51 protein-coding genes and 1 pseudogene (1 of these 52 running past the window's edge) are annotated in these 57,671 nt (G+C 50.8%); 25 read left to right on the top strand and 27 right to left on the bottom strand.

What is annotated here, in order from left to right; translation table 11 throughout:
- Positions 1-167: 167 nt before the first annotated feature.
- The 3 genes from H6750_15845 to H6750_15855 form a co-directional block, all read right to left on the bottom strand.
- On the bottom strand, positions 168-545 hold the full coding sequence (locus H6750_15845; GenBank protein MCB9775779.1) for a hypothetical protein: 378 nt from the start codon (positions 543-545) through the stop codon (positions 168-170).
- 153 nt (positions 546-698) lie between these two features.
- Positions 699-4,130 carry a hypothetical protein gene (locus H6750_15850; GenBank protein ID MCB9775780.1) on the bottom strand — a complete coding sequence of 1,144 codons (3,432 nt, stop codon included), beginning with the start codon at positions 4,128-4,130 and terminating at the stop codon, positions 699-701.
- A gap of 612 nt (positions 4,131-4,742) precedes the next feature.
- Positions 4,743-5,123, bottom strand: a complete 381-nt coding sequence (locus H6750_15855; GenBank protein MCB9775781.1) for a hypothetical protein — start codon at positions 5,121-5,123, stop codon at positions 4,743-4,745.
- Positions 5,124-5,645: 522 nt separating this feature from the next.
- On the opposite strand from H6750_15855, the gene H6750_15860 reads away from it, so the two are divergent.
- Positions 5,646-7,139 carry a glutamate--cysteine ligase gene (locus tag H6750_15860; protein ID MCB9775782.1) on the top strand — a complete coding sequence of 498 codons (1,494 nt, stop codon included), beginning with the start codon at positions 5,646-5,648 and terminating at the stop codon, positions 7,137-7,139.
- On the top strand, positions 7,136-8,152 hold the full coding sequence (locus H6750_15865; GenBank protein ID MCB9775783.1) for a succinylglutamate desuccinylase/aspartoacylase family protein: 1,017 nt from the start codon (positions 7,136-7,138) through the stop codon (positions 8,150-8,152). The genes H6750_15860 and H6750_15865 overlap by 4 nt, the downstream gene beginning before the upstream one ends.
- A gap of 1,284 nt (positions 8,153-9,436) precedes the next feature.
- Here the strand turns inward: H6750_15865 and H6750_15870 are convergent.
- The gene (locus tag H6750_15870) at positions 9,437-9,862 is read right to left on the bottom strand and encodes a hypothetical protein (protein MCB9775784.1); all 426 of its coding nucleotides are present in this window, start codon (positions 9,860-9,862) and stop codon (positions 9,437-9,439) included.
- Between the two features lie 198 nt (positions 9,863-10,060).
- A complete protein-coding gene (locus tag H6750_15875; GenBank protein ID MCB9775785.1) occupies positions 10,061-10,504 on the bottom strand; it encodes a hypothetical protein in 444 nt (147 codons plus the stop codon).
- A 1,189-nt stretch (positions 10,505-11,693) separates the two neighbouring features.
- Here H6750_15875 and H6750_15880 point away from each other — a divergent pair.
- Complete coding sequence (locus H6750_15880) at positions 11,694-11,921, top strand: hypothetical protein (protein ID MCB9775786.1); 228 nt, start codon at positions 11,694-11,696, stop codon at positions 11,919-11,921.
- Positions 11,922-12,002: 81 nt separating this feature from the next.
- On the opposite strand, the gene H6750_15885 is transcribed toward H6750_15880, so the two are convergent.
- Positions 12,003-13,382 (bottom strand): tryptophanase, encoded by a 1,380-nt coding sequence (locus H6750_15885; protein ID MCB9775787.1) that lies wholly within the window; start codon positions 13,380-13,382, stop codon positions 12,003-12,005.
- 347 nt (positions 13,383-13,729) lie between these two features.
- The gene (locus tag H6750_15890; protein MCB9775788.1) at positions 13,730-15,556 is read right to left on the bottom strand and encodes an ATP-dependent metallopeptidase FtsH/Yme1/Tma family protein; all 1,827 of its coding nucleotides are present in this window, start codon (positions 15,554-15,556) and stop codon (positions 13,730-13,732) included.
- A gap of 254 nt (positions 15,557-15,810) precedes the next feature.
- Here H6750_15890 and rmuC point away from each other — a divergent pair, with 254 nt between their 5' ends.
- From rmuC to H6750_15915, 5 genes are all read left to right on the top strand, one after another.
- A complete protein-coding gene (rmuC, locus tag H6750_15895) occupies positions 15,811-17,235 on the top strand; it encodes a DNA recombination protein RmuC (protein MCB9775789.1) in 1,425 nt (474 codons plus the stop codon).
- A 237-nt stretch (positions 17,236-17,472) separates the two neighbouring features.
- A complete protein-coding gene (locus H6750_15900) occupies positions 17,473-18,033 on the top strand; it encodes a hypothetical protein (protein MCB9775790.1) in 561 nt (186 codons plus the stop codon).
- Positions 18,034-18,376: 343 nt separating this feature from the next.
- Positions 18,377-18,739 (top strand): hypothetical protein, encoded by a 363-nt coding sequence (locus H6750_15905; GenBank protein ID MCB9775791.1) that lies wholly within the window; start codon positions 18,377-18,379, stop codon positions 18,737-18,739.
- Between the two features lie 266 nt (positions 18,740-19,005).
- Entirely contained in the window at positions 19,006-19,728 is a 723-nt protein-coding gene (locus H6750_15910) for a DUF4197 domain-containing protein (GenBank protein MCB9775792.1), read from the top strand.
- Between the two features lie 45 nt (positions 19,729-19,773).
- Positions 19,774-19,989, top strand: coding sequence for a DUF3565 domain-containing protein (locus H6750_15915; protein ID MCB9775793.1), 216 nt, complete (start codon positions 19,774-19,776; stop codon positions 19,987-19,989).
- Between the two features lie 49 nt (positions 19,990-20,038).
- Here H6750_15915 and H6750_15920 read toward each other — a convergent pair whose 3' ends face one another.
- The 7 genes from H6750_15920 to H6750_15950 form a co-directional block, all read right to left on the bottom strand.
- Positions 20,039-20,320 carry a MoaD/ThiS family protein gene (locus H6750_15920; GenBank protein MCB9775794.1) on the bottom strand — a complete coding sequence of 94 codons (282 nt, stop codon included), beginning with the start codon at positions 20,318-20,320 and terminating at the stop codon, positions 20,039-20,041.
- 84 nt (positions 20,321-20,404) lie between these two features.
- Positions 20,405-23,212, bottom strand: coding sequence for an FAD-binding protein (locus H6750_15925; protein ID MCB9775795.1), 2,808 nt, complete (start codon positions 23,210-23,212; stop codon positions 20,405-20,407).
- A 104-nt stretch (positions 23,213-23,316) separates the two neighbouring features.
- Entirely contained in the window at positions 23,317-24,036 is a 720-nt protein-coding gene (scpB, locus tag H6750_15930) for an SMC-Scp complex subunit ScpB (GenBank protein MCB9775796.1), read from the bottom strand.
- A 157-nt stretch (positions 24,037-24,193) separates the two neighbouring features.
- Positions 24,194-25,015: a segregation/condensation protein A gene (locus tag H6750_15935; GenBank protein ID MCB9775797.1), complete on the bottom strand. Its 822-nt coding sequence runs from the start codon at positions 25,013-25,015 to the stop codon at positions 24,194-24,196.
- Between the two features lie 105 nt (positions 25,016-25,120).
- Positions 25,121-26,212: a pentapeptide repeat-containing protein gene (locus H6750_15940; protein ID MCB9775798.1), complete on the bottom strand. Its 1,092-nt coding sequence runs from the start codon at positions 26,210-26,212 to the stop codon at positions 25,121-25,123.
- Between the two features lie 221 nt (positions 26,213-26,433).
- Positions 26,434-27,198, bottom strand: coding sequence for a peroxiredoxin (locus H6750_15945; GenBank protein ID MCB9775799.1), 765 nt, complete (start codon positions 27,196-27,198; stop codon positions 26,434-26,436).
- A gap of 150 nt (positions 27,199-27,348) precedes the next feature.
- Positions 27,349-28,212, bottom strand: a complete 864-nt coding sequence (locus H6750_15950; GenBank protein MCB9775800.1) for a hypothetical protein — start codon at positions 28,210-28,212, stop codon at positions 27,349-27,351.
- Positions 28,213-28,391: 179 nt separating this feature from the next.
- On the opposite strand from H6750_15950, the gene H6750_15955 reads away from it, so the two are divergent.
- The 7 genes from H6750_15955 (at position 28,392) to H6750_15985 (ending at position 38,592) form a co-directional block, all read left to right on the top strand.
- Positions 28,392-31,130, top strand: a complete 2,739-nt coding sequence (locus H6750_15955) for a CBS domain-containing protein (GenBank protein ID MCB9775801.1) — start codon at positions 28,392-28,394, stop codon at positions 31,128-31,130.
- 42 nt (positions 31,131-31,172) lie between these two features.
- Positions 31,173-32,687 (top strand): MFS transporter, encoded by a 1,515-nt coding sequence (locus tag H6750_15960; protein MCB9775802.1) that lies wholly within the window; start codon positions 31,173-31,175, stop codon positions 32,685-32,687.
- Positions 32,688-32,823: 136 nt separating this feature from the next.
- Positions 32,824-34,284, top strand: a complete 1,461-nt coding sequence (locus H6750_15965) for an SUMF1/EgtB/PvdO family nonheme iron enzyme (GenBank protein ID MCB9775803.1) — start codon at positions 32,824-32,826, stop codon at positions 34,282-34,284.
- 438 nt (positions 34,285-34,722) lie between these two features.
- The gene (locus H6750_15970) at positions 34,723-35,436 is read left to right on the top strand and encodes a hypothetical protein (GenBank protein ID MCB9775804.1); all 714 of its coding nucleotides are present in this window, start codon (positions 34,723-34,725) and stop codon (positions 35,434-35,436) included.
- Positions 35,437-35,621: 185 nt separating this feature from the next.
- Positions 35,622-36,476: a transglutaminase family protein gene (locus H6750_15975; protein MCB9775805.1), complete on the top strand. Its 855-nt coding sequence runs from the start codon at positions 35,622-35,624 to the stop codon at positions 36,474-36,476.
- Positions 36,477-36,596: 120 nt separating this feature from the next.
- A complete protein-coding gene (locus H6750_15980) occupies positions 36,597-37,064 on the top strand; it encodes a YaiI/YqxD family protein (protein ID MCB9775806.1) in 468 nt (155 codons plus the stop codon).
- 157 nt (positions 37,065-37,221) lie between these two features.
- On the top strand, positions 37,222-38,592 hold the full coding sequence (locus H6750_15985) for a carbohydrate porin (protein MCB9775807.1): 1,371 nt from the start codon (positions 37,222-37,224) through the stop codon (positions 38,590-38,592).
- 281 nt (positions 38,593-38,873) lie between these two features.
- Here H6750_15985 and H6750_15990 read toward each other — a convergent pair whose 3' ends face one another.
- Entirely contained in the window at positions 38,874-41,057 is a 2,184-nt protein-coding gene (locus H6750_15990; GenBank protein ID MCB9775808.1) for a VCBS repeat-containing protein, read from the bottom strand.
- Positions 41,058-41,486: 429 nt separating this feature from the next.
- Complete coding sequence (locus H6750_15995; protein ID MCB9775809.1) at positions 41,487-42,008, bottom strand: DUF4112 domain-containing protein; 522 nt, start codon at positions 42,006-42,008, stop codon at positions 41,487-41,489.
- A 364-nt stretch (positions 42,009-42,372) separates the two neighbouring features.
- On the opposite strand from H6750_15995, the gene H6750_16000 reads away from it, so the two are divergent.
- Positions 42,373-42,861 (top strand): YchJ family protein, encoded by a 489-nt coding sequence (locus H6750_16000; protein MCB9775810.1) that lies wholly within the window; start codon positions 42,373-42,375, stop codon positions 42,859-42,861.
- 135 nt (positions 42,862-42,996) lie between these two features.
- Here the strand turns inward: H6750_16000 and H6750_16005 are convergent, their stop codons facing one another.
- Complete coding sequence (locus H6750_16005; protein ID MCB9775811.1) at positions 42,997-43,389, bottom strand: hypothetical protein; 393 nt, start codon at positions 43,387-43,389, stop codon at positions 42,997-42,999.
- A gap of 322 nt (positions 43,390-43,711) precedes the next feature.
- Here H6750_16005 and H6750_16010 point away from each other — a divergent pair, with 322 nt between their 5' ends.
- The 9 genes from H6750_16010 (at position 43,712) to H6750_16050 (ending at position 50,139) form a co-directional block, all read left to right on the top strand.
- A complete protein-coding gene (locus tag H6750_16010; GenBank protein MCB9775812.1) occupies positions 43,712-44,065 on the top strand; it encodes an HNH nuclease family protein in 354 nt (117 codons plus the stop codon).
- A gap of 80 nt (positions 44,066-44,145) precedes the next feature.
- Positions 44,146-44,562: a hypothetical protein gene (locus H6750_16015; GenBank protein ID MCB9775813.1), complete on the top strand. Its 417-nt coding sequence runs from the start codon at positions 44,146-44,148 to the stop codon at positions 44,560-44,562.
- Positions 44,563-45,033: 471 nt separating this feature from the next.
- Positions 45,034-45,315, top strand: a complete 282-nt coding sequence (locus H6750_16020; GenBank protein MCB9775814.1) for a peptidylprolyl isomerase — start codon at positions 45,034-45,036, stop codon at positions 45,313-45,315.
- 250 nt (positions 45,316-45,565) lie between these two features.
- Entirely contained in the window at positions 45,566-47,200 is a 1,635-nt protein-coding gene (aepX, locus tag H6750_16025) for a phosphoenolpyruvate mutase (GenBank protein MCB9775815.1), read from the top strand.
- 211 nt (positions 47,201-47,411) lie between these two features.
- On the top strand, positions 47,412-47,615 hold the full coding sequence (locus tag H6750_16030; protein ID MCB9775816.1) for a hypothetical protein: 204 nt from the start codon (positions 47,412-47,414) through the stop codon (positions 47,613-47,615).
- A gap of 6 nt (positions 47,616-47,621) precedes the next feature.
- Positions 47,622-47,909 (top strand): type II toxin-antitoxin system RelE/ParE family toxin, encoded by a 288-nt coding sequence (locus H6750_16035; GenBank protein ID MCB9775817.1) that lies wholly within the window; start codon positions 47,622-47,624, stop codon positions 47,907-47,909.
- The gene (locus H6750_16040) at positions 47,906-48,235 is read left to right on the top strand and encodes a hypothetical protein (protein MCB9775818.1); all 330 of its coding nucleotides are present in this window, start codon (positions 47,906-47,908) and stop codon (positions 48,233-48,235) included. The genes H6750_16035 and H6750_16040 overlap by 4 nt, the downstream gene beginning before the upstream one ends.
- A 173-nt stretch (positions 48,236-48,408) precedes the next feature.
- Positions 48,409-49,248, top strand: a complete 840-nt coding sequence (locus H6750_16045) for a hypothetical protein (protein ID MCB9775819.1) — start codon at positions 48,409-48,411, stop codon at positions 49,246-49,248.
- A 138-nt stretch (positions 49,249-49,386) separates the two neighbouring features.
- Positions 49,387-50,139, top strand: a complete 753-nt coding sequence (locus H6750_16050; GenBank protein MCB9775820.1) for an SDR family oxidoreductase — start codon at positions 49,387-49,389, stop codon at positions 50,137-50,139.
- 94 nt (positions 50,140-50,233) lie between these two features.
- Here the strand turns inward: H6750_16050 and H6750_16055 are convergent, their stop codons facing one another.
- The 10 genes and pseudogenes from H6750_16055 to H6750_16100 form a co-directional block, all read right to left on the bottom strand.
- Complete coding sequence (locus tag H6750_16055; protein ID MCB9775821.1) at positions 50,234-51,385, bottom strand: cupin domain-containing protein; 1,152 nt, start codon at positions 51,383-51,385, stop codon at positions 50,234-50,236.
- Positions 51,382-51,849 (bottom strand): GNAT family N-acetyltransferase, encoded by a 468-nt coding sequence (locus H6750_16060; GenBank protein MCB9775822.1) that lies wholly within the window; start codon positions 51,847-51,849, stop codon positions 51,382-51,384. The genes H6750_16055 and H6750_16060 overlap by 4 nt, the downstream gene beginning before the upstream one ends.
- A 549-nt stretch (positions 51,850-52,398) precedes the next feature.
- Positions 52,399-52,733: pseudogene (locus H6750_16065) on the bottom strand (type II toxin-antitoxin system VapC family toxin).
- Positions 52,730-52,969 carry a type II toxin-antitoxin system Phd/YefM family antitoxin gene (locus tag H6750_16070; protein ID MCB9775823.1) on the bottom strand — a complete coding sequence of 80 codons (240 nt, stop codon included), beginning with the start codon at positions 52,967-52,969 and terminating at the stop codon, positions 52,730-52,732. Before H6750_16070 ends, H6750_16065 begins: the two are co-directional and overlap by 4 nt.
- 78 nt (positions 52,970-53,047) lie before the next feature.
- Positions 53,048-54,292, bottom strand: a complete 1,245-nt coding sequence (locus H6750_16075) for a DUF1015 domain-containing protein (protein ID MCB9775824.1) — start codon at positions 54,290-54,292, stop codon at positions 53,048-53,050.
- A 183-nt stretch (positions 54,293-54,475) separates the two neighbouring features.
- The gene (locus H6750_16080; GenBank protein MCB9775825.1) at positions 54,476-55,231 is read right to left on the bottom strand and encodes a cytochrome c biogenesis protein CcdA; all 756 of its coding nucleotides are present in this window, start codon (positions 55,229-55,231) and stop codon (positions 54,476-54,478) included.
- Positions 55,232-55,274: 43 nt separating this feature from the next.
- Entirely contained in the window at positions 55,275-55,865 is a 591-nt protein-coding gene (locus H6750_16085) for a TlpA family protein disulfide reductase (GenBank protein ID MCB9775826.1), read from the bottom strand.
- Positions 55,866-55,874: 9 nt separating this feature from the next.
- Complete coding sequence (locus H6750_16090) at positions 55,875-56,351, bottom strand: DsrE family protein (protein MCB9775827.1); 477 nt, start codon at positions 56,349-56,351, stop codon at positions 55,875-55,877.
- Between the two features lie 362 nt (positions 56,352-56,713).
- A complete protein-coding gene (locus H6750_16095) occupies positions 56,714-57,373 on the bottom strand; it encodes a response regulator transcription factor (GenBank protein ID MCB9775828.1) in 660 nt (219 codons plus the stop codon).
- On the bottom strand, positions 57,360-57,671 hold the 3' end of the coding sequence (locus H6750_16100; GenBank protein ID MCB9775829.1) for a hypothetical protein. It continues 1,131 nt past the right edge of the window; 312 of the gene's 1,443 nt are visible here — the last part of the coding sequence; its start codon lies beyond the right edge, outside the window; it ends in the stop codon at positions 57,360-57,362. The genes H6750_16095 and H6750_16100 overlap by 14 nt, the downstream gene beginning before the upstream one ends.

Here is a 57,671-nt window from a genome sequence, read left to right on the forward strand (position 1 = left end):
CAGAAAATAGGCTTCCCAAAACTACAATGGCTCTCAAAAGTGAAATTGGTTTTGAAAACATATTTGTAATAACTCGGAGATTCCGTCCAATATTCCATGATTCTTTCCAGAAACTTTGAATTAAATTTATACATGGATGATTATTGCATGATTTGGTGTGATGCATTTCAGTCGTCTCCTTCTCTGTCGGTAGTATTAAAATTATTTTTTAATTTACTCCGTTCAATTTGTTTCTGCCCCTCACGATCAAATCGCTTTAAAACAGGTCCCAATAACCACCCGATAAGTGCATACTGCAAAAACCCTCCAAGTAAATAAATGAGGTAAAAAGAAAACTCATAGTTTCCAGCCAATTTTCTCAAGGGGGTATAAATAAAAAAAGGAAGGGCTATTGGTAAATTTAAAAAAAACATCAAAGATCCAAAACGCTCTCCCCCTTTAGCACCCGTTAAGACCCACCATGCCCCTAAGATAAATAAGTATCCAACTGCCAATCCTGCCGCACCGACAACTCGATATTTATTCTTTAACCAAAACCTATTCATGGGTTGGCCTCCATGCGTCTTTCAATCTGCCATACAAAAAACTAAGAATAACGATTGATCCTTAATGCGATATAATTTCTTGACCCCAAGCAAAGACTTACGCAGTCAACTTAATTTATTAAAAAAATCATTAAACAATCGCTCATATTCAGTCTAAAAATTCCGGATCCGCCATTGGCCATCGGTATCAAGAATGAACTCCACTTCAAGGGGGAATTGGACAGCGCCCAGGGTCAAGGGTGTCGAAGCCTGTGCCACGACCCGCGTTCCTTGCCCATCTGTGAGATGCAGTGGCACAGCAAAGATAGCTGCCAGCTCATCCAAATGATCCTTGAGTACGGTCCAATCATGACGCATAACTTCCCGTTTACTCAGCACGACAAACGACAACGCCTCCTCAATGTGACCCTGGGCGAGCGCCTCCATCATGCCTGACCATTCATGATTGAGCAGGGCTTCAAAAGCCCCAGGATCCAACACCTGGACTACTGCCGTGGCGTCAAATCTGTTTCCCATGGTATCCGTCACACTTACTTTTGGCAGATACAACCCTGGTTGGGTGAAAGTGACAGATTGTTCATGAAGGTCCAGTCCCTGGCCGTCGATGATTCCATCACCCTGAAAATCCCATTGAATGTTGGCCACCGGTTGGTCGATATCAATGGAGACCCGAAGGGTAACCTGGCTAGGCGCCACATTCCGATCAGGCGACACTCGCAACTGCACCTGGTTGGTCAACACGTCGGTAGTATGCACTTGCATGGTGGAAGAGGCCCGCTGGCCGCAAGCATTAGTAGCTGCCACGACGACAGTGGTAGGTCCGAGAGTTCCGGTGCCCTCGCGAACGGGTATTTGATCGACCGCGTAGGTCGACCCGAAGACTTTGGCCGCTTGTTGATTGACGACCACCCCTACCGGGCTTGAACCACTGGTCATGACCGTCCCTTTCACCAACATGGTTGATTGATTCATCGTAGCATTGGCCAGCGGAGCGTCAATGGTCACAGCCAAGCAATTGGCCGTACAGGCGATATAGGCCTGCACTTGTGCGCCAAGCGGGCCCATTACTCGCACCTCAAGAATATTCCGGGCTTGCACCACGATGGGCTGGGAAATCTGACTGTGAGCTACCGTGAAATTTTGGGCACTGATCACTTCAATCCCATTCAGCCGGACGGTCCCCTGAGTCACCCGATTTGCCCCTCCCGAGGTACCATTGATCAGGACTAACTGATAGTGGGCTGCCGGTTCGCAATTCGAAAATTTTGCGCTGAAGATTTCTTCATCGGTGGCGTGTTTAATCCATGCCACTGGCCCCCAGATGGGTGTGAGATTTGTCGGAGTAGCGGAAAGGGTGACACTAAGATTCATACTATTGGTTTGCCCAACTCCATCCACTCCCCTAACAATAAGAGTATTACCACCTTCCTGTAAGACAATGCCATCGGCAAGAAACACTCCACCAGTGACCGTTGCGGAAATTCCATTGACCGTGACGGAAGCATTGGGGTCATTAACCAATCCAGTGACCGTAATAGGACTCACCCCCACCACACTTCCTTCTGCAGGGCTGGTGATCATCAATGCCGGGAATTTGGAAGGCGCGGGGGCAGGGACACTAATGGCCACGGTATCGGGATCGCTCGAAGCCTTTCCATCTGACACCACCACTGTTACGACGTAGATTCCAGGAACATCCGGAATAATGGTGGGCTGAGCGAAGGTAGGATTTAAAAGAGTCGCGGCACTCCCTTGGGGCCGGCTCTCCAAGGACCATTGGAAGCGTAGGGCATCGCCGTCTCCATCATGAGAACCGCTTCCATTGAGCGTGACTAATGAAAAGACCGGCACGTGTTGATCTTGTCCGGCATCGGCTACGGGTGGCGTGTTGCCTGCCGTAATTGTCACAGTAACAGGATCACTATTTTCCATCCCATCATTGACGATTAGCTGAGCCACATATAATCCAACCAGATCTGCACCAAATGTCGGTTGAATAGAAGTTGAGTTTGAAAGTGTTGCAATGCTTCCTGTCGGTTTGGCAATAAGTGCCCATTGGAAGATCAACGAATCGCTATCCACATCATGTGAGCCGGTTCCCGTTAAGGTGACAATACTTACTACCGGAACCGTCTGATCCTGCCCTGCATGAGCTACCGGCTTGGAATTGTGGGTATTGATCAGGACCATGTCCGGTGGGCTATCTTCTTGCCCATCGTTCACAATCAGTTGCACATGATAGGTCCCTGCCAGATCAACAAGGAAATCAGGTGTAGATGAAGTTGGATTCGAGAGGGTAGCCCCGCTTCCACCAGGAATGCTCACAAAGGACCAATGAAAGCTCAGCGCGTCCCCATCTACATCATGGGAATCCCTTCCACTTAAGAGGACCGATTGCGTGACAAACACGGTTTGATCCTGCCCGGCTCCGGCCACAGGTGGGGAATTGATGGTTGTTATCGTCACCGTATCGGGATCACTATCGACTGTTCCATCATTCACAATGAGTTGAAGGGTGTAGACTCCTGGAATATCTATCACCAGAGTAGGCATGATGCTCGTAATATCAGAAAGCGAAGCATTACTCCCTGCGGGTTGTGAGAGTATTGTCCACCTATACGTCAAAAGATTCCCGTCCACATCGGTTGAATCGGCCCCATCAAGCTGCACATTCATGCCAACGTGAACCGTCTGGTCAGGTCCTGCCTTAGCCAGGGGTAGAGTATTTCCTCCCTGTCCCAACCCGAAACCTCCTTCCAACGCGATTCTGGAGTGATTTCCCATGCGAACCCATTTACCCACAAACGCGCCGGTAGCCCTGCTTTCGGCTCTGAAACGCAGAAGGCCGTTCGGAGCATAGACTTTCGCGCGCACCGTGCTGCCTTCCCCAAACTTCACCGCTTCCGGGGTGCCATCGATAGCGCCTGTTGTTCCATTAATCCCGATCCCAATGATAAGGATGTCAGCTGCAGTCAGAGTTGCTGCATCAGGAGCTGGCCCTACAACCGTATGCCTGCGAGTATCGATCTGGCCCTTCACGCGAATCTCGACGGCCTTAGTCGCCAGAACTTGGGCATCTTCACGAATATCCCATTCCTGGAAGTGGTAAAGGCCCCCTGAAAGGGTGACAATGGCACCAGGTCGGGCTTTGAGCCGACCATAGCGTCCAGCCTGGAGTGTCAGGGCTCCTCCCGCCGGAATATCAATGTCCTGAGATCCAGGATGAACCGATGGGACAGGGGGCATCTCGAAAACAAGTGGGAGTCTGACTGGTGTCGTCATGGTCCCTAGAATCTGTCCCGGTCCTAAGAGCGTATTGACCACAATATTCTGTATCTGAGATCCACTTTTCAATCTGACGGTATCCCCAAATATCCGGCTATTACTGGTTTGAACCACAACATCGTGACCGATGGTCATTTCTTGCTCACCGTTCAGATAGGGACCAATACTCGCCTGATTTGCCCCAACATCTCCGCTGAGAATTGTACTTCCCTGCCGTACCCAAACTCCTTCATTCCCTAGCACCACAAAATCTTGAGCCGCCCCAGCCTTTCCAGCCATACTCAGAAAAATTAGGAACACGACAACAATCCATGCGGAACTAGTATGTTTCCAAAAATTTTTTGTCCAACTCCATGTCATCGAAGGTATTCCCCTCTTTGCTAAGGACACATGATTAATTAAAAGAGATTTTTTTCGGAGTGAAAGCTCGGGCAGTATGAGAGGATACCGGAAAAGGGCCTATACCCCGTTGTAGGGGAAGCAATTATTGGAAAAAGTTGCACGCAGTTGGTTTTTGGAAGGAAAGTTTGCTCTTAGGAGTAGGTCATTTATGTTGACTGGATATGAGGTAAACCCAAGCCCGTTGAATTAGCGATTCCATCCTGTCGACTCTAATCGGAATGGCTGTCACCATCCCGACAGAGACATGCAAGCGTTTTGAATTTTTGGGAATGATCAAAAGCAGATAACTTGAATGGCTATCATTCAAACATTCACTTTGAATCCCACAGCACCATGAGAATCATAAAGTGATTAGAAGGGAATTCCCGTTATGATTAAAAAACACAGATTAATCCGGTGTTAATGATGGATTTGGAAGGACAGCTATATGAACAATGGGAAATGCTCTCCAACGAAAACCCTCAATGATAGAAGGTTTGACCGGGGCTGGAAGAATTGGTTTTTCAAATCCTAAAAATTTTTGATATACCATTGCTGATCCGCTTCCCACACAAACTCCACCTCTAACGGAAATTGGATTTCCCCCATCGGCAATGGGTCCGCGGATTTGGCCACGACTCGATATCCTCGCCCATCTGTCAGTTGAAGGGGAACGGAAAATAGATTCGCGATCTCTCCTAAATGATCGGCCAGCACGGTCCAATCATGTCGCATGGCATCACGCTTTCTGGTAGCCACAAACGAGACAGCCCCGTCAATATCCTGCTTCGCTAAGGCCGCCAGCATGCCAGACCACCAGGCATTGAGGGCCGCCTGGAGATCTTCCGGATTCTCTACCACCACATCGGCCGTCGCTTCAAAGGTTTCGCCCTGTTTAGTGGTGACAATCACACGAGGGGCATAGTGGCCGGCATGTGAGAATGTGACGGTCTGAGAATGGAGGTTTGGCCCCCTGCGTCAAACCTTCCATCGCCTTCATAATCCCAGGCTATCAGTTTCACTTCAGGGACCGAATCCGTAGACACCCTCAAGTTCACCGTGCTTGGTGCGACATCCCGCTCCGGGGATGCCCGAATTTGCACCAAAGGCATCCTGCTATGGTCCATCCCGTAGGCAATGCGATTCCACACATAAGGACCAAAAGGGCATCAGCTGATTTCTTCAACCCTAATACCGGATTCATTTTTCCGTTTTCCTTTTCATTGTTCTGCCGGTCCTTGTTTTCAGGACGAACGACTAGCAAGCCTCACCGGGCGACTTCATACAATCCTGTCCGCCTCTCTTTCGGAACTATGTATTGATTTCATGAATTAAATGTTCCTGAAAGTCCACAACCCAAATGAGAACAAGGAGGACGGTTCGTTCAGGCGGGATCCTTTACCTTGTCGGGGAAATCAGGTATGAAACACTCCTATGGGTCTCTGTATTGATCGCGACCAGTTTGACGAAGAGGATTTTACCCGTTTCGGGCAACGACTGATTCAAAGCCTAAAAGCTCTGAAGCATGTGGTGGAGCAACCGGGGTTTGGCGTGGGTCCTCTCTCCATCGGGGCGGAACTCGAACTCTCAATTATCAATAGCGAAGGCCGGGCCTATCCCATCAATCGCACCCTTCTTGATTGCGCACATGATGCACACCTCCAACTCGAATTAGACCGGTTTAATTTGGAATATAATTTGTCTCCTGTCGCCTTGGCGGGCCATCCCTTTTCCCATGTCCGGGCGCAGTTAGCGAACGCCATTCAATCATTGGAATATTGTGCGCATAAATGGGGAGGACGCATTGCGCCTATTGGCATACTACCGACCCTGTGCGCCGAAGAACTGGATTCACCGGTGCTGTCGGATCTCCCACGCTATCGTGCACTCTCGGCCGGCCTTCGACGGTTGCGCGAAGGTCCATTTGCGATACACATCAATGGACCGGAGCCCTTAACCGTGACCTGTCCGGATGTCACGCTGGAAGGGGCCACGACCTCGTTTCAAATTCATCTTCGGGTGAATCCTCAGGATTTCGCTCATGTCTTTAATGCCGCGCAACTGGTCACGCCTGTTGCCTTGGCTCTCGCTGCGAATAGTCCCATTTTTTTGCAGCATCGGCTGTGGGCGGAAACGCGCGTGGCCTTGTTCAAGCAAGCCATCGACAGTCGAAAAACCCGGGAAGGTGATTGGCATCAACCGGCCAGAGTGTCGTTCGGCCATGGGTGGGTCCGTCGAGGAGCGTATGAATTATTTGCCGAAGCCGTGGCGCTTCATACCCCCTTATTGCCGGTGATGAGTCCGGAAGATCCCATGGAATGCCTCAGTCGAGGGCAACTGCCGCAGCTCGAGGAATTACGCCTGCACCAGGGAACCGTCTGGCGGTGGAATCGGGCGATCTATGATGCCGGTTCCAATGGACATTTCCGCGTCGAATTTCGATCCCTTCCCTCAGGGCCTACGCCGATTGACATGGCCGCCAATGCGGCATTTGTGATAGGACTGACATTGGGCATGCGACAGCAGATCGACCAGCTTCTCCATCAGTTTCCGTTTGAATATGCGCACCGGAATTTCTATCGGGCGGCCGAATATGGGATGGAGGCCATGTTAGTATGGCCGGGTCAGCCAGGGCATGGGTTGCGCGAAATATCGGTGTGTGACCTGGCCGGGGAATTGTTGTCGGTGGCCGGGAAGGGCTTGGAGGAACACGGGGTGGAGAAAGAAGAAATTCATACCATGCTGAATGTGATCCGGGATCGTGTGGAGACGCGGATGAATGGCGCGCGTTGGCAGGTCCATCGGTTGGCACAGTATGAGAGCCGGGGGCATGACCGTCCCACGGCTCTCACGCACATGCTCGAAGATTATTTGCGAGCCGCACATACGGGGGCGCCTGTTTCACACTGGAGTCTGAACCTCGAATGAGCCTCGTTCGCCCTATACCCCGGTGGGAGGCCCCCACGCGTCAAGACGTGGGGCCGACAGTTGAGGATTTTCTGATGAAGCTTGGTGAGCCTACTTTTCTGTGGCTTCCCGGCTTGGACACCTCGCGCACTCGCGCCGTCTGTACTTTATTACATGGCAATGAACCCTCAGGCGTGCGCGCCATTCACCGATGGATACGGGAAGGACAACAACCCCAAGTCAATATGCTCTGTTTTATCGGGTCCATCGGAGCGGCCTTGACCAAACCAGTGTTTTCTCATCGATGCACACCGGAGGGAAAAGACCTTAACCGTTGCTTTCGATCTCCTTTTGAGGGTCAGGAAGGAGCCATAGCCCAAGCCATGCTCCACGAACTACATCACGCCCAACCTGAAGCGTTGATTGACTTGCATAACACCTCGGGCCGGAGTCCGGCATATGGTGTGACCACCCTGAACAGGGAGACCCATGAAATATTGACGGGAGTCTTTTGCGATCATCTCATCGTGACCGATTTACGGTTAGGCACATTGATGGAAGCGACGGAATACGACTGGCCAACCGTCACCATTGAAGCCGGATGGGCGAAAGATCCCAATGCCGATGAGTTGGCCTTTCGCGGCTTCACACGGTATGCCATGGCAGAAAACTTTTCAGATATCTCCTCACCGGTGCCCGCACTCCATCATCCCATTCGGGTGGAACTGCAGGAAGGGGCCACCGTGGCCTATAACGGTGGACCGGTTTCCGAAGTGGATCTCACCCTTCCTTCAGATGTGGATCGATTGAATTTTGGACTGTGGTCTCCGCATGAGACGCTGGGTTGGGTCGGGGCGCGGGGCTTGGATGTCCTATGGGCCAAGAATGCGAGGGGACAAAACGTCAGCAAAGCGATTTTCTCCGTGCACAACGGCGAACTTCGATTGGCACATCCCAGCCGGCTCATGATGGTCACGACAAACGCCGAAATCGCCCAAAGCGATTGCCTCTTCTACATCCTTCCTGATTCGTAAAAAACAAAGATTTTCGATCGACCTAGAGCGAAAGACCGTTCAAATCTCACGTTGATTGTGGTGTCCGATCCCTGGCGTTGGGGCAAAAGCTCTATTGCTAACAATTTGCCTTGTCGGTGAGGAGGGCGGAATTATTTTGTTAGGTAACCTATGCAGCTATCATAAGTCTATGGACAGGATCTAGGTGAAGGTCGTGTAAACATTCCCGTCGTTGCGTTCGCAACTCATCAGACACTAAATTTGAAAGTAACTCCATGATTTGAGGACGCTTACAGAGATTTCAATTTTTTTATAATTTCCTCACATGCTTTCACTATATCACCTAGTGCAGACTCAAGATATTCTCGTTCTTCGCGTTCGACTCGTTCCAAATATGATGCACTACACTCTAATTTTAGATCCCCTAACGGTAGGTGATCCGTTTCACTTTCCGTCGCTCTAATTTGATTGAAACAGTCCTCATCTCCCAATCCAATATCGTCCTTTAGTCTAACCAGTCGACGACAACCCTCTAGAGGATGAAGAGTACCCTTGATAATGGCCGAGGCAATGTCGATAGCTTCTTGACGTCTAGATTTATCGATATCCATGAGAATTGCCCCGAATATCCATCGTCTGGAATCTCATTGCAAGTTTTCCTAAAATACAAAAAAATCCCTTGGGAATAGCAGCCTAAGAAGGACGAAACGGTTATCTTCAAAAATTAATATTAGACTGCGTGAATATTTATTTCTGCTTCTCACTTTACTTACGGAACGATCGTTCGCATGGTTATTCCACCATCCCGTATTGCGCGGTGAAATGCCTAAGAAAGGGCGTTTGTTCCAGAAAGCGGAACGGCTTTAAGTGTTCACGGCGGCGGAAGACTTCTTCCACCACTTCCACGATATAATCCACATGGCTTTGGGTATAGACCTGCCTGGGAAGAGGTTCCGTCAAATAGTGTGTAAACAGAGTTAGGCGGCCACCTCAGTTTTCGATTGTTTTCCATCCACAAATTCCACTCCGCGATAGACTTCGGCCATCAACTCCGGATGTTTCACTCGACGATGGCGATTCCCGCAGCCCTTATACTCGCTAAAAAATACTCATGGGGCGTGATTCTTACTTGGCCTGAATCCAGCAAGCCTTCGCATCACCTCAAAACTATCTCCTCCTAATTTTTGGTGCAGCGCGGATCTGCTTGTTGAATCGCCGCGATCTTCTGATCATCGAACGGGATTGGGGCGCACCCATGCCCCTTTTCACAGACGAAGTCGAACCTTGCCGCCGGCTGATGACAACTTAAGCACGTGACTCCTTGCGAAACATTGACGACGTTGTCTCCCCGATCCGCAATCTTGGTGCCTTCTTTGGAGACTTCCAAAAAGAAAAATTCCCAGCCGTTCGTTTTGGGAACTTGTCATGCGAATGCTTCACCATGGCTTCATGAGGAACAAGTTGCAGAATGGTTCCAACCGGATACTCGGTCTCCGGCACGCTGTCCCGTAAGATTCGCTTGGCCTCCTTCAATTTTTCCGGATCGTCGTGCTTGATGCGAGTATTCCTGACCTTCGGCCAATCGAGAATGCACCCGAACGTGTCTTCGGACACCGTCACTTCCTGAGCCGACACGCCATACACCAGACAAAACACGAGTCCCACAGCAAGAACGCCCCGCTTACACACATACGATGTGAATTGGCATAAGAGCGAGATAAAATTACCCATGACCATACTCCTTTCTTTTTGGTTTCCCCCTGGACCAGCGCTTTGTGAAAATTACAAGGGGTCAGAGATTTAGCGTATAGTGCCGTCACCCGCGCCGGCCTTGCCTGCCCTCTTATGCCCAAACGAATAAGGAAAGGCTGATTCCTAGAACTGGCCTTTGCAGAAATGCCTCATTCTTGTTCCCTCTGTATACGTCACTCATTTTCCGATATTCGGATAAGGGATGGGGATGGGACCAGTCGGCGAGGGAGTCTTGCTTACATCTGGAAAAGATGGTGAACTACTCGATGTGGGCAAGCATTTCGCCTTCACCAGTTTAACTGCAAGCACATAGGTGCCAACATCCGGATTTTGCTGATTTTTCCCCAATGTCACATCAGAGGCATTCTCTAAATAAAACTTTACCTCTTGGGAGGTCAGATTTTTGACGTAATTCATACGATTTTGATTGATCGTTTTGGTCTCGCCTGTGTTCAGATAGATTGTGTTTGCATGGTTCTTAAACGTACCTTGTAGAGAATTTCCGGTATTCCAGCCATATTTAATTTTACATTCGTTCCCACCATAGGAAACCGATGAGAAAGAAAACAATAGCAACACAAATAAGAGAATGAATCCATGCTTCTGGATTGCAGATTTCATTTGCATAGCCTTTCTCTCTGGTAAGGATTGAACATTCCATCGTTACTTCCATGGGTGGTATGTCGATGGAACTGATTGTTTGGTCTGGAATGAAGCCCTCTGACATCCCGGGTATGATCAAAATCGATATTCAATCTCCTCTACCTTATCCCATCACAAGGAGGTGCCCGGTGTCCATCAGGCACCATTTTGTCGTTCTTTTCCTCATGGGTCTGTTGAAAGCCGCCAGCGGCGTTTCTTGCCATTTTTGCGTGCTCACGTACCTCAGCGTAAGCCGCTAGCGTAAAACGGCTGCGGCCTTGCTGGATGGACTTTTTGAACTTAGACTCCGGAGCCTGTGATGGGGGAATCTTAATCCTGGGCAAATTTGACTTGAAAAATCTTTATTATTCAACACCTCCCCTCATAGGTTGCTGCCATCATTTATCTCCAGAGAACCAGCATACAAATTTGGTGAAAATGGGAATGTGATGAATCGAGACAGAGATGATTAATGCCTCATCTAGGTGCGGCCTTTTCGCAACATTCAAACAATGGTAATGTTTTCCTGGAGTGAAATTGTACATTAACACTCATAACTGACCTGTGTTTTTTTCGTCCCTCTGTGCGACCCTCTCAGATCTATTGCATGAAAGAGCTGCCTCCGGAAAAGACATTCAATCTTATTAAGGACATACTACTACGAATGCAGGCAGGAAATGATGTCGGCAATGCGAAAGTAGGAAAAAACCAACACGCCCTCTGTGTCGTTATAGGTTTAGTTCTTATTTCCCCAATTGATCTTTCCGGCATTCCGTACTGAGCGGTGAAATGCCAAATAGAAAGGGACTGTTCCAGGAAGCGAAGGCGCTTCAATTTTTCACGGCACCGGAGGACTTCTTCCACGACTTTAATCCATGGCGACTTTGAGTGTAGACCGGCCGGGGAGCAGCCAGGCACACGAGTTCGCGAGGACCCGGCCCTTCTTTCTTTCCCTGTTTCCACATGGCGCCTGCCAAACATGACAGTGCCGATCTCCACCACACCGACTAAACTGCCCTTATCCTAATGCCGGAATCCATAGACAAAGGCTCCTGCCCCCGGCCGGCACCAGCTCTCTTCTCCCGACCCATGTTTCCCTCCAGGGTTTTATAAATCCTTTGTTAAAGGGCCGATTTATTCGTAACCATACCTATGATAGATTTCCCATATGAAGACGACTTTGAATGTAAATTATCAGCTTCTAATCCAACTCAAACAAGAAGCTGCAAAACAAGGACGGACAATGTCAGAATTAGTCGAAACCGCCCTTCGATTGCTATTTCAAAACCAGAAGGTTCCAAAACCACTTTCTCCGCTGCCTACTTTTAAAAGCGGCGGCTATTTGGTCGATATTGCGGATCGGGAAGCTCTCTATCAGGACATGGAAGGTCCTTAGATTTTTCAGAACACCATCTTTCATTTTAGAATTCTCAACCTCTTGGGCTTCCCTGAATGACTTCGTAAATCTTTATATAAATTATTTCACCACCCCGTATTGCGCGGTGAAATGTCTGAGAAAGGGCGCTTGTTCCAGAAAGCGGAACGGCTTTAAATGTTTACGGCGGCGGAAGGCTTCTTCCACTACTTCCACGATATAATCCACATGGCTTTGAGTATAAACCCGCCTGGGTATGGCCAACCGAACCAGTTCACGAGGGCCCGGCTCTTCTTCCCCGGTTTCCTTATTTCGTTTGCCAAACATGGCGGTGCCGATTTCCACCGCCCGAATGCCTCCCAACACGTATAACTCCACGCAGAGCGAAATACCCGGCAGATCGAGCGGTTGGAGATGCGGGGCGAAGCGGGCCGCATCCAGATAGATGGCATGCCCACCGGGCGGCCGCAGGGTTGGCACACCGGCTTCATGTAAATGGTTGCCCAGATACCCCGTGGAGGTAATGCGATACTGGAGATAATCTTCCTCCACGCCTTCCTTCAACCCTTCGGCCATGGCTTCCAAATCGCGTCCGGCCAAGCCCCCATAGGTGGGAAACCCCTCGGTTAAGATCAACAGGTTTTGCTCTTGTTGGGCCAACTCGGCGTTGCGTGTGGCAAGAAATCCGCCGATGTTCACAATGGCATCCTTTTTTGCGGACATGGTACAGCCATCGGCCAGATCGCACATTTCGCGAACAATGTCGCGGACCATTTTATCCCCATATCCCGGTTCGCGCAGTTTAATGAAATAGGCATTTTCTGCAATCCGGCAGGCATCCAGGTATAACGGGCGGTCAAAGGCGCGGCAAACCTCGGCCACTTCTCTGATGTTAGCCATCGAGACCGGTTGCCCTCCACCGGAATTATTGGTGACGGTGATCATCACCAACGGAATACGCTCGGGTCCTTCTTTTTGAAAAACCGCGCGAAGACTTTCGACATCCATATTCCCTTTGAAGGGAAACTCACTGGAGAGATCGGCCAATTCGCGACAGGGCACATCTATCGCCCGGGCTCCGCAAAATTCCACGTTGGCCCTGGTGGTATCGAAATGCGTATTATTGGGAATCACGTCACCGGCCTTGCAGATGGTGGAAAACAAGATGCGTTCCGCCGCCCTTCCCTGATGGGTCGGGATGACAAGCGGGAATCCCATCAAATCCTGCACCGCGGCTTCAAACCGGTAAAAGGATGGACTTCCCGCATAACTTTCATCCCCTCGCATGATAGCTGCCCACTGTTTGGCACTCATGGCCCCGGTGCCGCTATCGGTCAGAAGATCGATCAGGACATCATCAGAGTGCAGCCGAAAAACGTTGTAACCGGCGTTTGCAATTAATTCCCGGCGTTCGGCTTCTGTGGTCATCCGGATATGTTCGACCATTTTGATACGGAAGGGTTCGATGATCGTCTTAAACATATGCAGTCCTCTGGTTATACTGGTCGCTTTATTTCACAATAGGGCAAAAGACCATGACTTCCGATCACCGAAATCATATCATCTTCTGGAAAAACATCGAAGGATGCATGACATGCCGATTCCCGCCTCTATTTCATGAAACCCTGAGAATACGCGGCTTTCCTGAGGAAAGGGGTGAGATGAATTTCTGAACTGCAATTCCCGAACAAGACGAGGAGACCGACACTGCGGGATGTTTTGGAATGGGGTTTTGCCTGCCAGATCTGAACTGTAGACCTGGCAGGAATTCATTGGATAGGTCAATGTGGAGGTATTCGGGAACGAAAACCTCATGTGGCCGGTTGGAACTAACCGGGAATGGGTTCTTCTTCCTTCGCGTGGAGAAGCGCCATCAACTCTTCCCCGGTCATGACTTCGGCCTTCAACAAGGTCTCAGCCCCGTTCAACAGCACCGGCCGAAGCCTTGTCAGCAATTCCCGGACGCGATTGCCTTGCTCTTCAATGAGCCGGCGCACCTCTTGATCAACCTGTTGCGCGGTGTGCTCGGAATAGGTCGGGGTCGCATGCGACTCCATATTTTTTAAAAAGGTCGGCTGAACGGATTCATCTAACGCCACCGTTCCCAATTTGTCGCTCATCCCATAATCTTTGACCATCCGTTTGGCAATGGTAGTGGCTTTCTGCAAATCATCCGCCGCTCCTGTGGAGGCCTCGCCAAAGACCAACTCTTCGGCCATACGCCCTCCTAACAACACGGCAATGCGATTTTCTAATTCAGACCGGGTGAGTAAGTACCGGTCTTCCACAGGAAGCTGTAGCGTATAGCCCAAGGCTGCAATGCCACGGGGAATGATCGAGATTTTTTGGACGGGATCACATCCGGGCAAGGACATGGCCACTAACGCGTGCCCGACCTCATGATGAGCCACTCGCTTTCGTTCTTCCACACTAAGGACACGGTTTCTCTTTTCCAAACCGGCAATGACCCGTTCCACGGCTTCCTCAAAATCGCGGTGTTCGGCCGTCTCCCGACTTCGACGAATGGCCAGCAAGGCAGCTTCATTCACCACGTTTGCCAGGTCGGCACCAACCATTCCCGGAGTCATGGCCGCAATTTTATCTAAATCGACATCAGGAGCCAGCTTAATGGACTTGGCATGTATGGCAAGGATAGCGGCTCTTCCAGGTCGATCGGGGCGATCAACCAGGACCTGTCGATCAAAACGGCCTGCACGGAGCAAGGCCTGATCAAGAATTTCAGGACGATTGGTTGCGGCCAACATAATGACTCCCACACGAGGATCAAACCCGTCCATCTCCACCAGCAATTGATTGAGGGTTTGCTCCCGTTCTTCATGCATCATAGGCCCCGTTCCCCTGGCTTTTCCCAGTGCATCCAACTCATCAATGAAAATGATACAAGGTGCTTTAGCCATGGCCTGTTCAAATAAATCTCGCACCCTGGCTGCTCCCACCCCCACAAACATTTCCACAAATTCCGATCCACTAATGGAAAAAAACGGCACACCGGCTTCCCCCGCAATCGCTTTCGCCAGCATGGTTTTCCCTGTGCCCGGCGGCCCAACCAAGAGCACACCCTTGGGAATCCGTCCGCCGATCCTCGTAAATTTTTCCGGCGTCTTTAAGAACTCGACAACTTCCATGAGTTCCACTTTGGCTTCATCGACTCCGGCCACATCATTCATACGCGTCTTGATATCGCTTTCAATATAGACTTTAGCCTTGGATTTCCCGATTCGCATAAAACCGCCACCCGCCCCTTGTCCCATCTTTCGCAAAATCCAAAACCAGATCCCGGCAAAAACCAGAATAGGGACGACCCAGGAGGCCACGTCTTTCCAGAGTGTGCTGACGATCACTCCGGCATATTCCACATGCTTCTCTTCCAACAGTTTCACTAACTCCGGATCATCTACGCGCACGGTCTGAAACCATTGGGGGGTTTCCCCGCCTTTCTCAGATTTTAATTTTCCGTGAATGACTTTGTCGGTTATGGAGATCTCGGCCACCTTATCTTCTTGAACCCAGGTTTTAAATTGACTATAAGGCACCTCATCCATATGCTGCGCCGCAAAATACATTTCCTGGAGAATAATGAGTCCCCAGAACGCAATTATGAAATACCAAATAGAAACACGATATTTTTTTTCCATATTTGCTATCCTAACCCCTGTTCCTGCGTGACTCTGAATCGTATGCCGTGAACATAATCTTACTGTACCCAAGAATCAGAAATACGTCTATCGAAATGGAACAAAATTCTTCCCTCATCGGTTATTGCTGGCGCCAACCCTTGCCATCGCCTTTATTCGTATAGGGGTCAGGAGTTGAAAAACTTCAGGATCTCTTTCAATTCTCCATATTGTAAGGAAGGGTTGGAGTCCGGTTCCATTCTCTCTTCTCACGCATGATCGCCTCCTACGACCCTCAATTACTGTGGATTCTCCTGTCTGGCTTACTGGCCGGAGGGACAATCGCATGGGCCATATGTTCCCTTGTCTATCGAGGAAGGAAGATCCAAGCCTTACAAGAGTCCGCTACCCGCTTGGCATCGGCCCAAGCCCAAGCAGGAGAACTTCGGGCCCAACTCACCACCCTGCAGCAGGAACGTGATCGAGTCCATCAGGAATTCCGTCTGATGGAAGTCGCCAAAGTGTCAGCCGAAACGAACCTCGAAAATACGCAACGACACTTAGCCGAACAGCGGGCCCTGCTGGAGGATGCCAAATTGACCTTAACGGATACCTTTCGCTCTTTAGCCTCGGAAGCTCTGGCCGGGAACAATAGGGGGTTTCTGACCCTGGCCGAGGAAAAGTTTAAATCCCTCAAGGAAGAAGCCACGGCTTCCTTCGATCAACGCCACACCTCCATCGAATCCTTGTTGCAGCCGCTGACCGAATCCCTCCGTACCTACCAAAAAGAATCGCAAGCCTTAGAAGATAAGCGGCTTCGTGAACTCAGTGTCGTGGGAGAACAGTTACGCCAATTGGCTTCCGCCCAGACCACCCTTCAAGCCGAAACAGCCAAATTGGTGAATGCCTTACGATCACCCCAGGTTCGAGGACGCTGGGGCGAAATCGCGCTTCGAAGGACCGCTGAATTAGCCGGCATGTCAGAAAACTGCGATTTCTTCGAACAGGCAAGTGTCTCCACGGAAACCGGGCGTCTGCGTCCCGATATGATCGTCAAACTCCCGGCAGGAAGAGATGTGGTGGTCGATTCCAAAGTGCCGCTCAGTGCGTTTTTAGATAGCTTGGAAACGCACACGGACGAAGACCGGGAAGCCGCCCTCAATCGACATCTCGGCCAGGTAAAACGCCATATCAGCCAATTAGCCTCAAAAGAATATTGGGACCAATTTCCATCCGCTCCGGAATTTGTGGTCTTATTTATCCCCAATGATTCGTTCTTAGCCGCCGCCGCCGAACGCGACCCATCCCTCGTCGAGTCGGCCTTAACGAAAAAAGTCGTCATCGCCACACCCACCACCTTTATTGCCCTGTTGCGGGCCATTGCCTACGGCTGGCGCCAGGAACAAGTGGCGGAAGGGGCCCAACGCATCAGTATCCTCGGACAGGAACTCGCCGATCGACTGGGCACTCTGGCAGAGCATTTTGGGAGAATCGGACAAGCGTTAGGTCGGACCGTCGAATCCTATAATGCGACGGTCACCTCATTGGAGAATCGGATCTGGCCCACGGCCAGAAAATTCAAATCTCTTGGAATCAGCCCCAAAAAAGACCTCATGGACCTCAAATCCGTCGTACACATGCCACGGGCCCCTGGCGAAATGGGACAATCACCCGAAGATCTTCCGCCCGCACCGTCATAAGTTGAGAACACATTTTCTTTCCCGATTTCTTTCAATGAAATGGGTATACCCTTGGAAAAGGATATTGGCTGCAGGAGATCCGCTCCCCTTTCTAAATGGCTCTGTCCTTTGAGCCGTAGTTTGATCAATTTCTTATTAACGCTATTTTTAATCACCCTGAAATTGTTATGATATCTTTATCGATTCGAGCATGTATTTTAAGAATTCACTTTTATGGGAAAGGATGAGGTACGGCCCGTGGGACCAGGAATTACCGGCAGATCGACAACAGATTGGGGAAAAAGCGTGAAAGTAGAAAACAAAGAGTTGTCTGTGATGTTGGGATTGGGTGCGTGTTTTTTGATGATCCTCAGCTTAGTAGCCCCTTCAACCGCATCCTGGGCCGCAACAGGTGGAGACTCGGAAGCTCTCCCAAAATTTTTAGAAATTCCACTAAAAGAAGGAAGCATCCCGGATAAACTCAAGTTCCCTCTGCATGAGCAGAATGCTGTTCAATATTTCAGCGCCGGATTAGGTAAAGAGGAACGGAGCCTGTCATACCCTCCCTATTCCCTTAAGTTAATCTTTGTGAAGGGCGAACGCGCTTTTTTAGCCGGAGTGGCAGTTGAGGTAATCAAATCAGATCAAACGACACTCGTATCCATACCAGGTGAAGAGGTACAAGGTCCTTGGTTATTCCTTAACCTTTCTCCAGGCAAATATGTTGTCAAAGCAACTGATTCAGGTGGGACCACTATTGAAAAAAGTATTACACTATCAGGGAAAAAGACCACTCCTGTTCACTTTCGTTGGCGGTAAGAGGGTTTTTTGCCTCCCGACAGTCTGATTTTTTATTTTTTGGCCCCCAAACCATCCGGGTTTTAATTAGCGAAGCACCCCTCCGGAGGGTTCATTAATTATCTTTTACTTTACGATAACTTTACTTAAATAAAAATAACTACCAACAAGTACGTCATTTAATTTCAATCTATATAATTTTTAGAGGTTTTTTCACTTTTATGGATGTTACTGATGTTTCCCATTATAGAATTATGAGGATTTTTTAATATTAGATTAATCTTGACTTAAGATCAAAGAGCTATATCTACCAACAGGACGCTTTCATACATATGTCAGGAGAAACAGTAAAAAGGAGATACATATGGGACATTTCGGAATTCAGAAAAAGACCCCAACACTTGGGAAAAGTCCCATTAAACAAGAAAATCACTCCGCTCCCAGTACTCAAACGGTGGATCCAAGGCATTCGGACACCTGCACACGATGTGGAGGATTTATGGTCTCCCATTGGTGCATGAATGTGAATTATGACGCCGGTGGAATGGAAATCCTGACCAAACGGTGCCTGCAATGCGGAGAAGTCATTGATCCAGTAATTCTGGAAAACCGCCTCAACCCGCAACGAGAGGCGATGAAGAAGAAGACTCGTCCACTCCTCTCTAGGCCTTTAGCGTCATCAAATAAAGGCAAGGGATCCGGGATGAGTTGTACTCCTATAGCTTGAGGCATTTCGCACTTGAGGGTGCTTCTGAACCACCCATGAGGAAGAGCTGGATTTTGCCTCCTGAGATTCGAAGACTGCTTATGTTTTTTAGTCTATCCTCCCCAGGATAATCCCAGGGCGTAAACGTCCCCCTCTTCCTTGTGGGTCCCATCTCACAAGAAGAGAAACTGTAGATGCAACGTTTCTGAAATTCTTTTCCCCGTATTTCATTTTACTCCTTTTACCCTCCCAGCCTCTTTTTTCATTTTTCAGAAGAGGAGCGAGCAATGATCATACCTCCCGTCATCTTAAGTATTCTCCTCTTGCTCCTTCCGCAAGTCGCCTTCGCACAATTTGGTGACTTTATGAAAGAGATCGACAAATTGTCTCTGCCTGGCGCAAAAACTCTCGGAGATGACAAGATAGTCTCTGGCCTTAAAGAAGCGCTGATCGTCGGAACCGAAAATGCGGTGAAACTCACCGGGACCGCTGACGGCTATTTGAAAAATGAAGCCATTAAAATCTTGCTACCCGAAAAACTACAATCCATGGATAAAGCCCTTCGAGTGGCCGGATTCGGGCCCCAGGTTGATGAGTTGGTGGTTAGTATGAACCGGGCCGCCGAGCAGGCTGCTCCCCTGGCCAAACCCATATTCAAAGATGCGGTCACCAACATGAGTTTTGACGATGCCAAGAAAATTCTGGATGGAGGAGATACCGCCGCGACCAATTATTTCCAAGGTAAAACTCGCAATCAACTAGCCACAGCGTTTAAACCTGAAGTGGAGAAGACGATGAGCCAAGTCGGGGTCACCACGCAATACAAGGAATTGGTGGGACAATATTCCATGCTACCGTTTGTCAAAGTCCCGGCATTTGATCTCGACGATTATGTGGTTGGAAAAAGTTTGGACGGGCTATTTCACACACTAGCTCAGGAAGAGGAAAAAATCAGGACTAACCCTTCAGCGCGCGTTACAGATTTACTCAAGGATGTCTTTGGCAAATAATTTCTCAATTCACGATCGTCCCACATCATAAAGATCTGAGAGAACATGAACCAACCCATTATCGGATTTCATCAAGATGATATGGATGATTGGGTGGCAGATCTGGCCTGCGGCCATGGGCAGCATGTTCGACACCAGCCTCCCCTTAGTTTTCGTCCTTGGGTTCTGACACAAGAAGGACGTCGAGCCCATCTCAAAACCATCCTCAATTGCAAAAAATGTGACGAGGAGGCTCCGCTTCCTTCACAAAATAAAACCTAACCGCACTTTCCTCCTGCCAAACAAAGGATGCATCGCATACCGTGTTTTACTAAGGATTCTGCCACATCGCCCCATCCGCATGGTGATCACCTCCCTGGTGAGTAATTTTCAAGGTGTCCCCATTTTTCACCATGGCATCCAAGGTGGAGATTTTCTGATTAATCGTCAACATGAGTTCATTGGCCTGGAGAAAAGGCATTAACCCTTGAAAGTGATCGGGAAAATTTTCCAGCAATTGCCGAATAGTGCTGGCGTTTTCCAAGGTAATTTCAACTTCCGGGTCTTCAACCGCTTCACGAAGTGCAAGGCCAAATATCAATACTTTTACCATTCGATGTTCCTCATACAAAAATGAAAATCCATCCCGACTCCAACATCACAATGATATCCAGCCCGAGCACCCTCTCTGATACCTTCATTTCCTCAGTGGATGCTCCCGCATGACCTGCGCAATATGCTTGACCTCTGCTATCCCACGAAGTCCATTTTTTAACTGAATCATACATGCTGGGCAACTCGTTGCCACCACCTGGGCCCCGCTCTCTTGAATAGCCCGCTTCTTACGCTGAAAAATCTTCTGAGAGGTTTCATAATTTTTGACGATATAGGTGCCCGCTCCTCCCGCGCATCGATCAGCATCCTGCATTTCGACAAATTCAAGGTCAGCCACAGAGGCTAACAAGTCTCTGGGAGCCTTGGACACACCCGCAGCACGAAGATGGCACGAAGAATGGTACGTCACCTTCTCCAACTTCCCATCGGCGGATACCCGGGCTGATGGCATAATGGCTGACGACATCCCCCGCTCAACAAGAAATTCTGAGATATGCTTCACGCGTTTAGATAAATCAATGGCGGCGGCTTCCTCCGGCTCTCCATGAAACAGCGTGGCATAATCTTTCAAACTTAACGTGCACGAAGCACAACTGGTGATCACTGTGGCATACGATGCCAGGTGAGCCAGATTTTCTCGGGCGCCTTCTTTCACTAAATCCCGCAACCCGTAGGTTTCAATCGGCGTCCCCGAGCATCGCTGAGGAGGGAGCGCCACCTTCACTCCGTAATCCACTAAAAGTCCGATCACTGCATCCCCGACTCCATCCTCAAAATAATTGGCCGCACACCCATGAAAATACGCAATTGAGGCCTGCCGGAGATGTTCAGCATGACACAGTTCAGGATACCGATCACGCAAGTGCCGTTTGGCAAACGTCGGTAGAACCATATCTCGGGGAATCTTTGCCGTAGGAGCCAACTTTCGCAATAAAGGCCGAGTCAGCTTTTCCAATATGCCTCGAAGAACCGGACGATCCCATAGCGACTGGGTCCAAGCCATAAGCTTTAACAGGGGATGAAAAATCCATTGACGGGCATGGAGGGCAAAGACCCACCCGGCCAGCCCGTTGGGATGCTCCGCCCGCCGTTGCAGAATCAATTCGGACACATCGACCCCCGCCGGACAAATAGTCCGGCAGGACTTGCAATTCAAACAGGCGTCGACCACCCGTTCGGATTGAAGATAGGAGTAATCTGAAGCCGTCACAATCTCGAACCACCCGCGCGCACTCATATCCTCTGACTGAAACACATCATACACCGGACACACAGAGTTACATTTTGCGCAAGTTGCACAGGGTTTGCCCATGCGCTCTAGATCAATATGTTCCGTAAACGAGGTATCACTGATTTTCACACCAGGATTCATCATCCCCTGTGGATCGAACGCCTGCTTTACTCGCACAAAAATCTGATACACCTCCTCGCCGTACATCAAGCGAACGGTCTCGGCACGAATACGCCCGTCTCCATGCTCTCCACAAATCGACCCGTCAAACCGTTCTAAGACCGTCTGGTGAATCTCCCGGTGAGCCTCGACCATGGCCTCAACATCATGTTGATTGTGCAAATCAAGCAGCGGCACAATATGGGCATTGCCATTTCCCACATGTCCAAAGATGGCGACCGGCACCGATCGTCCTCCAAAGTACTCCTCCAGATACCGGATCAACTCTCCGGTGCGTGCGGCCGGGACGACCACATCATCGACAAAATTGATTGGTTTTTTTTGGGGATCAAATCGATAGAGCATCGGAAACAACGCCTTGCGGGCTTTCCACAATTCCCCTTGCTGGACTGGATCCGACGCCAGCCTTACCTCTCCGGTGAGCGGAAACCTTTCGCACATCTCCATCAAACGATGCCGACGGTCTGTGCCTCCGCCCTCATCAAATTCAATGAGCAGCGTCGCCGCTGCATCTGATGGAATGCCATAGCGATTTCGCCCGATCAAATCCAAGGAATTTCCATCCATGACCTCCAAGGCATTGGGGTTCAACTCCAATAAGTGGGGAACCGATTCGCCCATACCTTCCAGGTGTCGAAAATGGATGAGCCCCGTCACGGTGGCATCAGGTCGTTTAACCAACTTGACAGTGGCTTCACTCATAATGCCAAGCGTTCCCTCGCTCCCGATAAATAGTTTTTGAACGTCAAATACGCCCCGTTCCAATCCATCGACCAAATCAAAGACGTTATAGCCGGAACTGTTCTTACTCACCTTTGGACGCCTGGCGCGAATCAACGCCTGGTCCTCTTGAATCATGGTCCACACAGCCTTTAGCGATGGAAACCCTTTCAATAACGAGGTATGAGCCGGGCCTCCAATAGAAACGGACTGAGCGTCAAGCCAACCCTCAGTAAGCAGCCGAATCCGAAGCGTATGGACGTTGTCCTTGACCGATCCATAGCGGAGCGTATGGGGACCAGCCGAATTGTTACCGAACATGCCGCCTAATTTACACATATCCCCGCTTGAAGGATCCGGCCCATACATTAACCCCAGAGGGGACAACTGCTTATTGAATTCGGATAACACCAGGCCTGGTTGCACCCGCGCCCACTGCTCGTCCCGATTCACTTCCAGCAATCGGTTCATTCGGGAGATATCCACGATAATGCCGGCTCCGATGGCTGATCCGGTCAGATTCGTTCCGGCGGCCCGCGGAGTCAGAGGCACTCCAACCTTGACGGCATACTCCATCAACGCATCAATGTCTTCTTCTGTTTCAGGAAGGACAACAACTTGGGGCGGAATTTTGTAGATACTGGCATCGACGGAATAGGCTTTCAGCGTGGCCCAATCCCACCGAACTTTATCCTGGCCCAATTTTTTGGCTAAATCGGGCCCCAAAGAAGATTTCTTTTCAGGTAGCAACAACGGCATAGAAACTCATTTTGCTCCCAATGAGGATGGCAGGCAACCCTTGTCTGAGAGAACACAGGAAGGAAAACAAGCAGACCACAGCAGGACGCGTGGCCTCAGTCTATTTAAGCAGAAAGATCGGTAACCCGGGCCTCTCCCTCCTGTTCCTCAGCGTCAAAGGGAAGCTCCATAGGAAATTGTTCCGGGTTACCCAACTCTTTGAGTTCTTTTAGCGGAGGCAAATCTCGTAAGTCCCGCAGACCAAAACGTTGCAGAAACTGCTTGCCGGTTCCATACAAAATCGGTCGGCCTGGAATATCCTGTCGCCCGACGATTCGAATTAACTTCTGATCCAGGAGGGTACGCAATACCCCGGAGGTTTCCACACCACGAATTTTTTCAATATCTGCTCTGGTAATGGGCTGTTTATAACTCACAATTGCCAGGGCCTCCAGTGCCGACCGGGAAACTTTGGCTGCCGGTTTGGCCTTGTTGGTCAATCGTTTAATATACCGACTCTGATCGGGTCGCGTGACCATGACATATCCGCCGGCCACTTCCAAAATTTGCAAACCACGGCCCGACGTCTCATACTCCGCTTGAAGATCCTGCATTGCGCTTTTAAGGGACGATTTAGGCACCCCTTCGAGAACCAGAGCCAGCTTCTCAAGACTCAGAGGCTCATGCGAAACAAAAAGCATCGCCTCAAACGCCGCTTTGAGTTCTCCAACATCCAAGGCCGGGTCCTGGTCCACGATTTCGGAATCCGTCACCCCTTCTGCGTCCCGGCCTTCATCTGAGACCTCACTTATCGTAAGCTCCTCCGTCACCTCCGCATCGAGCATGTCCGAAACTTGGTGTCCATTGGTGAGTGCGTCCATGATTATTGAGTCCTCCTCTGCGGACTGAACCCGATCATTCCACGTTGCCCCCTGCCTGATTTGCTCAGACCATACCTAGAATCCCCCATGCGTCCTCCGATCAATCCCCGGCACATACATGTCACAATGAATCCATAGGAAAACTTCCCGTAGAATCATCAGCCTTCCCGGCAGGAACAAAACGCCTGGTCACCTGGATAGGACCCAACCATTCTCCTTGAAACAATCGAACCAGGTTCATCCTGACCAGTTCCAACAGGGCCAGAAATGTGGTGATAACTAATGGCTTGGACCAATGATGTTCAAATAACCCTTCAAAAGGAACGGTCGACTCCACTTCCAACCGCTCCAAGATGACCTGGATACGGTCCTGAACCGTCCAGGTTTCCCTTGACAATTCAACGATTTCATTAGTTGGAGCTCGATCCAGAACGTCCTGGAATGCACTCAGAAGATCAAATAATTGGAGATCCTCCGTTGCCATATCCTCCTCGACCACTGACTCTTTGGGAAGGGGAAGAGGATCGCGAGAAAAGGACTCCCGCCAAAGACGTTCACGAATAACCAGACTCCCGGCTGCCTCCTTGAAACGTTCATATTCGACCAATTGCCGGACCAATTCCGCACGAGGATCCTGACCTTCCTCATCTTCCGTCTCCGGTTTTTCCTCTTTGGGAAGGAGCATCCGGGATTTAATATAAAGCAGCGTGGCTGCCATGACCAGAAATTCCCCAGCCAGAGACAGGTTCAACGTCTTCATCATGGACAAATATTCCAAATATTGCTGAGCAATCAGCGCCACCGGAATATCATAAATGTTGATTTGGTGTTTCCGAATCAAGTGGAGAAGCAAATCCATGGGGCCGGTAAAGGCCTCAAGTTTGACCTGATACGCATCATCATCTTCAAGGTCGGAAACAACCAGGGAGGGGACGGATTCCAATCAAGAGCCTTTCGACTGGGTTCCACAATGCAGATATTTGAATTGGTATACCATCTTTTGTATAAAGCCGCAATATCCCAACCAAATATAGTGGTTAAGACCTCTCTAAGCCGTCTTCTTCCCTTTGGAAAGCCAGAGGTAACACAGCACGAGAATAACCAGCCCCAAAAAAATCCCGACCTGGCCATAGAGCCTCCGGCCATTCTGATCCGAAACCACATCAGGCGGGAGGTTACTTCCGGTTAATTCCGGCACCGTACGGAACTCGGCTCCGGAAAAATCTTTGGCTCCATCAAACCTGGCGTTTGAAAAATCAACCACCGCCTGAAATTGCGCTTGGGCAAACGTCACCGATTCTCGAAATTCGGTAAACCGAAAATAGATTTCATGTACGGCCGAAATGGCTGAAAAATCGGCAGGACCTTTAAACACCGACCCTGAGAAGCCTGTTCCACTGGCAAAAGCCGTTCGGGAGAAATCTGCCGCCTGCTGGAACTCGACTTCCAAAAACTCAGCAACTCCTGTGAAATGCGCGTCGGCAAAGGTCACCCGATCACGAAATTGCGCCTTGTGAAAACGGGAATGCGTCCCAAAATTGACCTGAGAGAAATCTACGCCTTGGACAAAGTGAGATCCAATAAAAAACCCCTCAAAATCAACCCGCGCGTTTGAAAATCGCACCGGGCCCACAAACACCGACTTAGAAAGATCAATAGATTGCTGAAAGACCGTTCCCGTGAAATCTACCGTCCCCAGCATTAGGAGAGCCCCTTCAACCAGATTGGTAGCAAGCACTTTTTCAAAGCGAGAATTTCTTATGGAAACTGCTTCTGGAATGACACGAACCGCAGCGATACCTTTTTCGTTCAGGAGTTTTTCCACTGACGGGGGAATGGCAGGATATTCCGAAAGATCCTGTTCGGGCAGAAGATCAAGCATCACCTGATCAACCACCAACACGTGGTCAAGATCAATCCGCTTTCCCTGCACAAGCGCTTCCAGCAGATCAGCCCCCTTCACAGCCAAGGCCGCCTCTTCCTCAGGCAGACAGGGTCCTTCAACATGCACCCAGAAGACGTTTTCGCTTCCGGAAGGAGTCGGCAGAAGACGACAGGCCTCGGCATGAATAGACGACAGCCCCAGCATGGCAAGCAACAAGCCGAGCTGCAGAGGATATGTTGCTCCCCGGAGTTTCATCTATGCCCACATCACATGAGCATGGGATGGCAAGCAGGGAAACCCACTGCCTCCACCCTGGCACCTACGCAACTGATGAAAACAGATGATCGTCACGAGGTTGCGTCGGACCGAGTCAAATAATGTGATCGTTTGGGGCAAGCGGAGTTATTGAACAAAAGGATCAGAGAATCCGGCCAAATCCTGCACAATCGTATACGCCCATCTCTTCTCGGACAGCCCTAGGAGGAAGAGGTGTTCTCAGCAGGTTGAGCTGGCTCGGGTTTATCAGGCTGGGAAGCCTCGGCTTTCGCAGGTTGAGGCTCCCTGACTTCCGCCGGCTTTTGGGTCACAACCGGAGACACGTTCTTGAGCGCTAAATAAAAATCCCGATGTTCATATTCGGTTTTAGCCAAGGCTTGATCGACTTCCTGAACGGTCTTGGGTGGTGGTACCACGACTTTTTCCCCTTCCCGCCAATTAGCAGGCGTCGCACAGGCATAGCGGTCAGTGGTTTGCAGGGCAGTGACCAACCGAAGAATTTCATCCACATTGCGTCCGGCATTGAGAGGGTAATACAGCAAAGCCCGAATCACCCGCTTCGGGTCAATAATAAACACCGCACGCACCGTCGCGGTGGAACTCGCATTGGCATGAATCATGCCGTACAATTTTGCGACACGCATATCAATATCAGCAATCATAGGAAACGGAATCGTGGCACCCATTTTATCGTGAATACTGCGAAGCCAGGCTAAATGGGCATGAATACTATCCACACTCAACCCAATGAGCTTCACCCCCCGCTGACGAAATTGGTCACTGGCTTGGGCAAAGGCCATCAATTCTGTCGTACACACCGGAGTAAAATCCGCAGGGTGAGAAAATAAAACCACCCAATGCTGTTCCTGCCATACGCTAAAATTAAAATCGGTCTGTTGCGTCGTCACCGCGGAAAAGTCCGGTGCATGATCCCCAATGCGAGGCAACCCTCGTTCTTCCGACATGAAACCTCCTTCAGTTGGCAAGACTACCCTTCTTTCCCTCAGGCGAAGGGAGCAACCCCGGCTTGTCTATAAAACCGGGAATATGAACAAACCTATCGAGATGGCCAAGTGAATCACCCTGGCAGAGCTTTGGCCCATAACAGGCCGGAATCACCAGGAGCGAGGAATTTCTTCTTCATCATCCTCATGATTAGATTCGGTATCCCGAAAGAACTTATCCGTACCCAATTCTTCTGATAAGTCTTCCGTCAAATCCAAATCCTCATCGGCATCGTCGGTGGAGTCCTCGGAAAATTCATCATCATCAAAATCATCCGCAAGATCATCCACATCCAGAGGATCCGTGACATCATCCAGGTCAGTAGTCAATGAATCCAGAGTGATATCGGCATCGGCTTCCACTTCAATATCCAATTCGGCATCAATGTCATCCGGCAGAGCCGTATCCTCAATATCCGTATCGGGTTCCCGGCTAAGAATTTCCTCTGCATTGACATCAACGGGGAAAGCGTTCTTCCTCTTTTTGGCATCAAGCCCCTTTTCCGCGGCCGATTCTTTTTTAGGCCTTCCCGGGCTCTTTTTGGCTCCAGATGGCGCCGCCTTCTTCTCCGATTTTGTGGTGGGAGCAGACTTCGTACGATTCCGCCCCGTTTTCGCCGCAGCTGTCGTTTTCGAAACATTGTCAGATGTAGTCAACTTCTTCTCTTTCCCTTTCACCGCCATTTTCGGCGTCGCTTTGGATCGTGGTTGAGCTTGAGCCACGGTTTTGGATGTCCCCTTTACTCCAGCCTTCGTCTTTTCTTTGGCTTGAGCCTTAACGGGTTCCTTGGTCCGAGCCTTGGAGCCGACCTTCGTATTCTTGGACTTCGCTTGGGTAGACGGTGATCGTTGAGGCTTCACAGACTTCTTTGGTTTGGCTTTTGTCTTCGGTTGAGCTTTCGCATGAGTGGTTTGCTTCCCCGTCGGCTTCTGTTTGGGCTTGGCCTTTGACTTGGGCTTAGCCATGGCAGCCATGTGTCACCCTCCTGATTATGTGATCGACAAATGATCCATCTGCGATGGATCGTCTCCTGAGTTGCCCCCATCTAACATGGAGAGACCCTCTCAAGCAACAGAAGATTTTCAAGAAGGAAATTCTTTACCTTTTTAGGAAACTTCCGGTCATTCAAGATCCCTGTTAGAATCGGATCTCCATGGAAATTATTACCACGCATCTTGAGGCGGATTTCGATGGCCTCGCCTCAATGGTGGCCGCTCAAAAGCTCTACCCGGAGGCGGACCTCGTCCTCCCGGCGGGAGTCCAATCCCGTGAGCGATCCTTTCTCGCGGAACATCCCCTTTCCTTCACGGCACTTTCGAGTCTGAATTTAGCGGATATCACCCGCATGATTTTAGTCGATGCCCAACACCAGGATCGCTTAGGCTTACTCGAAAAAGCTCTTAAAAATCAACATATTTCAGTTCATATTTACGATCATCATCCCTTGGAAACCACCAATCCCCTGCTCCCGATGGCAGACTATTGCAAAGTGGATTCGGTCGGGGCCACCATCACACTCCTCTGCGAAGAACTTCAATCCAGAGGACTCACATGGACACCCGAGGAAGCCACATTCTTTGCCATAGCTCTCTATGAGGAGACCGGTCAATTTAGCTACCCGAATACCACGCCCCGTGATTTCCAGATGGGTGGGGTCCTTGTGCAAACAGGAGCCGATTTAAACCAGGTCACCAAGTACATCGCCCGGCACTGGACACCCCCACAACTGGACTTATTTCATGCCCTGTTGCAATCGGCGCAAACACTCAACCTCGGACATCGAAGGATTCTGCTCACCACCCTCACCTGGCCGGACTATGTGCAGGACATGGCCCCGATTGTTCAACAACTGGCGCAATTACACGGAGCCGATGCCATCATCGCCGCTGTCGCCATGGAGGGCAAGGTCCAAATCATCGGGCGCAGCCGCCATCCCGATATGGACATGAATCAGATCACCAAGGCCTTTGGCGGAGGAGGGCACACCATGGCCGCCGCCGCCAGTATAAAGGGACTCACCATCGTCGAGGTCGAGCAGAAAATCCACGACCTTTTGCAGGAACAAGCCAAAACCTGGCTCCCCATCAAACGTCTCATGACGACACCTGTCAGGACGGTGGAACCCAACACCACGATCAAACAGACCGAACGCCTTATGACACAATACGAAGTCAACGCCCTCCCGGTTGTGAGTGCCAAGGGCGGCTTCATGGGATTAGCCACACGGGAAGCGGTACAAAAAGCCCTCTATCACAAACTGGCCACCCACCCTATCGAGCACATCATGCTCAGGGATATCTTTGCGGCCACACCCGGCACTCCATTTGACGAGGTCCAACAGCATATGGTCGAACGGAATCAGCGGATCGTCCCGGTGTTGGATCACGACCAGGTCGTTGGCATTTTCAGCCGGACCGATTTGCTTCGTGCTATGCACCAGGCACTCCCCTCCCAGGCAGGAGACGTCGAGCCCTCTGCCGGAGCGGCCCCTTCAGCTACCGTCGTTCCCACGCCAACCTTGCGGACTTCAAATCTTCACAAACAATTGGCCAACCGTTTACCTCCGCCGCTCCTCACCCTCCTCCAGACCATTCGGACACTGGCCGACACCCAGGAAGTGGCCGCCTTCCTCGTCGGGGGGTTCGTCCGGGATTTCCTGATGAACATTCCCAATTTCGATCTGGATGTGGTGGTCGAAGGAGACGGCATTGGCTTCGGCAAAGCATTAGCGCAGGAACTGAAGGCCGAATGGACCATTCATGAACGATTCGGAACCGTCTCGATTACAATCCCCAAGGCTCTCAACATTCCACAGATGCATCACCTGGACATCGCCACGGCTCGAACGGAATATTATGAATATCCCACCGCGCTGCCGACAGTGGAACGCAGTTCAATAAAAAAAGACCTCTACCGGCGGGATTTCACCATCAATGCTCTGGCCATTCGCTTAAACCGGACGCCCGGTGAACTTCTGGACTTTTTCGGGGGCCGGCGGGACATCAAGGACAGAATCGTTCGGGTCCTTCACAGCCTCAGCTTCGTGGAAGATCCCACCCGGGTCTTTCGAGCCATTCGCTTCGAACAACGGTTCGGGTTTCAAATCAGCAAGGAAACGCAGCATTTCATTCAACAGGCCCAAACCATGGAACTGTTTCACCGGCTTTCCGGGGTACGATTAGGAAATGAACTGATCCATATTCTAGAGGAACCCGAGCCGGCCAAAGGCATTCAGCGATTGAGTCAATTTAAACTCTTGACCTTCATTCATCCCAAACTGCAATGGAAGGAACCGGCTCCGACGTTCTTTGCATCCGGAGAAAAAATTCTGGCCTGGCATGAGGTGGAAAATGCCAGATCAGGAACCGAGCGATGGCTGCTCTATGCCCTGGCCTGGTTCGAATCATTGGGCAAACCTGAATTGGTCAAAACCTGGAAACGATTGGGATTTCCCCAACGAATCACCGCAACCGTCGGCGAGTTCCTACAGGCCCAGCCCACTTTGCTAAGGACCCTCAACAGAAAGCACCTGGCTCCTTCAGAAATCTACGATCTCCTCACGCCATGGCCGAAGGAACTCGTGTTGTTCCTCATGGCCAAGGCGCAAAGCAAGCCGACGATTCATGCAGCCATGGAACGGATCCGGGATTATCTCACCACGTTCCAGCATGTCGCCATCACCGTGACCGGCCACGACCTGGAAGACATGGGCCTTCCCAAAGGTCCAGCCTATCGCCGGGTGCTCGATCGCATCTTCAAAGCCAAACTGGATAGTCTGGTGGCCACACAGGAAGATGAATATCGCCTTGCCAAAACCTTCATTGCACAAGAAACCGCTTCAGGAAGCCACTCCAAATCCGCTTTATCGGGAAGGAAAGGCAGCAGGCGGTAGCCTTCCCGTTGGCTGCCCCCGCAAGTAGTCTATTCATTTCCCATGCACCGGCCTTCATCGCCCCCCCCACCGTCTCGAATCCGCTGGCGAATTCTTTTTCTGCTCCTCCTCATCAGCATCATCACTTACATCGACCGGGTAAATATTTCCGTCACCGCTCGCCAAATGATGCCGGCACTTGGTCTCACAGATCTGCAAATGGGGCAGATCTTTTCGGCTTTTGTCTTTGGCTACGCCCTCTTTCAAGTTCCCGGTGGCTGGTTGGGCGATCGCTGGGGACCACGTCGCGTATTGACCTTCGCCCTTATCTGGTGGTCGATCTTTACAGCGTTGACGGCCGTCGCTCCTACGCTCCCACTGGCCAACCTGATCGGGATTATGGGTTCACTCATGGTCGTGCGTTTTCTCATCGGCATCGGCGAAGCCGCCGCCCTGCCCAATTTCAATCGAGCCGTCGCAAACTGGCATCCCCCGAATGAACGGGGCTTAGGCATTGGCATCACCATCGGAGGGATCGGCCTGGGCTCAGCTCTCACCCCACCTCTCACCGCCTGGATCATGGTCAATTATGGCTGGCAAACGGCGTTTTATCTCGCAGGCGGCTTGGGGATTGGCATCGCGCTCTTGTGGTACTGGTACGCAACCGATCATCCCCGGCAACATGCACATGTCAACACCACCGAGGCCGAACTGATCGAAGATTCGGAATCTCTGCCCGACCCTCCTGCTCCCCTGGAAGGGCGATCCGGCAAGGCCTGGGGAACGGTCCATGATGTGTTCACCGAATTCGAAGCACGTGAAGGACGACCTCCAGCTTCACAAGCGAAAGCCAACGGGACCGGTGGGAAGAAGGACACCCCCAACTCCTCCACCCCACTACGAACAGGAAAGAAAGGCGAACCAGCGCCCAGTCACCAATCAAAGAGGACCACCCTTCCCTGGAAAGCCATCCTCACCACCCCCACCGTCTGGTGGCTCACGCTCAGCTATACCTGCCTCGGCTATGTCGCCTATGTCTATATGTCCTGGTTCTACCTCTACCTCGTCAACGTGAGGGGTTTTGCCATCCTTCAAGGTGCTTTCTTCGCCTCGGCGCCGTTTATCGCAATGGCCATCTTCTGCCCATTGGGAGGATGGGTGACCGATCGTCTCACCGAACAATACGGAATCAATCGTGGGCGCGCGAGCGTGGGGGGAGCAGGAATGATTCTGGCCGCGCTCTCCATCATCATCGGCGCCAACATCGAAGCGCCCTATGTCGCAATCGGTTTTCTCTCGCTCGGCGCGGGGTGGCTCTACTTCACCGTCGGCCCGTTCTGGTCTTCGACCACGGACTTATCCAAACCCTACGCCGGCACACTCTCAGGCCTCATGAACACCGGCGCCAACCTGGGCGGAACCCTCTCCCCCACACTGACGCCCTGGCTGGCTGACACCTTCGGCTGGTCAGTCTCTCTTGGCATCGCCGCCGGCATTGCCCTACTCGGTGGACTGTGTTGGCTTATGATTCGACCAGAACATGGGCTCAACATCCCCAAGCCAGTCGATAGAGCATGAACAAGTCTGAACGGTTCACAATCCAGACGGGCACCAAAATGATTCTATTATTTTTGGATCATGATAAACTGAGTCGCGGCCAAATAAAAAATTGAGCAAGTAAACAAGGCGCTCCCGATTGGAGAGAAAATATTCGGTGAACCCGAAAGTTGTTCAAACAATCAGAACAGATGAGAACCACCGAACATTGACAGCGTCCAATAGGGTGCGAGGCCATTCATGGATTCAGGTACCTTTTATCGCCCGCATCATAGCCCTCTCTATCTTCCTGCTCTTCCCCGGTCATGTTTGTGCCACAGAGATTGAAGAGTTCAAAACGGGCGTCGTCAAAATTACTGCACTGGTAAATGGGCAACCAAGTGTCGGGACGGGATTTATCGTGAGGCTCGACAAGGACGCCGCCTATATCGTGACTGCCGCACATGTGATTTCCGGAGATAGCAAGCCACAGGTGTGGTTCTTTCCTCTTCCTCATCAATCGTTTGCCTCACAGGTGTTAGGCATCGATGGAACCAATGAGAATGGGTTGGCCACGTTGCGTGTTCCGGATCCCATTCCTGACGGACTCATGGCGCTTCCGCTCGATCAGACCACCCAGGCATCCGGGGGAGAAACTATTACCTTCATCGGATTTCCACCGAATCTCGCTCCCTGGACCGTCTCAACCGGAAGTATCAGCGGGAGGAAAGGGCCACATCTGATGTTTCAGGCGTTAGTGGAGGAAGGTCATTCGGGTGGCCCCCTTCTCCTTAATGGCAAAGTGGTCGGAGTCGTGACAGACGCTCAGGGACGTCTGGGGTATGCAGTCCCCACAGCGATTTTGTCGATCGCGTTGAAAGGATGGCACGTGGAACCATCGGGCGACGACTCGTTATCCCTGGAGATTTCAGGCAAAGACGGTGCGCCGATGGTACGGATCCCTGCAGGACAGTTTGAAACGCATGTAGAATCACGCTCAGGAACCGGGGACATTTCCGAAGGGATTCGGTATATGGTCTATGTTGAAGATTTCTTCATCGACAAGTATGAAGTCACCATTGAACGGTATGGAAAGTTTTTACAAATCACCGGTCGGACAGCGCCGGAATATTGGGATCACATCATGATGCCCCAGGATGCCAACCGCCCCGTTGTCGGTGTGACATGGTACGAGGCCAAAGCCTACTGCCACTGGGCCAAGAAGAGATTACCGACCGAAGATGAATGGGAGAAAAGCGCACGAGGAACTGACGGACGCATGTATCCATGGGGCAATGACCCACCGGCGAGCTACTTCACGAATTTCGCCACATTTGGTGACTTTCAATTATCCAAACTTTCTCCGGTCGGAGCATTCGAAAAGGATAGAAGTCCCTATGGAGTGTATGACCTGGCCGGAAATGTGAGTGAATGGACAGCAGATAACTGGAATGAATCACGAAATCTAGACCGTGATGAGGAGGAAACACCCGCGAGTTCCCGCAAAATCATACGCGGTGGAAATTGGAACGCAATGGACGAATATCTGAGAGCCGCATTGCGCTCTTATGCTTCACCAACCAACAGAGATTTAGGTCTTGGTTTCCGCTGCGCGCAAAATCCGGATACGCCGCCATAAAAAAGGTGAGGGGTATGACGGAAGAAAGGATGGTCTAAAAATCGGCAAGCCAGTCGATGGAAGGCATATAAACAGTTCTATCGGAACAGTTCGGCCCACACTTTACGGAAAGACGGTCAATCTAAAAAAGAAAGGAGGTACACCATGGGAGACAAAGGCGGGAAAAAGGACAAAGATAAAGCTCAAAAGCAGAAAGCCAATCAACAGGCAAAAAAAGATAAAAAGAAATAGCTGAGGCACATTCTTTGAAGGACATGGTGGGTTTTGCGTATGCGAAGCCCACCATATCCGAAGCACTGTAAATCCTGGATGGGTTTAATATTGGAAATCCTTCCAAAGGAAAAGGGAGAGAAAGATCCAAAAAACCTGGAATACGAGCAAGCGGCAAAAAACTCCCTTTACCGTACAAGGATCCCTCGTTAGCTGACATAAAAATCAATGACTCACAATGAGCTTATTCGACAAATTGAATCTCTTCGAAGCTTAATGGTTTCTGTTGCCACTGGAGGACCTCGAATCGACGAAGTTAACCCTGATTATCAAAAAGCCTTTGGTACAGTTGACAGGGAGCTTCGCCGTCGAAGGATTCCCAATCCTATTCCCTATTCAGATTTATGGGAATGGTATGGCCGGTGGCGAAGTGGGGATCTACCATCCTATCAGTCACGACGCAACTTTCTTGCAGACATTTTTACGCCTTTTCTAGAGCAGGTTCGCGCTAGTACCACGGGTCACATGGGGGAACCGCCTCCACTGACCGGATGGCCTCGGGTCGACCGCACCGTAGATCAAATACGCAATAATCTCGCTGCTGCCCAGCATGAAGAACAGTTTCAATCCATCGGTTTGTTATGCCGCGAAGCACTTATTTCACTGGCACAGGCGGTATATATTCCTGAGCGGCACACATCCATCGATGGCAATACGCCAAGCGATACAGACGCACGAAGAATGCTTGAGGCCTATATCGTTGTAGAACTTGCTGGTGGGCCAAACGAAGAAGCGCGTGCCCATGTTCGTGCTGCATTGAAGTTGGCGGTTGCCCTTCAACACCGTCGCACAGCAGATTTCCGTCAGACTGCTATGTGCGTGGAGGCCACTGCCGCAGTCATCAATGTAATCGCCATTGCATCCGGGCGTCGAGACCCCTAGACGGCAAAATAGCCTGTCTAATAATGCAGTAAAACGATTGATCCACATGCAAATGGGTTTAGTGATTATCTCACAATTCAGCTCTATTTCCTTGACGTGGATATGGATAATGTCATTTGCGTTTCTCCACCATTTAGTCCAACAATATTTTTGATCCCAATAGATTTGAAAAATTGAATCGACCAATGCAGCGCTATAACATTCTTCATCGGACCTATTATAATTTTTCGGGTGCGGTGACACTTGGACCGCATCATTTACGTTTGCGTCCGAGGGAAGACTATGACCTGCACATTGAGTCATTAAAACTGAAGCTCACACCGCCGGCCACCCTGCTCTGGAATCGAGACGTAGAAGGCAATTCGGTGGCCACAGCCACCTTCGATATGCCCGCCAACCAGCTCGTGATTGAGAGCGAAGTCATCATCCAGCAATTCAATGAGTCTCCACTCGACTTTCTCGTTGCCGACTACGCTGTCGCGTATCCGTTTACCTATCAACCCGATGACCGGATCATGCTGCTCCCCTACATGGCATACCCTGAGCAAAACACCAAAGATCGACTGACTGAATGGATGGCGAATTTTTGGAAACCGGAAGAACCGATTCAGACGTACACACTCCTGCAACGTCTAGGCACCCACATCAACCAAACCCTTTCCTATCGAGTGCGGGAAGAACCTGGCGTTCAAACAGTGGGGCAAACACTGGAATACGGCACTGGTTCCTGCCGTGACTTTGCGTTACTCTTTATGGAAGCGGCACGATGCCTGGGTCTTGCTTCGCGCTTTGTCAGCGGATATCTTCATGCCCCACCATCAGCAACCGATTATGGTGCCACTCATGCCTGGGCCGAAGTCTACCTGCCGGGGGCCGGGTGGAAGGGGTTTGATCCTACTGTAGGAGCCATGGCCGGAACCGATCATATTGCCGTAGCCGTTGCAAGATTGCCCGAATCCATTCCGCCCATTGAAGGATCGTTCGTGGGGCCCCCAGGATCAACGCTTCATGTCGGCGTCTGGGTCACGAAGTGTGAGTGAACGAGCACTTTCCGTTCTTATGAAACACCATCGCTCCTCGTTTTTTTCAATACAGGCGAACTTTTTAAAAAATCCAACACACGCGGTTCTTTTTTCACCCCTCAACCATAAAGGTCGACCATGCCAATCTGGGTTGATGCCGATGCCTGCCCCAAGGTGATTAAGGAAATCTTATTTCGCGCTGCAGACCGGACAGCGGTGCAGGTGACGCTTGTGGCCAATCGCCTCTTGTATACCCCGCCGTCTCCCTATATTTCGGCCATCCAAGTCCCCGATGGATTTGATGTCGCGGATTCCGAAATCGTCAAAAGGCTCGAGGCCGGCGATCTGGTGATTACCGCCGACATTCCCCTGGCCGCTGAGGTGATTGGGAAAGGTGGCCATGCGCTTGATCCGCGGGGGGAGATGCATTCTTCCGATACGATTCAAGCCCGCCTCATGATGCGGGATTTCATGGAGACGCTCCGGGCCAGCGGCGTCGAGACCGGCGGGCCGTCGGCCTTGAGTCAACGGGACCGGCAATTATTTGCCAAACACCTTGATTATTATCTCACGACTCTGGTCAAACAGAAAAATGAGAATCCCTAGGAATCAGAAAACGCACATGGGGTATGGTGACAGGCCATAAACAATTGCTGACCCTACTTGCCCACATGGACATGAAACCCGGCATCAACAAAAATTCAATATCGCCCTCACCGGCAATACCTTATACAGCCAGTCCATGGGAGGCTGATTCACCGGCATGAGACTCTACCCGACAAGCATGACTCTTCCATCCTTAAATTGGCTATTTTTTTTGTTATTGTTGTTTCCCGTGCAAGCCTTTCCTGAAGAAATTCAGCCAATGGAACAGTTGGAAAAGATTATCGAAAAACCGAAGGCTGCCCGAAAAAGTTTGAAGGATGAGGGAATCCTTTTGGAAGCCACCAATACGATGGATATCCTCTCCAATGTTTCCGGCGGCATCCGGCAAAAAACCACTCTCACCGGGGATCTGGATCTTCTGCTCACACTGGATATAAAAAAATTAATTCCTAGTTGGAGAGGAACAGTCTTTGTGTATGGCTTGGGTTTGTATGGGGACAATCCCAGCCAATATGTCGGGGACATTCAAGGCGTGAGCAACATTGCGGCCGTGAATACCTGGAAACTGTTCGAAGCCTGGTACCAACACAATCTATTCCAACGATTTTCCCTGCTTGCCGGCCTGTATGATGTCACCTCGGAGTTCGATGTCATCATGTCTGCATCCACACTTTTTGTGAATAGCTCCTTCGGAACCGGGGCAGAATTCGGGGCCAGTGGAAAAACGGGCCCTTCCACCTTTCCTTCAACCTCTCTTGGGGTCCGGGCACAAGCTATCCTGACCGATTCCCTGATGGTTCGCGCCGTGGTCGCCGATGGCATTCCGGGCAATCCCGATGACGCTCACGGCACACACATCCATTTGCGAAAAGACGATGGTTTGTTCGGTTCCATGGAACTGGCGTATTACCAATACAGCAAAGAGGATTTAACCGAACCAAAGAAAGAAATGGTTAAAGAGAGCCCTCGTCGCCTGACCTTTCGTCGGATTGGAAGATCCGCCCCCATTGAATATGAAGCCAAAGTTGCCTACGGATTCTGGGGGTACACCACTTCTCTGGATCAACTCAACAAGTTCAATAGCTCGGGAGAACCTGTCAAACAACATGGCACTTACGGCATGTATGGATTAGCGGAATATGATGTGTATCATGAAAAGGAGGACAAAGATCAGGGACTGACCCTCTTTGGTCGAGCCGGAATGGCTGACCCCAATGTGAACCGCATTTCCCAGTACTATGGCGGTGGGTTCGTCTATAAAGGCTTATTTCCAGGGCGAAACATTGATGGAACCGGGATGGGAGTGGCCGTCGCGGTGAATAGCCATGATTATAAACAGTCTCAACGACGGGCAGGACAACGGGTTGAGAGTTCGGAGATCACGCTGGAATTGACTCATTCCATCTTTGTGAATCAAAACCTCATCATTCAACCGGATTTCCAATATGTCATTAATCCCGGCACGGTTCCCGGCAGGAATAACGCTGTTGTGGTGGGCATGCGGCTTGAGGTCAATCTCAATAATTGATTCACCCCCTTTTCAGGATCTCGTGCTTGGAGAAATAGGAGATATTAAACAGGATCAAAGACATCACCCATATAAGAAGGCTTCGATCAAGTAGACACGCGGTTCTATAGGTTTTCTTGGTTTTTCCGAAAATTTTATTCACCATCTCTGCCACCACCTGACCGATCTGCACCTGAGAGTAGGGGTCTGACCTTCTCGGAAGGTCAGACCCCTTTGGCTTTCCTCAGTCGAACCCTTCGGAGTCAGATGCTTGATCAGTCATCCTCCAGGAAATGATCGATCTAATTTTTTATTTCCCAGTCAAGCGATTTCGTACCGGGGGATCCACTCCCTCCCCCCTGCACTAACACTGACACTGCCCCAGTGACGGTATTCCTTATGATGAGGTCCGGCCTCCCATCCCCATTGGTATCTGCCACTTGCTCGATTTCCCGGTCAGAGGCCAGGTTAGCTACGTTAGCGGATAAGGCAATGGTCGCTCCATTCATCAACCACACCGCAACCGCTCCACTGCTGGCATTTCTCCAGAACAGATCTCTTGTCCCATTGCCATCGACATCCCCTGACCCCTCATAGTTCCACCCCGAGGGGACAGTGGCCGGAAAGCCCACCGACGTGATTGTGGACCCGTTCATCAACCATAACGCCACGACGCCGGTGTTTTTCCGCCAAATGACATCAGCCCTGCCATCTCCATTCACATCAGCAATCCCCACGATCTGCCACGCCAACGGCACACCGCCGGGGAAAGCGGTGGACTTAATCGCTGCGCCATCCATCAACCAGAGCGCTGTGGCGCCATTGATGGTGTTGCGCCAGACAAAGTCCGCCGTGCCATTCCTGTCCAGATCCCCGATCTGCCCAATCTCCCAATTCGTGGGACTACTTCCCGGGAATCCGACCGACGTGATCGTCAGCCCATCCATTAACCATACGGCCACGGCCCCGTTACTCGTGTTGCGCCACACGATATCCGCTTTGCCATCCCCATTCACATCACCCACCTTTGCAATCTCCCATGCCAACGGCAGGTCCCCCGGGAAACCGGCGTTGGCCAGGGCCGTCCCATTCATCAGCCATGCCTCTACGCTCCCACTACTCGTGTTGCGCCAAACAATATCTGCTTTACCGTCCCCATCCAGATCGAAGGTCACAGAACGATCACGGATAAAAATATCCCGTGCCCCATTAGTATCGCCTGCAACGAGATTGGTCGAATCGGAGAACATTCCGACAATATGCCCATCCAGACTGATGGCAGGATTACAACTAAAATCATTGCCCTTCACCCCTGCGGTCGACACACTCATCTGAGTTGTCGTGTTTGTCTGGCGATCGTGGACGAACACGTCTCCGTTTCCACTCGTCCCGCCCGGCACAAGATTCGTGGCATAGGACAGGAACGCCACAAACCGTCCGTCCCCGCTGATGGCTGGCTCAACACTTTCCTCGTTGGTCTGAGGACTCCCGCCTGTCGGCACACTGACCCGCGTGGTGGTGCCCGTCTGCCGGTCATGCACAAACACATCGCTGACTGCATTCGTATCTCCCGCCACCAGGTTATTCGATACCGACTCAAAAACGACGAATCGCCCGTCCGCACTGATATCGGGAGCAAAGGCAGGCGATGACCCTCCTGATCCCGTGCTCTGCCCCCCACCCGTGGCGACACTCACCCGCGTGGTCGTACCCGTCTGACGGTCATGCACGAACACATCGGTGCCTCCATTGGTATCTCCTGCCACGAGGTTGGTGGCCGAAGAATGAAACGCCACGAATCGCCCATCCATGCTGAGCGCGGGTAAAAAACTTCCACCATTGGCCTGAACGCCCCCGGTTGCCACACTGACCCGCGTGGTCGTGCCCGTCTGCCGGTCATGCACAAACACATCGCTGACTCCATTCGTATCCCCCGCCACAAGATTCGTGGCTACCGAATCAAATGCCACAAATCGACCATCCCCGCTTAAATAGGAATTAAAGCTGTTGCCATTCACCTGTCCCCCACCCGTGGCCACGCTCACCCTGGTGGTCGTGGCCGCCTGGCGGTCGCGGACGAATATGTCTCGTTTTGCATTGGTATCCCCGGCAACCATGTTGGTAGCATCGGACTCAAATGAGACCAAATTTCCGTCATCACTCAAATCCGGGGCTCGACTGAGGGAATTCCCCTGGGCTCCTCCTGTCGCCACGCTCACCCGTGTGGTCTCCCCGGTCTGCCGGTTACGAAGGAACACATCTAGCTCACCGTTGGTATCACCCGCTACCAGGTTGGACCCAAAAGAATGGAACACCACCAATTGGCCGTTTTCATTCAAGGCCGGCTGAAAACTATTGTTATTGGACTGCACGCTGGCCGTGCTGACACTTACCCTGGCCGTCTCCAGTGCATAAATTCGTGAAGCGAAGAGAGCGAGCGCGATGAAGCACATGACTGCGGTGACTATTGGGGGTTGAGTCTTCATAATTTTCCCTCCCGCGTCTGCCAAATAAAAAAGCCAGTTATTAAACCATCCCTTCAACACATCACCCCGATTTAAAATGGGGTATTTCCCAAATTATGATAAGCAACGCACATGAAATTTTTAAGAACGATTTTTTTCTTGGTTGGCCACATCCCAACAATCCCTTCCGGCGATGCGCCTAAAAAAACCCTAACGCAATTGGCCAATAATATCCACACTTTCTGACATGAAAAAAGTTCAACCCCAATGGGCACACAGGAATGGGCATGAGGGCCGGATGAGATGAAAAGCCCTGTACACTGAAAATGATAAAGGTTAGGCCCCTTATCTGTGGATGACCGTTCAAGATTTGAGATCAGGCTTCAATCTGATCAATCATCAACTGTCGACACACGGGATTACCTTCCTCGCTTACCATAAACCGAATATTCATGGCATTCCCTGTAGGATTTTCCAGACACGCGCGAGAAGCCAGATCACCCCCACTACCGTTCCCACGACGACAAAAGCGATCCCTAGCAATAATCCCACCACGAAAACCCAATCCCCTATGGTTGAAGTACGACGATCTCCAACAACGTGACGCTCCAGCAGCTCAACATTTCTGACATTACTTTTGAACCAGATAGAGAAAAGATCACCGAGAATGGGAATGCCACCGATCATGCCGTTTATCGCAATGTTCAGGCTCATACGGACTAACACGATTTTGGGAAGTTGCGACTGAGCAGCCACAACAAGAATACATGCGCCAGCGAAACTCACGATGACATCACCCACATAGGGAATGAGACCAATGACGGGATCCAAACCAATCCGGATTGAAGTTCCCGGAATCATATAGCGGCGATCCAGCAAGTCCGCTAAAAACTTGGCCATCTCAAATGTTTGGGAATGTCGCACGATAGGAGTCCCCACCCTTTTATACTGCAAATGAATAATTTGGTACATGAACCAGCATCATTCGGAGTGATGAAGAATATAACTAGATTCGCTTCACGAGCAACAGAGACAGGAAAGGAAAATTGTACGCCCCATGCAGCCAGGGATCATCGAAACACTTTTCCGCTCAATCCTGAATTGCGGGCAATGTGAGGTACAGGGTATTCAAAAAGGTCCACCGGGCATGGCTTCAGCCACAAAGACAGACCAGCTATTCAAAAGAGAAACGAGCAGAGAAAAGTGGCGGAAAACTGCTGCCGGGATTACCAATATTTTTCGAAAAAAATGAGATGCCGGGCCTTTTGACTTTTCCGGCACTGGCGGCGTACAAGAGTCAATCATCATTTGCCTTTACTTTGAAAAGGAGTCCCATATGCAGTGTCCGTGTCAGAGCGGAAAGACCTTCAAACAATGCTGTGAGCCCGTGATCACTGGAGTGAAACAGGCAGCGACTGCCGAACAACTCATGCGGGCCAGATATTCGGCCTATACGCAAGTCCAGATGGATTTCATCGAAAAGACCCATGATCCCAAAACCATACGCGACATTGACCTTGAGGCCAATCGCAAGTGGGCAGAAACCACCAAGTGGACGGGGTTAGAAATTCTTGCGACCAAACAGGGCGGAGTGGACGACGATGCGGGCCTCGTCGAATTCAAAGCCACGTTTGAGACCGAAAAAGGCCCTCAAATCCATCATGAGTTGAGCGAGTTTCGGAAACATGAAGGGACCTGGTATTTCTCAGACGGCAAAAGTCCCGGAGTTCGAACCGTCGTGCGTAGCGAGGCGAAGATTGGACGGAACGATCCGTGCCCCTGCGGCAGCGGGAAAAAGTATAAAAAATGCTGTGCGAACTCCTGAATCATCATGTGATGCCATATCGGGTCTGTTTCACGCACTTCTGTCCATGCATGACATCATCATCTATACCCACGCGCCAAAAACTGACAGACCACCGGCCAGATTGGTGACGGAACTCCTTCTCTGTCAAAAGGCTTATGCCGTCTTTGCCTCCCCCTGCCATAGCATATCGTAACCGAGTTCTTTCGTCTCAGAACACATCGTCGCCAAAGCGGCGAATGTCTTATTGAACAGTTCATCGGCATGAGATTTTTCGTGATCCTCAAATGAACTCCAATAGGTGACAATCGCGTAATGGTCATCTGCGGTTTTTGATGCACTCAGGGACCCTTCGTCTGATACGAAACCGGAAAATTTGAACACCTGCCCGGCGATGAACCCCCCTTTGTCTCCCCCATAGGTTTCCTTAACGACCATACACATCTCTCCCACGGCCAGCTCCACCTGATCGAAGGAAACGCCGGGCTTCAATTTGACGGTGTTAAACAACATTTTTGCCCCAAATGGAAGCGTAATAGGACCAAACATGGCACCCTCCTGGTGAGAGCACCCGTCTCGAAGCGGGTGCTTATAAAAGAAATGATCAGACTAAACCTATCCGCAGCACTCTTCGGCATCTTAGCACTTCCCGCATAGGGCTCGCAGGCCTCACACCACACGATTCCTCCCCAACCATCGCGAAGGCCTCATCCAACGGTTGACAACCCATCAGGCATGCTCAACGGGGCGTCAATTCACATTGCATTGACAAAGACCGGGAAAACTTCGAGAATCCTCGCATTGGATTCACGCGACTATTCATCGCTGGCGACAGACCACCACGACGCCATCATTTGAAAGGACGCACATTATGGGGAATGCATACCGGGGTCGGCACAAACTGCGACGACTCCAAAAACCTGCCGTCGACAAACCCATTGACGAAATCCTGAAAGGACTGCGACCGAAGCCTGCACCCTCAAGCAACAGCTCCTATCGGGAACAGTCACTGAAGATTCACGGCCTGATTTGCGCCAAATGTGCTAGAGAATTCGATCTCAAGACCAGACACCTGCTCACGGTGCACCATAAAGACGGCAATCACCACAACAATCCGCCGGACGGGTCGAACTGGGAGAACCTCTGCGTATACTGCCACGATGATGAACACAGCCGGGGAATCCTTGGTGATTATTTGCGCAAGGCAAAAGAGGACAAGGCTTAGGGAATCAGTCTACAATCCCTGAGCGGGGGCAGTCTGCTTGTTGTTGGCTAGAACGAATTGACGGAGAGGTTGATCATCCTATGCTGAGGAAAGAATCACTACGGGGGATACATGGCATCTATGTGGTCGTTGAGGACTTAGGTCCGGAGCTGAGGGGAGTATTAAACCGGAGTGAGTTGCGCAAACGCGTGGAGGCACAATTGCAGACGGCGGGGATTCGCCTGGTCAAGGAACTCGAAGCCGCCAAATTACCAGGAGAGCCCTATTTATATGTCAATATGGCGGCTCTTCCCTTGGGCCCCAAGCGTTATGCCTGTCGGATCGACCTTGAAGTCCACCAATTGGTAGCCCTTGTTCATAACTCCTCCACGGGACACGCCATCACCTGGGAACAAGGCGTCGTAACCGCTGGTGGGGTCAAAACCATTTTCAACAATTTTGACGAACTGGTGTTGGATTTTATTTGTGATTACCTGGCGATGAATCCTGACAACTAGCCTATCAACTCCATCACTGCCCATCGTTCATTCGATTTTCGTGGACTTCTACCAGGACTCTTCCCCTTTTTCTCCGGCCTTCAGTCTCACACCATGACAGGGCCTCCTCCACTCGACCCGTTTCTGATCGCCAGAACATTCGTCCTTCCACCATGGGTCTGTTGAAAAAAGCCGCCAGCGGCGTTCTCGCCACTTTTCCGTGCTCACATACGACGCGTACGCTCCGCGCGCAAAAACGGCTGCGGCCTTACTGGACGGACTTTTTTGAACCGACCCGGAGCCTTTGATGGGTAAACTAATCCTGGGCAAATTTCCCCTTGAACATCTTTATTTTTCAACACTCCCACCATACGTTTTGAACAAGAGAGTTTCAGGGATTAGGCCGGCCGATTCTCATGAAATTTGACCTTGGCTGGTCAATCATGAGAAAAGGACCATTGTCCAATTTTCTAGCCTAGAAGGAGAATGCTCATGGCGAAAGCGCGCGCCCGTCACATTTTGGTCTCAACAGAAGAAGCATGCAAAAACTTAAAAACACAAATTGAGGGTGGTGGAGATTTTGCTGCCGCCGCAAAGGAACATTCCACCTGTCCATCAGGGAAACAAGGTGGCGATCTGGGCGAGTTCGGCCCGGGTCAAATGGTCAAAGAATTCGATGAGGTTGTGTTTAGCGGCGAACTCGGCAAGGTCCACGGCCCCGTCAAAACCCAGTTTGGCTATCATCTTCTTGAGATCACCAGCCGCACGCCATAATTAGTTCACTGTTCATCCGGACAAGGGCATGGTCTCGGGGCTATGCCCTTATCCTGACCCCATCATCTTCAAAACCTGTCACAAGCATTGGGGGCAATCATTTTGCCTACTCGTTCATCCGGTAGATTCCAGCCCCAAACGTCTTCCCGGATTCCCGATCAGATGCGGAAAGGTTTGGCATCAAGATTCCCCTTGATGTAGACTTCAGTACTTTATTGAACAATCTGAAACACTGTCACATTGACCGATTATGCCAAGCGAACCTCAGCCGCAAAAATCAACGCAATTCAAAAAACTCCTCTTGTCCCCCAAGCTTGAATTCATCTGCGAGGCTCATAATGGGCTGAGCGCCAAGATCGTGGAAGAAGCAGGATTCCATGGCATCTGGGCCAGCGGACTCTCGATCTCAGCGCAATTCGGGGTGCGAGATAACAACGAGGCCAGTTGGACCCAGGTTCTGGACAATCTGGAATTTATGTCTGACGCGGCCCGCATTCCAATTCTCCTTGATGGAGATACCGGCTACGGCAACTTCAATAATATGCAGCGTCTCATTCGCAAATTGGAACAACGGCATATCGCGGCCGTGTGCATTGAAGACAAGTTGTTTCCGAAGACGAATAGCTTTCTTAAGGGTGACACACAGCCCATGGCCGACATGGAAGAGTTTTGTGGAAAAATTAAAGCCGGAAAGGATGCGCAATCCGATCCGGATTTCTGCATCATCGCCCGCGTTGAAGCGTTCATCTGCGGATGGGGACTGGCGGAAGCCTTGCGACGGGCAGAGGCATATCGCCAGGCCGGAGCGGATGGCATTCTGATTCACAGTGCGCTGGCAGTACCGGATGAGATTCTGGCATTCAAGCGGGAATGGAGCAATCGTTCACCCGTGGTGATTGTGCCCACAAAATATTATTCCACTCCCACCGATGTGTTCCGGCAACATGGCTTTTCCATGGTGATTTGGGCGAATCACATGCTCCGCGCGGCCGTCGCCACCATGCAGACGACGGCTCGCGTTCTGAAAGAACAAGAAAATCTCTTATTCATTGAGGATAATATTGTGCCGGTCTCTGAAGTTTTCCGTCTGCAAGGTGCGGATGAACTCATGCAAGCCGAGCAGCGCTATCTTCCTAAAAGTGCCGACCGCGCATCGGCTATTGTCCTCGCCGCTTCCCGCGGTGATGAGTTAGGGGAGCTCACCGAAGACAAACCAAAAACCATGGTGAATATCCGGGGCGTCCCGCTCCTTGCTCATATCGTTGACGCCTACAACAGCGTCGGCATCAAGGAAATTCTTGTGGTCCGGGGGTATAAGAAAGAAGCCGTCAACCTTCCCAATCTGACCTATGTCGATAACGATGCTTTCGCGGAAACGGGAGAATTGGATTCCTTGTTGAAAGCGCTTCAATCAAAAGAAGCCCGATTCCAGGACACCATCGTATCCTATGGCGATGTGTTGTTTAACACGTACATTCCCCAGGCGCTGCTGCAAGCCAAGGATGACTTTGTTATTTTTGTGGATAGCGACTGGCAGGAAAAAACGAGTTATACGAGGCTTGGCGGGTTTGCCGAATGTACCGCTCCGAATTCCCGAAAGGCCTTTAACGCCCAGATTCATCTCAAGCAATTAGGCAGGACTGTCCCTTCAGACATGATCCATGGCGTATGGATGGGATTTTTTAAAGTCTCGGCTCAAGGAGTCACGCAGTTGCACGAGATCCTTACCGAACTTCTTGCCGACCCGAAACACCGGAAAGCAGGAATGGCCATCCTGTTCCAGGAGTTATTACGAAGAAACTATCCGATTAGGGTGCTCTATACCGTTGGGCATTGGCTGGATATTAACAGCCTCGATGATGTCGTGGAAGCTGGAAATTTCTAAGCTTCGTTCTCTGGATTTTTCTTGAATGGACGGGAGATACCGGTCTTCGGTCCGGCAGCTGAGAGGTTGCCTGATGCGTCTTGAAAAACACGCCTTTTTGTGAGGGCAAAATGACAGAAAACTCGTGACATCCCGTTCAGCCGCATCAAATGAGGTAGAAGAACTATCAAAGATCACAGGCTCAGTTCCTGACATGAATGGAGGCTTCATCATGAACATCTCCGATCTCTCTCAGAAAGAATTTAAAGAACTGGTTAATAGCATGGTAGATGACCGGTTGTGTGAACTGCTGGGCGACCCCGATCTTGGCCTGGCTCTGGATGACAAGGTGCGCGCGCAATTAAAACAAGTCTTGAATTCCCCGGAGCGCGTGACGGGAGAAACCGTCGCTGAACGACTGGGTCTCAAATGGTGAGATGACATGCCCTGGTATCGTGTCACCTATCAACTTTCAATCCTGGACGACCTTCAAACAACCGACCAGGGTATGGCCCAGCGTCTGTTGGACAAGACCAAGTGGTTAGCCTCGAATGTCGCCAATCTTCGGCATGAACCCCTGGACGACGATCTACCCGGTCTCGTCCAATACGCCGTGGGAGACTGGCGCATTCTCTACTCCATCGACCAGGACGAGCATGTCGTCCACATCCATCGAATTGCGACCAGGCGGGAACTGTACGCCAATCGCACCGCACATCAGGATTCATGAACCGGTCTGAACAGATCGAACAGGAACTCATCAACGCCGCCAACGGACTCCGGACTGGGAACGATGGGTTAGCCAGAGTCTGCGCACGGCGAGCCGTGGCACTGGCCTCCCAACAATGGGCTGCGCAACAGAAACTGGCAAACTGGAGAGGAGATTCCATGCATCACCTTCAGCAGATCCAAGCAGAACCCACGTTTCCATTACCGGTAAGAGCGGCCGCGCAACGACTTCTGACCAAAGTGACTGAACAGACACAGTTGCCCATGACCACGGATCCCATCACCGACGCCCGCCTCATCCTTGACCACCTGAATGCAAAAATTTGAAGGCAGACATTCGGATCCATCCCGGTCTTCCAGCTTTCCTCAGAGAACTTTCACTCCCGGGCTAGCCAATGCGTATGGGCAGAATTGAACAACGCTTTCGCAAGTCCAAGTGTCATTTTGCAAAGCACGCAAAGATTGGACTCCATCTTTTGTTTCTGACGATCATGGTGATAATGGCTCACCCCGGACTCGTGATGGGTGCCGCCTCTCCCCAATTCACCATTGAAGCCCCGGAATCCTTGGAACCGTTAGCTGCCCACTTGAAGGACAGCAACCCACAAGCGCTTCAGCGTATGATGGACTTTATGGGACTTGAACATCCCGGACTTCCCATTCGAGTCATCCTGGCGCCAAAGGAATCGCCCCTTGCACAGGAATCACCGGAATGGATATCTGGTTACGCCGTCGGTCAGACTTCCACAATTGTGCTCCTCACTGACCGGAGTTTGACCTATCCGAATGATTCACTCAACGAAGTCTTCCTGCATGAAATCAGCCATATCCTGGCCCATCGGGCGGCAGGAGAACAGCCTTTGCCTCGATGGTTTGATGAGGGATTAGCGATGATGACCGCCCGAAGGTGGGATTTGGAAGACCGAGCCCGATTAGTCTGGGCAATGGTCTCAGACACGCAGGTCTCTCTGAATGAACTCAATACTCTCTTCAACAAAGACGAGACCTCTGTCCGACGGGCCTATGTGCTGGCTTACGCCTTTACGCGAGACCTCCTGGAACAGACAGGACAGGATACCCCCAAACGTATTCTGGCAAAAATCCAACAAGGCGTGTCTTTTCCTGAAGCCTTTGCACAAACCACCTCCATGACACTCACTCAAGCAGAAGAGCAGTTCTGGAGTCGGCAGACACTCTGGAATCGCTGGATCCCTGTGGCCACCAGCTCCGGAATGGTCTGGCTCGCGATCACACTCCTCGCCTTTTGGGCGTTTACCAGACAGCGGAAGCGCGCTGCAGCCATTAAGAGAGCATGGGAAGAAGATGACGATGATCTCTGATGGGTTGTCTCACGACCAACAACTCAGAACCATTCACTAATGCGTTGTTGGAAGAGAGATGAAAATTTCATTCTAAAATGTTTTACTAGAGTGACACGCGAATACAATGCTCTCTATCCACCTTGAAAGGAAATTCCTATGCCTCAAAGACTCAAAGACAAAGTGGCCGTCATTACGGGTGGCAATAGCGGGATTGGTTTGGCCACAGCCAAATTATTTCAGGCTGAAGGGGCCAGGGTGATTATCACGGGAAGAAGAAAAGAGGCCGTGGAAACGGCAGTGAAAGAAATTGGAGGAGCGAGTGCCGGTTTCGTATCGGATACCGGGAATCTCAATGACATCGCGGATTTGTATCAACAGATTCACAAGACGGCGGGAAGGATCGATGTTCTCTTCCTCAATGCCGGCATTGCGATTTTTGGCCCATTTGACACCGTCGACGAAGCCACATTCGATAGGATGGTCAATGTCAATTTCAAAGGCCTGTTCTTCAATATTCAAAAAGCCTCTCCGCTTCTAAATGAAGGAGCATCGATCATTATCAATTCGTCCATCGCGGACCAGAAAGGATTTCCCAATTCCAGTGTCTATGGCGCAACCAAAGCGGCCGTTCGGAATCTGGCCAGAACCTTGTCGAGTGAATTTCTCGAAAGAAAAATCCGGGTAAACGCTCTAGCCCCTGGGCCAATTGATACCCCTATTTTTGAGAAAGTGGGCGTTCCTGCAGAAGAAGTTCCAGGCATGAAAGCCAGCTTTGGTGACCAAAACCCCATGAAACGAATGGGCAGCTCACATGAAGTTGCCACAGCCGCGCTATTTCTCGCATCAGATGATTCATCTTACATTACAGGGATTGACCTCACCGTCGATGGTGGCGCCACACAACTCTAATTATTCACAGATGATGGCGACCAAACAGAGGGGCGATCAGTTTCTTTGGCCTGAAAGGAAGCCTCTCTTTCCGGGAAGGATGGAAAAGTATTTTTCAGGCAGAAAGATAGAGACTGCCATGGCTCAGCAAATCGAGAAGTAGGGAATCATGCCCTTCCGACGGGACGAAGTGCTCCGAACCGATTTGGCGTTCGGCGCACAAGGTTTTCACCAGATCCGTCATGAGCGCAGTGCAGGTGTACTGACGCCCATCAACAAATAACCAGATATTCTGTCCGTGTTCATGAAACGCAAAACGTGACCCTTCATTTCTGACAAGTTTTCCTCCCTCCGAAAGATGGGTACGTACATCTTCGAGACGGTGTCCCTCCGGCGTCGTCTCCTCATCCTGGTATTTCGGAGAGGTCATGTAACAACCAAACCATTGAGCCAGCTTGCTCTCATCTTCGACATACCGGGTAAGGATCTGCTGAACTTTTCTAACTGCCTCGGATGTAATCTGGCCGGGATTGGCTTGAGGAACCAGATCCGGATCCGCATAGCGGACTTCTTCGCTCAGCGCTTCTCCCACCGATTCGGAATAGTCGAGCAAGATATCCCGATGAGACGGCGCACGAAACCCCACCGAACAGGTCATGCAATCCTCACCCACGGCTATCCCGTTATGTCCGACACGCGGGGGTACATACAGCAGATCGCCCGGCTCCAATATCCAGCGTTGTTCCGGATTCCATTCGGACAGGATCTTGACCGGAACATCCGAACGGCGAGGAGATGTTTCATCATAGATCCCCCCGACTTCCCATTGGCGGCAGCCACTGACCTGCACCAGAAACACATCATAGTTATCATAATGGGGCCCGACCCCCCCCTTGTCGCCGGAATAGCTGATCATCAAATCATCAACCCGCCAACTGGGGATAAAATAAAATTGCGCAAGAAACTCAGCGGCGGCCGGCACCCAATGATCCACAGCCTGGACCAACAAGGTCCAATGCGCGCCTGGCAGAGCGGAAAATGTCACATCAGTAAACGGACCATGAGAAAGTTCCCATTGGTCGCTTACGGGATTTTGAATGATCAGCCTCGATTCGACCTCTTCTTCGCAAGCGAGACCAGCCAATTCATCAGCCGCAATCGGCGGATTGATCCCGGGCAGGGCCTGCCGAATCAACAACGGCTTCTTCTGCCAATATTCACCTAAAAATGTTTCAAGTGAAAGATCGCCCAGAGGGAGAGTTTTCATACTGTCGTATCCTTCACCATATCAACGTGAGGGATCCCATCTTCGAGATAGCCATCGGACACTTGGATAAACCCATATTGCGCATAGAATCGGTGTAGGTGACTTTGTGCCGACATTTTAATAGGCACCTCAGGCCAACGATGGGATATCTCCTGCAAGGCTGTCTGTAACAATTGGTGCCCAATCCCCTGCTGACGAAAATCTGCCTTCACCACAAACCGCCCCAGATTCACCTCAGCGTGACAGAGTCCAGGTGGAAGAATCCGCGCATAGGCAATCAATTCCCCACCTTCACTGCGTCCAGAAATGTGCCTGGTTTCCGGATGCCGGTCATACTCATCCAATTCCCGATAGGCACAGTGTTGCTCCACCACAAACACCTCCACGCGCAGCTTCAGGAGGTCATATAACTGATCCGATTCCAATTCTTGAAAAGTCTTAATGTTCCACTGAATATCGTTCATGAACCTCAAAATCTCATGGTACAACAGATATTTTACCGACCGGGAACAAATCCTTTACCACTTTGCAATATGCTCCCTATACATTGAATAAAGACAATTTTACTTAGGGAGGCAACAATGATTGACAAGTTCCTCATCTCAGTAATTCATTTTTTATTATGCTCACGGATTTTTAAATTTTTCATGCCTAACATTCACGCCATTTTAATCCAATTAGTCTTTGCCAATAGTTATCCTTATCCACCACCACATTCTATCAGGGCAAATTCCATTCAAAATAATATTGGTTCATTCCGGCTAAAGAACCCTTTTCTCTCATACTCCCCAACCCGAGATTAAACTTAAAAAACTATATGAATGTGGAAGCACAATCGATTCAAGAGTGTGCGATTTCTACATTCGCCCTATCCTGTCAGATGTGGATGAAAAGGCCATCATGGAGATTGGGGTCAAACCGGATGCTTTTAGGGGCGGGCACAACGTGATCCGCATCTGCCACAACCAACTGTTCCTCACCCCTTGTCGGATATAACCAGAAGGCAACTCCAATTAAATATCATGCGTGATAATCGTTAATTGTTCCGTTTGAGCTTGGGCAATGAGCATACGATCTCCACATGGTGACGGGGTAGGTTTCCTGCAACATGGCCATGCCGGATTGAGTTTGGAAGGTGTTGAAAACTATTAGACTCTAGGACTTCTTCCAGTTCATCAGGGACCTTGAGCTTTCCCGGTTCCGGATTAATGGAAATTTCCCATGCGTTGACGGCACTCACAAATATCCCATTTTCTCCATTCTTGACCGCCACAGCAGCTTTGGAAGTGAGTGATTTATGATCACTCAGCCACCAGAGCAAGACATGGGTATCTAATAAGAATTTCACCCAGCCTTGCCCCTGAAAATCCGAGAGAGATTTTCGGGAAGTTCATCAAAATCCTTGGAGATTTTGACTTTGCCCTTCCAGGACCCTGGTTTTCTCGACTGTTGTTTAACTTGATAGGGAATGAGCTTAGCCATTGGTCTTCCAGCTCGAGCAATAACCACTTCTTCCCCAGATGCCGCTAAATCGAGCAGTTGCGAAAGGTGAGTCTTGGCTTCATAGACATTTACCGTTTTCATGAGATTCCTCCACGCCTTGGTCTAGCCTGACCAACTCATCCATTGGCCGACTTTCCCCAACCTGAGAGCTATTTTTCTTTAGTCGTGCAGCATGTGGATGAAGAGACCGTCACGGAGTTTGGGTTCAAACCATGTGCTTTTGGGAGGCATGACGCGATCCGCATCGGCCACCGCCATCAATTCCTCAACGGTGGTCGGATACAACCAGAAGGCGACAGCCCAGTCCCCACTGTCCACTAACGCTGCAAGTTGTTGGGTTCCGCGAATACCCCCCACAAAATCTATGCGTGGATCTGACCGTTGGTCTTTTATGCCTAACAACGGATCTAACACCCGCTCTGTCAATTCTGAAACGGCTAGCGCACGCACCGGGTCCTGCTGACTGTTCAATGACGGATCCTCTTTGGGTTTCGCGCGATGCCATTGCCCTTCCAGGTACATATCGAAACCGGCGGCAGGTGGTTGGCCTGGTTGCGTGGTCACCTGCAATTCAAAGTGTGGAGATAATTTTTCGAGCAATGCTTGGGGGGTGAACCCATTCAAATCCCGAACAACCCGATTGTAGGGAAGGATTTGTAGTTGGTCATGTGGAAAGATGACTGCCAGAAAGCCTTCTTCATGCTTTCCAGCAGACAGTGCGCCTGCCTGACCACGGGACGCACGAACCCGACTTGCCGCAGCCGATCGATGATGCCCATCGGCGATATATAAGGCCGGGAGATCTTGAAAGTTCTTTATGACTTCTTGAATGGCGGATGGATCCCGCACGCTCCAGACGGTGTGTTCGATCTTATCATGGGCGACAAAATGTACATCCGGCTTCGTACCCGTCACCTCTTTTAACCACTGATCAATTTTGGCCGTCTGGCGAAAAAAGAGCAAAACCGGCCCCGATTGCGATGCATGGGTTTCGATAATCCGCACCCGGTCAGCTTCCTTGACCGGCCTTGTATATTCATGTTTTTTAATGATGCCCTGGTCGTATTCGTCGACGGATGCCAGTGCTACGATGCCGGTCTGCTCATGCTGACCCCACTTTTGTCGGTAGACACCGAAGAGTGGTTGTGGCTCTTGGGCCAAGACTCCGTCCTTGATGAGCTTCCGGAGATTATCGGCCCCTCGTTGATAGACCTCAGCGGAATAGGGGTCGACTCCATCACCAAGCTCAAGTTCGGCCCGACCAATGCGAAGGAAGCAATAGGGATTTCCATCCGCTAACTCACGCGCCTCTTGCAAGGAGACCACATCATAGGGAGGGGCCGCCACTTGACTGGCAAATTCAGATTTGGGTCTCACAGCTCGGAAGGGCGCAATTGTCGCCATACGGTCATTCTCCTTGTTAAATGGATCTTCAACACTTTTGACATACACCACCGCGTAGGTATGCAAAGCGGAACCTCGCCTTCAATCTGCCCCAAGGGTAAACGATAGCATGATGAACGAGCAACGGGTTATGCACATTGGCAGGAGAGATATGGATGACCAGAGGCAACAGCCGAATAGGAACTATTGGCCGATATACCATCCAATACCCGAGCGTTCCAGGTAACTCGCCAGAAAAAAGAATGAATGGGTATAGAGGAGACCGCCGACTGCCACCAGTAGCAATCCACTCAGGACGGAGAGCGCCTTCATAAAAGTTCGGATCCCCCGAATGCGGGTTAATAATCGATCGAGCCATACAGACGTGGCAAGCAGTGGAAGCCCCAGCCCAATTGAATAGAACACGAGGAGGGCCAATCCATCAACAGCGGTATCGGTGTTGCCGGCAGATAAGAAGATAGACGCGAGTATCGGACCCACACAGGGAGTCCAACCTATGGCAAAGGTGGCCCCGATGAGAAAGGAGCCCAGATAGCCTAACGGATGGCTCCGAACATGGAGCCACCATTCTTGGGACAGAAAACCGAAGTTGAACAGCCCCAATACATACAGACCAAACAGGATCATCAGCCCTCCTCCGATCTTTCGCAGATGGTCCTGATAATTGATCAGCCATTGGCCAAACCAATCGGCCGAAAGGCCAATCGCGATGAAGACGACGGAAAACCCTCCGATGAACAGCAAGGAATTCAAAATAATTGTTTTGCGAATCCGGTCCCGTCCCGAGTTATCCCGGAATTGGTCAATGGACAGTCCCGTGATATAGGAGACGTAGGACGGCACCAGAGGAAGCCCGCAAGGGGAAACGACTGACAAGAGGCCGGCTCCAAACGCCGCCGACAAGGTCACCTGAGAAATATGTGCGCCGGACTCCACCATGAGTGTCCTATCCCTGGGGGATCGATTCGTCCCGGTTGAATATTTATGGGTGCAAACTCTTGAGGAATTTCTGATACTGAGGATTCTGGTTGATCCCTGCACCACGGTGGGCAAGGATCATTTCCCCATGGGCATCCATCACTACGAATGTCGGGGTGACATTGACACCGAAAGCCTGCGCCACCGCATTATCCCGATCATAGGCGGTGGGAAAGATAAAGGTGTTAGGGTTGCCTGTGACATATTCCTCCACATGGGCCAGACTGTCCGAGAAGGCCACAGTCAACACCTGGAGTTGGTCAGGTTTGTGTTCCTGATAAAATTTCGCGAGAATCGGCAATTCCATTTGGCAATACCGGCACCATGGCGCCCAAAAGACGAGAAGCGTCGGCCGCCCCTGTAATGAATTTTTGCTGTACGTATGGCCGTCAAATGCCCGAAGCTGAAATTCCGGGGCCGGGACGGAAACCGCTGGGACCGGCAAGACTCCAAAAACCAGACTCAGGCCGACCATCATGAACCCGGCAAGGACCCTTCTGATTGCCGAGAACCATCGTCCCCGGTGGAAGCCTGCGAGGCTTCCACCGGATACGGCTCTTTTGGAGCTCGTCGATATATACAACTTATTTCGCATATTGGCTCCTTATGGTTTGATATACACATAGCCGGCGCGTTGAAGGTCGGCAATTCGTTTCACGGCAACCGGATGCTCAGTGGGTGTGAAACCGGCCAGCAATTTTTCTAGCGGTGTCCCATAGAGTTTCATCGAGACCTGACACATTTCGGCCTTGATCCCTTTATCAATCACCGCCTTCAATTTATCTTTCAACTCCTGATCGACCGTATCGCTTTCAAACAACTTCAGGGCCGGCCCATGCACGACTAGAACCAGGTCGATCTTGTCAGGCCCGCCTTCTGCCTCAATGTGCTTATTGATCAATGCTAAGGCATACTTGGCCAGAGCCGGATCGTTACTATCCAAGTGATACAACACTTTCACATTGTCCTGGCCCGGGGTCTTATCTGCCAGAACCAAACCGGGACTCAAAATAAGTCCGTACACACCAGCAAACACCAGCGCCGAGAGCATCAGGAATGGCTTAGAAATGAAATTCAGCATGACGGCCTCCTTGGATTGAACAGTGGATGAAAACCAGGCTCCGGGTTGGAGTCTTCATCGTCTGAGGCTATTGTGTATCAAATTTAGAGCGGAACGGTAGGTGCGAACATCCGGAGTCGGGCGACTATTCTTCCCGTATGCGAATAGGGGTAAATGCCCCTAATGGCTGTATTGAAAAAGGCCGCCAGCGGCGTTCTCGCCGCCTGGCCGTGCTCACGTACTCCTCCGTACGCTCCGCCCGTTCAATCGGCTGCGGCCTTGCTGGACGAGCCTTTTTGAACACTCCCTCATTTTTTCCGGTGAAAGTTTCAGGAACTCTTATGCTAAGGAAAAGGCAATACAATTGAAATATTTAACATTCGCTATGGGGAAAATCGGCGGACGAACTCCGCCGCAGCTTGAGAACGGCGGGTCACTTGTAATTTCTGGAAAATATTTTCGAGATAATGGCCAACGGTTTTATCGCTCAGGTCGAGTGCAACGGCAATTTCCTTATTGGTTTGACCTTCGGCCACCAGTGTCAACACCTTCAATTCCTGTGGCGCTAAGGATTCTTTCCTGCCATCGGCGGAAGAGATGGAGAGATGCTGCATTTTGGTGAGGACGCGTTGTGTGATCGCAGGATCGAGAATAGACTGACCGGCAGCCACCGTTTTGACCGCACGGACTAATTCCTCCCCGCTGATTTCTTTCAGCAGAAAGCCTTTGGCTCCTGCCATGATGGTCGCCATGACCGCCTCGTCGTCGGCAAATGACGTCAAAAACAACACCCGGATTTCGGGAGATGTATTCCGAATCTCACGGCAGGCCTCAACTCCGCTCCCGTCCGGAAGGCGGACATCCATGAGCACTACATCGGGCTGAAGACGGTCGGCTTCGGACACCGCCGCGGCCCTGGTCCCCGCTTCACCCACGACCTGCATGTTCGCGGTTTCGGTAAAAAGCGTTTTCAGGCCCAAGCGAAGCACCTCGTGATCATCGACCAGTAAGAGACGGATAGGGGTTGTGTTACGCCTGGGCATGGCTCCCTTTCTTGGCAATCTCAAAAAGAATTCGAGTCCCACGGTGAGGCTTCGACCATACCTGAAAATGCGCACCCAACCGCTTCGCGCGTGCGGCCATATTTGTCAATCCGTGAACTCCCTCATGGGTATCTTCAAGATCAAAGCCCAGACCATCATCCATCACTTCCAAACACACCGTCCCTTCACGCACTTGAAGGGATACCGTACCTGACGTAGCGCGTGAATGTCGCACACTGTTGCTGATGGATTCTTTCACCACATACAACAGATGAGTGGCTTCCTCCGGCGTGAGCAG

It is taken from the genome of Nitrospiraceae bacterium, from assembly GCA_020632595.1.
GTDB lineage: Bacteria > Nitrospirota > Nitrospiria > Nitrospirales > UBA8639 > Nitrospira_E.

Bases quoted from the DNA above. Each gene is read 5' to 3' on its own strand.
- H6750_15845 (MCB9775779.1), bottom strand. From the start codon at position 545: ATGAATAGGTTTTGGTTAAAGAATAAATATCGAGTTGTCGGTGCGGCA.
- H6750_15860 (MCB9775782.1), top strand. From the start codon at position 5,646: ATGGGTCTCTGTATTGATCGCGACCAGTTTGACGAAGAGGATTTTACC.
- H6750_15865 (MCB9775783.1), top strand. From the start codon at position 7,136: ATGAGCCTCGTTCGCCCTATACCCCGGTGGGAGGCCCCCACGCGTCAA.
- H6750_15870 (MCB9775784.1), bottom strand. From the start codon at position 9,862: ATGGGTAATTTTATCTCGCTCTTATGCCAATTCACATCGTATGTGTGT.
- H6750_15875 (MCB9775785.1), bottom strand. From the start codon at position 10,504: ATGAAATCTGCAATCCAGAAGCATGGATTCATTCTCTTATTTGTGTTG.
- H6750_15880 (MCB9775786.1), top strand. From the start codon at position 11,694: ATGAAGACGACTTTGAATGTAAATTATCAGCTTCTAATCCAACTCAAA.
- H6750_15885 (MCB9775787.1), bottom strand. From the start codon at position 13,382: ATGTTTAAGACGATCATCGAACCCTTCCGTATCAAAATGGTCGAACAT.
- H6750_15890 (MCB9775788.1), bottom strand. From the start codon at position 15,556: ATGGAAAAAAAATATCGTGTTTCTATTTGGTATTTCATAATTGCGTTC.
- rmuC (MCB9775789.1), top strand. From the start codon at position 15,811: ATGATCGCCTCCTACGACCCTCAATTACTGTGGATTCTCCTGTCTGGC.
- H6750_15905 (MCB9775791.1), top strand. From the start codon at position 18,377: ATGGGACATTTCGGAATTCAGAAAAAGACCCCAACACTTGGGAAAAGT.
- H6750_15910 (MCB9775792.1), top strand. From the start codon at position 19,006: ATGATCATACCTCCCGTCATCTTAAGTATTCTCCTCTTGCTCCTTCCG.
- H6750_15915 (MCB9775793.1), top strand. From the start codon at position 19,774: ATGAACCAACCCATTATCGGATTTCATCAAGATGATATGGATGATTGG.
- H6750_15920 (MCB9775794.1), bottom strand. From the start codon at position 20,320: ATGGTAAAAGTATTGATATTTGGCCTTGCACTTCGTGAAGCGGTTGAA.
- H6750_15925 (MCB9775795.1), bottom strand. From the start codon at position 23,212: ATGCCGTTGTTGCTACCTGAAAAGAAATCTTCTTTGGGGCCCGATTTA.
- scpB (MCB9775796.1), bottom strand. From the start codon at position 24,036: ATGCTCGATGCGGAGGTGACGGAGGAGCTTACGATAAGTGAGGTCTCA.
- H6750_15940 (MCB9775798.1), bottom strand. From the start codon at position 26,212: ATGAAACTCCGGGGAGCAACATATCCTCTGCAGCTCGGCTTGTTGCTT.
- H6750_15945 (MCB9775799.1), bottom strand. From the start codon at position 27,198: ATGTCGGAAGAACGAGGGTTGCCTCGCATTGGGGATCATGCACCGGAC.
- H6750_15950 (MCB9775800.1), bottom strand. From the start codon at position 28,212: ATGGCTGCCATGGCTAAGCCCAAGTCAAAGGCCAAGCCCAAACAGAAG.
- H6750_15955 (MCB9775801.1), top strand. From the start codon at position 28,392: ATGGAAATTATTACCACGCATCTTGAGGCGGATTTCGATGGCCTCGCC.
- H6750_15960 (MCB9775802.1), top strand. From the start codon at position 31,173: ATGCACCGGCCTTCATCGCCCCCCCCACCGTCTCGAATCCGCTGGCGA.
- H6750_15970 (MCB9775804.1), top strand. From the start codon at position 34,723: ATGACTCACAATGAGCTTATTCGACAAATTGAATCTCTTCGAAGCTTA.
- H6750_15975 (MCB9775805.1), top strand. From the start codon at position 35,622: ATGCAGCGCTATAACATTCTTCATCGGACCTATTATAATTTTTCGGGT.
- H6750_15980 (MCB9775806.1), top strand. From the start codon at position 36,597: ATGCCAATCTGGGTTGATGCCGATGCCTGCCCCAAGGTGATTAAGGAA.
- H6750_15985 (MCB9775807.1), top strand. From the start codon at position 37,222: ATGAGACTCTACCCGACAAGCATGACTCTTCCATCCTTAAATTGGCTA.
- H6750_15990 (MCB9775808.1), bottom strand. From the start codon at position 41,057: ATGAAGACTCAACCCCCAATAGTCACCGCAGTCATGTGCTTCATCGCG.
- H6750_15995 (MCB9775809.1), bottom strand. From the start codon at position 42,008: ATGTACCAAATTATTCATTTGCAGTATAAAAGGGTGGGGACTCCTATC.
- H6750_16000 (MCB9775810.1), top strand. From the start codon at position 42,373: ATGCAGTGTCCGTGTCAGAGCGGAAAGACCTTCAAACAATGCTGTGAG.
- H6750_16005 (MCB9775811.1), bottom strand. From the start codon at position 43,389: ATGTTTGGTCCTATTACGCTTCCATTTGGGGCAAAAATGTTGTTTAAC.
- H6750_16010 (MCB9775812.1), top strand. From the start codon at position 43,712: ATGGGGAATGCATACCGGGGTCGGCACAAACTGCGACGACTCCAAAAA.
- H6750_16015 (MCB9775813.1), top strand. From the start codon at position 44,146: ATGCTGAGGAAAGAATCACTACGGGGGATACATGGCATCTATGTGGTC.
- H6750_16020 (MCB9775814.1), top strand. From the start codon at position 45,034: ATGGCGAAAGCGCGCGCCCGTCACATTTTGGTCTCAACAGAAGAAGCA.
- aepX (MCB9775815.1), top strand. From the start codon at position 45,566: ATGCCAAGCGAACCTCAGCCGCAAAAATCAACGCAATTCAAAAAACTC.
- H6750_16030 (MCB9775816.1), top strand. From the start codon at position 47,412: ATGAACATCTCCGATCTCTCTCAGAAAGAATTTAAAGAACTGGTTAAT.
- H6750_16035 (MCB9775817.1), top strand. From the start codon at position 47,622: ATGCCCTGGTATCGTGTCACCTATCAACTTTCAATCCTGGACGACCTT.
- H6750_16040 (MCB9775818.1), top strand. From the start codon at position 47,906: ATGAACCGGTCTGAACAGATCGAACAGGAACTCATCAACGCCGCCAAC.
- H6750_16045 (MCB9775819.1), top strand. From the start codon at position 48,409: ATGGCTCACCCCGGACTCGTGATGGGTGCCGCCTCTCCCCAATTCACC.
- H6750_16050 (MCB9775820.1), top strand. From the start codon at position 49,387: ATGCCTCAAAGACTCAAAGACAAAGTGGCCGTCATTACGGGTGGCAAT.
- H6750_16055 (MCB9775821.1), bottom strand. From the start codon at position 51,385: ATGAAAACTCTCCCTCTGGGCGATCTTTCACTTGAAACATTTTTAGGT.
- H6750_16060 (MCB9775822.1), bottom strand. From the start codon at position 51,849: ATGAACGATATTCAGTGGAACATTAAGACTTTTCAAGAATTGGAATCG.
- H6750_16070 (MCB9775823.1), bottom strand. From the start codon at position 52,969: ATGAAAACGGTAAATGTCTATGAAGCCAAGACTCACCTTTCGCAACTG.
- H6750_16075 (MCB9775824.1), bottom strand. From the start codon at position 54,292: ATGGCGACAATTGCGCCCTTCCGAGCTGTGAGACCCAAATCTGAATTT.
- H6750_16080 (MCB9775825.1), bottom strand. From the start codon at position 55,231: ATGGTGGAGTCCGGCGCACATATTTCTCAGGTGACCTTGTCGGCGGCG.
- H6750_16085 (MCB9775826.1), bottom strand. From the start codon at position 55,865: ATGCGAAATAAGTTGTATATATCGACGAGCTCCAAAAGAGCCGTATCC.
- H6750_16090 (MCB9775827.1), bottom strand. From the start codon at position 56,351: ATGCTGAATTTCATTTCTAAGCCATTCCTGATGCTCTCGGCGCTGGTG.
- H6750_16095 (MCB9775828.1), bottom strand. From the start codon at position 57,373: ATGCCCAGGCGTAACACAACCCCTATCCGTCTCTTACTGGTCGATGAT.